This is a genomic window from Cellulosimicrobium sp. Marseille-Q4280, assembly GCF_943181405.1.
GTDB lineage: Bacteria > Actinomycetota > Actinomycetes > Actinomycetales > Cellulomonadaceae > Cellulosimicrobium.
This window is the reverse complement of sequence record NZ_CALPBY010000003.1, coordinates 1-55,962: the sequence shown is the minus strand read 5'-3', so window position 1 is coordinate 55,962 and position 55,962 is coordinate 1. Positions and strand designations below refer to the sequence as shown.

Here is a 55,962-nt window from a genome sequence, read left to right as displayed (position 1 = left end):
AACAACGCCGCCTGCTGGCCCGGGCCCGAGAGCGCGGCGCGGCCCTGGTGACCACGACGGCGTGGGAGCAGGCGGCTGTCCGGCTGGAGGTCGCCGCCCACCGCTGGTCCGGAACCGACCGCGGCGAGCGGTACCTGCGCCGCTGCGAGCTCGACGTCGCCCGCACCACCCGCGGCGCGACCGACCGCTGGACGCTGACGCTGCCGACGCCCGGCGGCGCGCTCGTCGATCCCGTGCAGGGGCAGGCTCGACCGGCTCGGGCCCGCCGCGACACGTTGCGCCTGGTCGGGTAGCCGCCGGCCGGCCAGGTCGCACGCCCTGGCGCGGATGTATGACACGCCGGGCCGCGCAACGGGCCAGCCTCGGCGCTGAGGGGCGGGGTGTGTCATACACTCGACGGGTCAGGCGTCCGGCAGGGCGCAGATCCACCCGATTGGACCCAGATGCCCCCCGCAACGACGATGGTGGACGAGAGCGCGCCGCTGCTGCGTGAGCTGCGCGACGCTGCCGACAAGTCCTTCACGGGCGCCGTGGACGCTTCCGCCGGCGGGCTCACCGTGAGCGTGTACCTCGAGGACGGTCAGGTGCGCGCGATCCAGTCCGACCACTTCGCCCCGCCCGCCGCCCAGCTCGCCGAGTCCATCACCGGCGCCCCGGCCCCCGAGGGAACCCACCCGCTGGCGCACCTCAGCGAGGCCGAGCAGCTCGGGCCCGACGTCGAGGCGCGCCTCGCGGTCATCGAGCGGTTCATCCTCGACTGGTCCTACGGCCTGCTCGCCTCGGCCCTGACGTGGCCGGGCGCGACCATCACCAGGCGCAAGGGCGCCGAGGCCACCGGCGGCTTCTGGCACAAGGACCTCGCCCTGGTGATCCAGGACGTCACCTCCCGCGTCGACGAGCTCGTGATCTCCTGGGAGGTCATCTCCACTGAGCTGTCCCGCAACGGGATGGAGCCGCGGCCCGCATCGCACGCCGCCCCGATCCTGGTCGCGACCATCCCCGGCGAGGACGACTTCGACGGCACCCGCACCGTCGACGAGGTCGCCTACGTCACCGGCACCACCCGGTACACAGTCCTGTCGCGCGTCTCCTCGGCGATCATGTCCGGCAAGGTCCCGGTGACCTTCACCGCGAACCACGCCAGCATCGAGCTGCCGCAGTTCCCGGTGCCCGAGGCCCTGGAGGACCCCGACAACGAGTGGGCCGGCGCCGCGGCGATCGCGGGCGTGCCCTCCCCGACCCTGACCGAGCCCGAGCCGGCCCCCGAGCCGACGCCCGAGCCGGAGCCGGTGGACGAGCTGGCCGCCCTGGCCGCGTACACCGCGCCCCAGCCGGCCGCCGCACCGCACGTGCCGCCGGCCCCCGAGCCCGAGCCGGTCGCACCGCCCACCCCCGTCATCCCCGAGCCGGCGCCCGTCGCGGACGAGGAGACCTTCCCGCGCGACTGGGTGGCCCGTGCCGCCGACGAGCGCGAGCACGAGATCCGGGAGACCGTCGTGTCCGAGACCGTCAAGACCGCCGGGCGCCTGGCCGCCGAGAAGGTCGACTCCCTCGACCAGGCGGTCGCCTCCTACGAGCAGGCCAGCGCCGACCTCGCCGCCGCGCAGGGACAGGTGCACGTCGCCCAGTCCGACCTCGTCGAGGCCCAGACCAAGGCCTCCGACGCCGAGCGCTCGGTCGCCACCGTCCGGGCCCAGGGCCAGGCCGTGCTCGACGCGCTCGCCCAGGCCGAGGCCGCCGAGTCCGAGGCATCCGCCCGTGCCGCCGCGGCCGAGCAGGCCGTCGCTGCCGCCCGCGCCGCGCTGGCCGCCGCCGAGCGAGCCCAGTCCGAGGCGGAGTCCCTCGCCCAGGCCGCCGGCGGCACCGTCGAGGTCGCCAAGGCTGAGGTGGAGCAGACCGTCGGCGTCCCGCTGCGTGCCGCCGAGGCGGAGCTGGCGCGGGTGCGCAGCGAGGTCGTCGAGCCGACGCAGGTGCGCCTGGAGACCCTGCTGGCCGGGGTCGAGGCAGTGCGCGGCACGTTCGGCTCGGCCGAGGAGCGGGTCATGGAGGTGGGCGCCGACGCGGAGAAGTCGATCACCGTGCTGTCCACGCTCGAGGCGCCCGAGCTGGTCGTGGCCCCCGTGCTGCACGACCGCCTGCTGGCGATGCACCAGCGGGTCTCGCAGGTCCGCGGCACGCCGTCGGGCGTGGCCGGCGCGCACAGCGGCCAGCCGGTCGCCCCCGTGGCTGCGCCGGTCGCGCCGGTGTCCGCGCCGACGCCGGTCGCCGTGCCGTTCGGTGCGACCACTGCGGCCGCCCCGGACGCGCCGGCCGCCGCCGTCGCGGTGCCGTTCTCGCCCGAGCAGGCACCCACCGCGCCGGTGTCCGCGCCCACGCCGGTCGCCGTGCCGTTCGGTGCCGCAGCCGCGGTGCCGTTCCAGGCCCCGGTCACGCCGGCCGACGGCGTCGACGAGGTCGCGCTGCCGGTCCCGACCCCGGGCGTGGCGGCCACCTTCGAGGAGGTCATCGCCCCGAGCGAGGACGCCGTGCCGTGGGACGGCGCACCCGCCGTCGCGTGGGAGCCGGTCACCCAGCAGGGCTGACCAGCCCAGCACGAAGGCCCCGAGACCGCTGTGGTCCGGGGCCTTCGTCGTGCTCGCGCGCCGCGCCGCGCGTGCGGCTCAGCCCTGCTCGGGCTCGGCGTCCGCCGTCTCGCTCGCCTGCGGCTCGGTGTCCGCAGCCTCGTCCTCGGCCGGGGCGTCGCGGTTCACGAGCGCCTCGATCTGGGAGGCCAGGCCGTCGACGTCGACCTGCTGCAGGAAGTAGACCGCCTCGATGCGCATCGTGGCCGACCCGTCGTCGGACAGCTGCATGCTCGAGGACGTCACCACGACCAGGCGCGAGGCCTCCTGCAGGCCGGTCAGGAAGTCGCGGACCTGGGCCTGCGAGCCGCGCACCTCCATCGTGACGTTGTACGACGCGAGCACCGCGGCCGCCGGCGGCGGGGCGCTGAGGGGGTCCGTGTCGCCGGCGCCGTCGACGACCTCGGCGGTGTCGGCAGCCGTCTGCCCCTCGGCGGACGCCGTCGCAGCGGGCGCCACCGGCGCGGTCACCATGCTCGGCAGGCCGACGTCGACGTTGCGCACGCCGTCGATGCCCGCGGCCTGGGCGATCGCGCCCAGCTGCTGCAGCAGCACCGGCTGGTCGATCGTCGCGGTGACCCGCTCGCCGAGCGAGCGCAGCTCGTTCACGCGCGGGGCGATCCCGTCCAGCTGGGCGCGCAGCAGCGGCAGCCGCGAACGCATCGACTGCGAGGCCGACTCCGACGCCTGGGTCTGGGCGCTCAGGTCGCCGTGGTGGGCCAGCGCGGGGGAGACGGCGCCGAACCAGCCGCCGGCGAGGATCGCGAGCGTCACGCCGCCGGCGATCAGGGTCTTGCGGTCGCGGGGGATCATCATCAGCCCTGGGCTCCGTCCTGCTCGCCCAGGTTGATCTCGAGCGGCTGCGTGGTCTGGGGGTCGGTCGCGGTGTCCGCGCCTTCGGTGTCGGCGGCCGGGTCGGCCTCGGGCGCGGCGTCGGTGGCCTGCGTGCGCACGAGCTCGGTCAGCCCGACGGTGCCCGAGACGCTGGCGTCCGCGCCGACGCTGGGCACGTACGGGTCGGTGAACCAGTCGTCGCTCGACAGCGCCGCCAGCAGCCCGGGCACGTCGGCCGGCGTGCCGGAGAACGTGATGCACCCGACCCGGTCCGTCTCGGCCGCGAACGGGTCGGTGGACACGCACGCGTCGCCGCTGGAGGTGTCGACCTGCACGGAGGCGACGTCGATGCGCCCGGCGGCCGCGGCCAGGAACCGGTCCAGCACGGAGTCGTGGTCCACGGACTTCGAGGCCTGGTCCTGGATCGTGTCGGTCAGCGACTGGGTCTGCGTGGCGAGGTTCGTCACGGGGGAGTAGACCGCCATGTCCGCGCTCAGCGCCTGCTCGACGATCTTGGCGTCGTCGAGCTGGCTCTGGGCGGAGCCGTTGGTCACCAGCATCGCGCCCCACACGCCCGCGACCAGCACCCCGGCCCCGGCCGCGGTGGCGATCGCGCCCTGGCGCACGGTGCGCTCGGCCGCGCGCTGGCGGTACTTGTCGGGCAGCAGGTCCACGCGGGGCTGGTCGATCTTCACCGCCTGCGCCGCGGTCTTGCCCGCGCCCTGGCCGGCGGGCGGGGCGTCAGGGTCGGACTTCTTGCGCCGGAGCAGCTCGCCCAGGTCGACGTTCAGGTTCATCGGGTTCCCCCCAGCGAGACGCTCGCAGCGAGCGCGACGGTCAGGTCCTGGCCGGTGGCGTCGGATGCCGCGCGCACCTTCTCGGGGTTGCGCACCCAGGCGCGCCCGTCGAGCACGGCGACGCGCCCGCGCGCGCCCAGCTCCACGGCCAGGCGGATGGCCAGGCGCGGCAGGCGCGACTCGCCGCCGGACAGCCACACGCGGCCCAGCGGTGCACCGACGCTGCGGCACAGGCCCTCCACGGTCTCCACCACGCCCTCGGCGAGCGCGGAGGTGAAGCCGGCCATCTGGCCGGAGATGTCCAGGTCCCGCTCGCGGAACGGGTCCTCGGGGTTCGGCGGCCCGGCGAGCTTGAGCGCCTCGGCGCGCTCGGGCGAGATGCCCATCGACAGGGCGATGTCCTGGGTCAGCATCTCGCCGGCGAGCTGGTTCATCGCCAGGTCGTAGGCGAACTGCTTGTCCAGGATCCCGGTCACGGTCACCGTCGTGGCGCCGAGGTGGATCAGGACGTCGACCGCGCCGGGGCCCGAGGAGCTGGCGGCCAGGAACCGGGCCAGGGCGAAGGAGGTGACATCGACCGAGGTGGGCACCAGGCCGGCGGCCCAGACGGCGTCGAGGATCGAGTCCAGCGCGAGCTTGTCGGCGCCGGCGATCGCGACGGTCGCCTCCCGGGTCGCGGCGCCCTTGTCGTCCAGGCGCTCCTCGACCGCGGCGACGTGGTGGCTGAGGTACAGGCGTGCGGGGTCCTCGGGCATGACCTTGTCGGCCTGCTGCGCCACGACCACGGCCATGTCCTTGTGCGAGGGCAGGTAGGGCACCTGCGCGGAGCGGACGGAGACCGCCGGGTGCGAGCCGATCACCAGCGCGGCCTTGCGCGTGCGGAACCCGCCCTTGCGCCACAGGTCGCGCAGCGCGGAGACCAGGGCGGCGGAGTCCTTGACGACCCCCTCGACCACGACCCCGGCCGGCAGCGGGACGGCGTGGGCCCGCTTGACCGTCGCCGTGCGGCCGTTGCTGTCGCTCTCGACGGCGCGTACGCCGGTCGTGCCGATGTCCAGGCCGACAACGCTTCCCATGTGGTGTGCCCTCGGATCGAGTGACTTCGCGACGCGCCCCGGGGCGCCTCGCCTGTTCACGGGGAAGTGTGTCATACACTCGGGACCGATTCCGGTAGGCGCGGCGCTGTTCATGGAGGATTGTGTGACTGACAGTTACGGGGTCCTCGTGGGTGCGGGGATGATGACCGAGGAGCAGGCCTCCTCGGCCCGTTCGATGACGGCCGGCGACGTGCTCGAGCGCGCCAGCCTCGTCTCCGGCCAGCCCGCTGGCGTGCTGTTTGCCGAGCTCGTGCGGCGCACCAGCGGCAGGAACGCGACCACGGACCTCATCGCCGAGCGCACCACGCCCGAGGCGGTCAACCTCATCACCCGCGAGCGTGCCGAGGCGCTGCAGTACATCCCGCTGCGGTTCGAGGGCTCGACCCTGATCGTGGCGGGCACCATCGAGTCCACCGGCGACCCCGTCAAGCGCCAGACCCTGACCCAGCTGCTCGGCGGGCAGTCGATCTCCTACCTGGTCGCCCGCCAGGGTGAGCTGGACGTCAAGATCTCCTCGTCCTACCGCAACGAGGCCAAGATCGGCGAGCTCGCAGCCGCAGCCGACGGCAACACCGCCGCCTCCCTGGAGGCCGGTGTCGAGATGGTCGAGCTGTTCATCAAGCAGGCGATCCAGGACCGCGCATCGGACATCCACTTCGAGCCCGGCCCCTACGAGATGGCGGTGCGCTGCCGCATCGACGGCGTCCTTGTCGAGCGTCCGTCCATCCCGATCGAGATGGCCCCCAACGTCATCTCGCGCATCAAGGTCCGCGCCGACATCGACATCTCCGAGAAGCGAGTGCCTCAGGACGGGCAGATCCCGTTCAAGATCGGTGCCCGCAACGTCGACATCCGCGTCTCGACCCTGCCGACCATCCACGGCGAGAAGGCCGTGCTGCGAATCCTGGACAACTCCGCGCGCCTGGAACTCGCCTCGTTCGGCATGAACGCCCAGGTCCACCAGCGCTGGACCGACGGCTTCACCCGCCCGCACGGCATGCTCCTGGTCACCGGCCCGACAGGTTCCGGCAAGTCCACGACCCTGTACGCGACCCTGGCGGAGCTGGCCACGCCCGAGCGCAACGTCGTGACCGTCGAGGACCCCGTCGAGTACCAGATGCCCGGCGTCAACCAGGTCCAGGTCCACGGGCACGGCCTGACGTTCGCCGACGCGCTGCGCTCCATCCTGCGCCAGGACCCCGACGTGATCCTGGTCGGCGAGATCCGCGACCTCGAGACCGCCCAGGTTGCGATGGAGGCAGCGCTGACCGGCCACCTCGTGCTGTCCTCCCTGCACACCAACTCCGCGGCCGAGGCGTCCGTGCGGCTGATCGAGATGGGCGTCGAGGAGTTCCTGGTCGCCTCCGTCGTGGAGTGCGCACTGGCTCAGCGTCTCGTGCGACGCCTGTGCGACGCGTGCCGCGAGGCCGTCGAGCCGACCCCCGATGAGCTCGCGCTGATCGGCTTCGAGGTCCCGGCGGGTACCCCGACGACGTTCTTTGTCGCCAACGACGCCGGCTGCTCGCGGTGCTCGAAGGGCTACCGCGGACGCATCCCCATCTACGAGGCCGCCCACCGCACCGAGGCGATGGAGCAGTTCATCGTCAGCGGAACCGTCTCCTCGCCCGGAGCCAAGGCCGCCGCGGCCGCCGACGGCATGATCACCCTGCGCCAGGACGGCTGGCTCAAGGTCGCCCAGGGCCTGACCACCGCCGCCGAGATCCTCCGCGTCACCGCCTGAGAGGCACCATGCACCCCACCTCGCCCATGCCCCAGCTGTTCACGGGTGCGCCCCGGCCGGTACCGCCCGCCCCGCGCGCCGTGCCGGCGCCTGCCGCGCCCGTCGCCCTGCCGACCGCGACCCCCACCGCGCCGACCGAGCACGTCGAGCCCACCAGCCCCGGCGCGCCCATGCCGATGCCGACCGGCGTCCAGCCGTTCAACGGCACGCTCGACACGATGCTGGTCTGGCTCGCCGAGAACAACGGCTCGGACCTGCACCTGGCCGGCGGGGAGGTGCCGCGCGCCCGCATCAACGGCGACCTGATCCCGATGGACTACGGCCCGATCCTCACCGAGCACCTCGAGACGATGCTCGGCGCCATCATGTCGGCGCGCCACGCCGCGCAGTTCAAGGCGACCAACGACGTCGACCTGGCCTACCAGCTCGGGGAGAAGCTGCGCTTCCGCGTCAACGTCATGCGCGAGCGCGGGCGCATCGCCGCCGTGATGCGGACCATCCCGACCGCCGTCAAGACGGTCGAGGAGCTCGGGCTGCCGACCGCCCTGTGCAACCTGGCGACCCTCAAGCGCGGCCTGGTGCTCGTGTGCGGACCGACCGGTTCCGGCAAGTCGACCACCCTGGCCGCGATGATCAACCTCGCCAACCGCACCCGGCGCGGGCACATCATCACGATCGAGGACCCGGTCGAGTTCCCGCACGCGTCCCTGCAGTCCAAGGTCACCCAGCGCGAGGTCGGCGCCGATACCGAGTCGTTCGCCTCGGGCCTGCGCGCCGCGATGCGTCAGGACCCCGACATCATCCTGGTCGGCGAGCTGCGCGACCAGGAGACCACCCGCATCGCGCTGGAGGCGGCCGAGACCGGCCACCTGGTGTTCGCGACCATGCACACCAAGTCCGCCCTGGAGACGGTCGACCGGTTCGCCGGCCAGTTCCCCGACGCCCTGCAGAACCAGGTCCGCATGCAGCTGGCCCAGATCCTCGAAGGCGTGATCGTCCAGCAGCTGGTCAAGACGGTCGACGGCAACGGGCGCGCCGCGGCGCGCGAGATCCTCCTGCTCGACACCGCCTCGCGCGCCCTGATCCGCAGCGACAAGCTCGCCCAGATCACCTCGGTGCTGCAGGGCGGCGTCTCTCGCGGCATGACCACGATGGACATGGACCTCGCCCGCCTGGTCAACGCAGGCGTCATCACCCGCGAGGCGGCCGCGGAGGCCGCCCTGTTCCCCGACGAGCTCGCCACCCGTCTCAGCGCTGCAGCCCGGAGGTCCTGATGCCCCAGTTCGACGTTCGCTACCTGGTCGGCTCCACGATCGTCCCGGAGCGCATCACCGCCGACAACGAGGACGAGGTGCGCGCCGGCGCATCCCTGCGCGGAGCGACCCTGCTGTCGGTGAAGAAGGTCGGCACCGGCATGAAGATGGAGATCGGCGGGCCCAAGCGGGTCAAGCCGGACGAGCTGAACCAGTTCGTGCGGATGTTCGCCACCATCGTCGCCGCCGACCTGTCGGTGCTCGAGGCGCTGCGCATGATGAGCAAGGAGATCGAGCACCCCACGCTCGCCTCCGCGGTGGACGCCGTCGCGACCGACGTCGATGCCGGCTCCTCGCTCGCCGCGGCGTTCGAGCGCCACCCGTCGGTGTTCCCCGCGCTGCTGATCAACGCCGTCAGCGCCGCCCAGAGCGGCGGCTTCCTGGACACCGCGCTGCTGGCCACGGCCGACACGCTCGAGGAGCAGGCCGAGCTCGCCGCCGACGTCAAGCAGGCCTCCACCTACCCGCTGACCGTCCTGGTCGTCGGCATCCTCGCCTCGGTGATCATGCTGGTGTTCCTGCTGCCGCGGTTCGCCGGCATGTTCGACGAGCTCGGCGGCGAGCTGCCGCTGCTGACCCGCATGGTGATGGCCGCCTCCGAGGTCGTGAAGTGGGTCGCGATCCCCGTGGCGGTGCTCGCCGCGATCGCCGCGGTGTGGTGGCGGCGCAACAAGCACCGCGAGTCCGTGCGCCGCACGATCGACCCGATCAAGCTGCGCGTGCCGATCTTCGGCCCGCTGGCGCGCAAGCTCGCCGTGACCCGGATGCTGCGCACCCTGGGGCTGCTGCTTGAGTCCGGGGTGTCGATGATCGAGGCGATCCCCAAGGCCGCCCCGACGGCGAACAACACGGTGATCTCCGGCGCGCTGCTCAAGGCCGGGGAGTACGTCCAGCTCGGCGAGGACCTGTCGGTGCACCTGTCCGACGACGGGCACATCCCCACGATGGCCTCGCAGATGCTCAGGGCCGGGGAGAAGGTCGGCGACCCCGGGCCGATGCTCGACCGGGTCGCGAAGTTCTACCACTCCGAGGTCTCGCGGGCCACGAAGAAGATGTCCTCCACGCTCGAGCCCATCCTGATCACGACCGTCGGCGCGATGATGGGCGTCCAGCTGCTCGCGATGTACCTGCCCATGTTCTCCGTCTTCGAGCTGATCGGCTGAGGGGCCCTACGTGAGCATCCCGATGGTCCCCGGCGCCGCCACCGCGAACGCCATCCCGTGGGAGTTCTCCGAGGCGGGGGAGGACTACATCCAGTACGCCTGGCGCTCGGACCCCTACGTCGACCCCAACGGCCGGTTCGTCGCCACGGTCATCTACGACGGGTCCACCTGGTCCTGGCGCGTGGAGTCCCTGGCGCCCGGGCACGGCGGCGTCCTGGGCGCCGGGGACGGCCCGGGGCGCGACTACTGCCAGGAGATGGCCGCCGAGTGCGTGGGCAAGTCGTTCGACTCCGCCGCCCCGCACCGCGGCCTGGCAACTCCCGCCTCCCACCGGTACACCCTGGCGGGCGGCAACCGCGTCGACCTGTCCCAGGTGGCCGGCGAGCACGCCGTGCTGACGCTGCGCGACGGGCAGGTGCGCGAGGGCGCGCTGATGATCGGCGGGCACTACCTGTCGCTGCGCACCGAGGACCGCATCGTGCACGTCCCGCCGTCGGAGGTCACCGGCGTGGCGATCAGCCCTGCCGCACATAGGTAGGGGGATCGCGGCCGCCCGGCCGGGCGACCTGGAGGAGGACGTACGTGGCAGACCCGTGGTGGAACGACCCGAGTGCGCCTCGCGCGCGTGCACGGGCCCACACCCGCCGCGGCGTGCGCAACGCCCTGGTCGTGGCCGCCGCTGTCGTCCTGGTCGGCGCGTCGATGCTGAACCCGGCGCCGGCGCTGCAGGCCCAGGACGTCTACGCCGGCGGCGTGCGGTACGCCCCGGCCAGCGTCGAGGCGCTGGCGGCGCGGTGCGGGCCCGTCCAGCAGGTCATCGCCCTGGACTCGGCGATCGGCACCGTGCCGGTCACCAGCGCGCTGGCCTACCAGACCGACGTGCCGGTGGCCGGGTGGATGGCACCGGACCTGCCCCGGGCTGGGACCGCCACTCCCGAGCAGGGCGTGCGCGCCCTGTGGCAGGGGCAGCGCATCGTGTGGCTCGGCGCCGGCGCGTCCGCCGCTGACGTCGCCGCGGCCCGCGAGGCCGTCGCTGAGCACCCGCAGTGGAACGCCAGCGTGCACCGCTGGCCGGGCGACTACCCGTGGCAGCTGGGACCTGAGCAGGCCGTGGCGACCTCCTGGGGGACCCTGCAGTCCTGCACGACCCTGGCGCCGCAGGTCATCGACGCGCTGTTCGCCGACGCCGCGCCCGCGCCCGGAGCTCCCGGGCAGACCCCACCGTCCCTGACCGAGAACGAGGCCAGCGCGTGACCCCCATGATCGAGGTCCGAGACCTGCACGTCACCTACGACGGCGGGAAGGTCGCCGTGGACGGAGTCAGCCTGCGCGTGCCCGCCGGCGGGGTCCTGGCGCTGCTGGGCTCCAACGGTGCGGGCAAGTCGACCACCATGAAGGCGATCGCCGGGGCGTGGCCGCTGACGTCCGGGACCGTCGCCGTCGACGGGCAGGTCGTGCGCTCCGCGGCCGGAGCGGACAAGACCCGCTCGCGCATCGGCTACTGCCCCGACGTGGGTGGCCTGCCGCCGATGATGACCGTGCGCGAGCTCATCGGCATCACCCTTGCCGCGACCGGCCGGCTGTCGATGTGGCCGTCCGCGCTGGGCCTGGCCGAGCGGCTGTCGGTCGCCGACCGGCTCGACCACCCCGCGCACACGTTCTCCCACGGCGTGGCCCGCCGCGTCTCGGTGCTGCTGGCCTGCCTCGGCCAGGACGGGGTGCTGCTGCTCGACGAACCGTTCGACGGCGTCGACCCCGTCGGTGCCCGCGCCATCGTCGACCTCGTCGCCGAGCACCAGAGCGCCGGCGGCGCCGCGATCGTGTCCACCCACCAGCTGGAGTGGGCCGTCGAGGTGGCCGACCAGGTCGCCGTGATGACCGCCGGCAAGGTCCGCGACGCCGGTCTCGGCCGCGACTTCGCCGGTGCCCGCGGCGCGCGCCGCTACGGCGCCGTGCTGGACGCCGCCGCCCGGAGCGCGGCGTGAGCGCCCTGGCGCAGGTCCGCACCGCCCGGGTGCTGGCCGCGGCGCGCTGGCGGGGCCTGCGGTCTCCGGGTGCCCGGTTCGCCATGTGGGTCGGGTTCGTCGCGTGCCTGCTGATGGTCGCGGTGACCTCCAAGCTCGGTGACGTGCTGCGCGAGGCCGCCCGGCCGATGGACTCCCAGGGTGACGCGGCGCGCACCGTGCTGGGCTTCGCGCTCGAGCATCCCGAGCGGGTGTGGGCGCTGGCGCTGGCCGGCGCGGCGGCGACGTCGCTGATGACCCTGGCGACCCACACCGGCAACAGCCGCCTGCTGGCCGCGCCGCTGGGTGCCCTGGTCCGTACCGGGCACCTGACCCGGTACCTGGAGTCGGTGGGCGCCGCGGCGATCTCTGTCGTGCCCGCACTGCAGCTGGCGACCCTGACCGGGGCCGCCTCGGTGCTGACCGCCGACGGGCAGGGCCGCCCCCGGGTGATCGCCACCGCGATGGCCCTGGTGGTCGTGCTGCACCTGCTGCAGGTGGGTGCCGCGTGGGCCGCGACCCTGCTGCCGCGCACCCGCCGTGCCCGCTGGACCCTGACCGGGGCCGGCGTGGCCGTCGGGGCTGTCGCGGCGCTGTCCTGGCAGCACCTGCTCTCGGCCGCCTGGTGGCTGCTGGACGGTCCCGCAGCCCTCGCCGGGGCGTCGGTGGCTGTCGCGGGCCTCGCGGCGCTGTGCGGCGGCCTGTGGGCGTGCGCGGCCTCGGCGAACGTCGCCCCGGCGCGCGTGGCCGGGCAGGTCCGCTCGGTGCGGATCCCGACCGAGCCGTTCGCCGCCGCCCGGGCGTCCCTGGCGGTGCCCGCGATGCGGTCGGCCGCGGTCCGCTCGGGCATGACGATGGCGCTGCTGGCCACCGTCGCGCTGGTCGCGTTCGCCCGCGACGTCACCGTGGTCTCGGTCGCCGTGATCGTGCCGCTGGCGTGGTCGCTGACCTTCACCTCGAACTTCCTGGCCGCCCACGGGCGCGGCGCGGCATGGATCTCCTCCCTGCCGTCCGTGGCCGCGGCGATGGCTCGCGCCGGCGCCCAGCTGGCCGTCGCCGTCCCCGCTGCCGTGCTGGTCGTCGCGGGCGCAGGCATCGCGGTGCTCGCCCCGGACCAGCTCGTCTCGTTCGCGCTGGCCGCCCCGGCGGCCGTGGCCCTGCTCGCCGGGCTGTCCGTGCACCGTGCGGTGCGACGCCCGGTCGGCGCGGGCATCGAGCGCGGCGGCCCGCTCGTGCCGGACTCGGTCACCCTCGTGGAGCTGGTGCGCCTCGGTGTGGCGTCCGGCGTGGTGTGGGGCGCGACGACCTGGCCGGTGCTGGTCGCAGCCGAGGAGTCGCACATGGTCGCCCGAGTGGCGGCCACCTTGATCCTGACCGGCACCGGCGCCGGTCTGCTCATGATGTCCATCCGGTCCTGGCACTCGCGCAGCGCCCGGGCCCTCGCACAGGCAGGTACCGAATGAGCGGCCTCACCACGTCCGCGCGGCGCAGCTTCGACGCGCACGCCTCGGCCCAGTACGTCGAGCTCTCCCGGGAGCGGGCACGGCTGCGTGACGCGCCCGGCGCGCTGGCCGCCCAGATCGTCTCCGACATGCACAAGGTGATGTCGGGCCTGTGGTCCAAGGCGTCGGGTACCAACGACCCGGCCGGCTCGTTCTTCTCGATGGCGACCCAGGTGATGCGCCCGGCGCTGACCCTGGACGGCTCCGACCTGAGCGCGCACGACACCGTCGAGGTGCTGCGCGAGGGCTGGTCGGTGTCGATGCGGGCGCTGGCGATCCCGCTGTTCTTCCCGCCGATCAACCACCTGGACCAGCTCGGGGTCGTCACCCCGGCGCAGGTGCGTGAGGCCGCCATCGGCGACGAGACGCTCGACGGGTTCCTGGCCACCGCCCGGGCGAAGGTCGCGTCCACCTCCGGCCCCGAGCGCGCCTCGTGGGCGATCCGGGCGCACCTGGTGGTCATGGCCGACCAGGTCGCGGACCTGTCGCTGATGTCGGCGCTGGCGCGCTGGCAGCTCATCGAGCAGCAGGCGCACTCGTTCGGCGGCGACCCGTGCGCCGCGGCGCGCGAGGTGCTGGGCCCGGTGGAGTGGGTGCGCCTGTCGGCGACCCTGGACGGGTTCGGGCTGCACCAGAGCGCCTGAGGGCCGCCCGCACCGCCCCGCACACGACGAAGCCCCGGCCGCCGAGATGGCGCCGGGGCTTCGTCGTGCCGCGATGGCCTACAGGCCGGCCAGCTCCTCGAGCACGGCGCGGGCCTGCAGCGGGTCGACCCGCTCGACCGGGGTGACGTCGCGCGTCCAGGTGGCCTGCGGGCGCGGCTTGAGGTTCTCCACGCGCCGCGACTGGGCGTAGGCGACCGTCGCGAACGACGCCGACACCGCGGCGGCCACGATGCTCGTGGCGAGCGCGCTGACCGGCGGCGCGGGCGGCTGCTCGACGACGGCGACCGGCCCGGTGTCGGTCGTGCGACGCACGCGTGGGCGCGGCGGCAGCGCCCAGGGGTCCTCGCCGGGGGCGGCGGCGCGCCCCTGACCGACGGGCTCGGTGCCGTCGGTCAGGCCCAGGGCCCACGCGGAGTCGCCGCGCTGTGGTGTGCGGTCCATGTCGCTGCCCCTCCTACTCGGTGACGATGATGGTGAACGGGAACGGGTTCTCGTGGGCGTCGATCCACTCCTGCGCCGCGGCCAGCACCTCGTCCTTGGTGCCGGGCTTGGACAGGAACGACGCGACGTCGTCACGGGCCCAGAACGCCCACGCTGCGCTGCCGTCGGTGTTCGTCCACGGGATGATCAGCACCGGGTGCAGACCGGTCTGGGAGTGCACCCAGGTGTCGACGTCCTCGCGGGCCGCGGTGGCCTGCTGCATGTCGCCCATGCCGTTGGCGGGGGCGGCGGCCTCGACGATGTCGGCCACGACAGGCTCGGGCAGGTCGGTGAACGGGTCCACGACGTGCCAGGTGCCGTCGTTGAGGCCGATGGCCCGCAGCCCGTCGGTCAGCAGGCCCGGGTCGGCGTCGAAGGTGTCGCCGGCCTTGGGCATCGCGGTGCCGTCGGCCTGGGTCGCGGCCGGCTCGGGGACGACGGGGTCCGGGTCGGCCGGCTTCTCGGTCGGCGCGACGACGGACTGCGGCCCCATGACGGTGGGCGGGGGCGCAGGCTCCTCGAGCGCGGTCTGCACGAGGGCTAGCGCGCCGGCACCGGCGATCCCGCAGACGAGACCGCCGAGCACGAGCAGCGAGACCAGGCGCCGGCGCGGGCTGGGGCGCGAGGGGCGCTGGCGCCCTCGCTCGCGCGAGCGGGCGGGACGCTCGGGCTGGACGTCGAGCACGTCTGCTCCCGCGTTGCGCTCGGGCTCGGTGGTGTTCACGGTCCTCCTTGAGGGGGCGGGCATCAGAAGTAGCCGACAGCGCCGACACGTGCAGATGTGCGGCCGCCGGGCGCCACGCACCAGGCGGAGACGCTGGCGTTGCCTGCGCCCCAGCCCTGCCCGGTGTTGGCCCAGGAGCCGGCGCCGACGTTCTGCTGGCCGGTGCCGCCGAACGCGGCCTGGACCCACCAGTCGGCGCGGAATGTCATGCCCGCCGGGCAGGCGCCGGTCCAGGTCAGCGTGCGCCAGTCCGACACCCAGATCTGCACGCCGGACGGGGTCGGCACCGGGTGCCACATCTCGATCGGGCCGTGCGGGCCCGTGGCGGCCGACGCGGCGCCGGACGCCGGGTTGAAGCAGCGCACGTTCAGCTGCTGCTGGGCGCCGACGGCGTAGCTGGACACCTGCGACATGGTGTACGCGGTGACGGTGGAGTTCGCGGTGCCGTTGACCCAGGTCTGCACCCACGGGTTCCAGTTGCCGTTCGTCGGGCGGTCGCGCTTCTGGGTCTGCGGGATGGTGCCGGGCGGGCAGATCGCGCCGCCGCTGTACTTGAGGCGGGCGAACATCTGCGGGTAGGAGCTGTAGGTGTCCCAGCCGTTGACCTTGGCCGCGGTGATGGTGAGCTGACCGACGGGGGCGTTGGACCACGCCCCGGCGACACCGGCAGCCGAGACGGCGCGCACGCGCGACTCGATCTTGGTGCCCTGGGTCGAGGGCCCCTGCGTCTGGGAGGTGGCGGTGCCGACGTTCGACACCCCGGACCAGCCGCCGCCGTTGACGCGGTACTGCGTCTCGTACCGGGCCGCGCCCGCCACGGTCGTCCAGGAGTACCGGGCGGTCGTGGAGGTGATGGAGCCGACCGACATGGTCGGGGTGCCGGGGATGAGGTCTGCCACGGCGACCGCGGACCAGTCCGAGGACCCGGCGGCGTTGACGCCCCGGACGCGGAACTCGATCTTGGCGCCCGAGCTCACGGTCACGACCCGCGACAGCGCCGCCGCGTTGCTCGTCGTGGACGACCAGGCCCCGCCGTCGACGCGGTACTGGTAGGCGTAGGTCGCCGCGTCCGTGGTCGCGCCCCAGGAGAAGCGAGCGGAGTCGCCGGCCACCTCCGAGACGGTCACGGTCGGCACGCCGGGCACGTCGAGCGTGACGAGCTCGATCGCGGACGAGCACCAGGTGTCGCCGTTGTAGCGCACGCAGATGCGGTACCGGTTCTCACCGAGCGCCGGTGCGGGCTCGGCGAGCTCGGTGGTGCCCAGCGGCATGGTCGCGAACGTGGAGAAGGACCCGCCGGTCAGGGGTGCGACCTGCGCGATGAGGTCTCCGCTGAACTCGCCCTCGGGCGGCAGGGTGCCGCCGGGTGCGTCCCAGGCCATGCGCACGGTCTGGACCTGCGTGCCGTTGTCGCGCACGTTGGTCGGCGCCGTGACGGGCACGCCCGGGTTGGACGGGGTGAACGAGACGTTCTCGTTCCAGTTCGCCCAGCGGTCGTTGACCTCCTGCTGGGTCAGGGTGCGCCCGTAGACGACGACGTCGTGCAGGACGCCGCGGTTGCCGTTGGCGAGCACGGTGGGGCCGCCCGCGGTGGGCGAGCCGACCTTCGCGGTGCCCTTGGCGATGGAGTCGACGTACAGGGTCACCGCGCCGTCGTTGGTGACCGTGACCTGGTACAGGTGCGGCTTGTCGCGGTTCTGGATGGTGAACGGCACGCGGGACTGGGTGCCGCCGGCCTCGACCACGACGTGGCCGATGGAGTTCATGACCGCGCGCACGCCGGCCGCCTGGACGGTCTGGGCGGTGTTGTACGACTGCGGGTCGCCCGAGCCCCACCACTCCAGGGTGACGCCCTGGGTGGCAGAGCGCAGCGCCTGGTCGGACACCGCGGCGCCGCCGGAGCGCAGCTTCGCGGCCTTGCCGCACAGGCCCTCGCCGCGGTCGGTGGTGGTCCACTCCAGGTCGGAGTCACCGGCGGAGTCGAGCGCGACCAGGCCGGACGGCTCGTTCAGGCGCCAGTAGGAGATCGCGTCGACGGGGGCGGGCAGCACACAGGTGCCGGTCTCCCAGCCGCTCGGGATGTCCCAGCTGTCGCCGGTGTCGATGACGTCGTAGGTGCCGGTGGTCCAGGCCTTGGCGGCGCCGGGCACCGGATCGGCGTAGCGCACCGTGCCGGCGTCGTCGTACAGGTGACGCCAGGAGCCGCCGAGGCTGACGGTGTCGCAGACCAGGGATCCGTACCAGTTCATCTGCCCGGCGTAGGAGCCGCCGGCCTTGGCGTTGGCGGGGTCGGTCGAGCACGCGGCACGCGGGGCGTACAGCATCGCGGCGACCGCGGTGCCGGGGTTGGCGGTCTCGGTCGGGGTGATGGTGACGGCCTGGCCGGCGGAGTAGACGAACAGCTTCGCGGGATTGCCCAGCTGGTTGATCGTCGGGGCGTTCAGGGACGCGGCGAGCTCGATGGAGCCGTGCACGTACAGCGCGACGGTCGGGATGGTGACCCGGGTAGGCACGTCGATGATGAGCGAGCCCTTGACGCACAGGGTCGGGGTGTCGATGCGGGCGCCGCGCTCGGAGGCGACCCAGTTGCCCTCGACGACGGCGGTGCAGGTGGCCGAGTCCATCCACGCCACGGACGCCTCGGTCGCGGGGGAGTAGGAGTGCGTCAGGACGGTCACGTCGGACTCGTCGCAGGTGTCGCCGGTGCAGCGCGTGGTGGACACGCCGCCGGCGCCTGCGGAGCCGTACAGGATCGTGGAGTCGGCGTCGGTGCCGGTGCCGTAGGAGACGAACCCGCCGGAGGCCACGACGCCGTTGCCGGTGCCCAGGTCGCCGCTGGTGGAGTTGTAGGAGCTGACGGTGACCGAGGGGCCGTTGATCTGGGTGGAGGTGAACCCGAACAGGGCGTTGCCGAACGGGCCGGGCGGGGTCGCGTTGTAGCGGATCTTGCCGGCCTCGGACTTCGGGCCGAGCCCGTCACGGGTCTGGTAGGTGACCGCCTCGAGCGGCACGCGCACGGCGCGCACGCGGTTGGCGTCCGACGGCGGCAGCTGGTCGCGGTCGTTGTCGACCCAGGAGTTGGTGATCAGGTCGTAGCGCACGGGCTCGGTGGCGTTGCCGGGCCGGGGCAGGGCCCAGTAGGCCGAGCAGACGGGCCGGTTGCCGACCTCGTCGCACGTGGTGGTGGCGGTGGCCCGGGTGGCGGGCAGCACCTCGCCGGCCGACAGCAGCGCGACGGCGTCGGCCACGGCCACGTCGGTGCGCTGGGTGACGGCGACCAGGTCGTTGGTCGCGTCGGTGCGCGAGATGTGGGCGACGGCGATGGTGACCATCGCGGTCGCGAAGGAGGCGATGAGGAGCGTGACGATGACGATCCACTGCATCGCGCCGCGCTGGCGCATGTTGTTCACGGGGGTCCTCACCAGGCCTGGAAGAAGGTCGAGCCGGCACCGGCGTTGCCGCTGCCGTACGAGCGCGCCCACAGCGCCTTGCCGGTCGAGCTGTAGACGACGAGGTTGCCGTCGTCCTGCATGACCACGCGGGATCCGGCGTTGCCGCTGGTGGCGGTGTGCTTGAGGGCGGTCGAGCCCTGGTAGAGCACGAGGTTGCCGTCGGTCTGCATGCTCAGGCGGGTGGTCCCGAGCGTGGTGTTGTGGGTGTAGGCCACGGCGGCGCCGGTGGTCGTGTCGTAGATGACGAAGTTGCCCGCGGCCTGCAGGTAGGCGACGTACCGGCCGTTGGGGGACACCAGCGCGGTGCCGCGGCGGTTGTCGATGTTCGCGCCGCCGGAGGTGGAGGCGTTGGTCAGCTGCTCGCCGGCGTTGAGCCGGTCGGCGGGCATCTGGACGGTCATGCTGGAGGCGGGGCCGGTCCCTCCGGGGCCGACGGCGCTGACGCTGACCTGGGCGCTGGCCCCGACGGTCATGGTCGCGGTCGCGGTGGTGCCGTTGACGGTCGCGCCTGCGGCGCCGGTCACGACGTAGGAGGTGGCGCCGGCGGCGGGCTTCCAGCTGAACGAGACGACCCGGCCGCGGATGCCGTCGATCTGCAGACCGGACGGTGCTGCAGGGGCCAGCGTGGCCGAGATCGAACCCGACCAGGCCGAGAAGCCAGCCTCGTTGATCGCCCGCACGCGGATGACCGACAGGGTCTCGCCGGGGTCGCCGTTGACGCGCGCGACGGTCCCGTTGACCGTGCCGTTCGGGTGCACCTGGTAGGACGTCGCGCCGGGCACCTCGTCCCACTTGACGGTGACGACGCCGGGCTCCTTGCCCAGCAGGCGCAGGCCGGTGGGCGCGGCGGGGGCGACCGGGCCGGGCGTCGGCTCCGGGGTCGGCTCGGGCGTCGGCTCCGGGGTGGGCGCCGGCTCGGGCTCGGCGGTGGTGTCGGGGTCGGCAGCCAGGCGCAGCGGCATGGTCGTGGTGGACCCGTCGACGGCGCGGGCGAGCACGAGCGAGGCGGCCGAGGACGTGGCGCACGAGGCGGTGCCCGGGGCGGTGAGCTCCCAGGTGGTGTTCGTCGAGACCTGGATGATCGTGCCGGCGAGGTTGAGCGTGACCTTCTCGACCGAGGTGGGGGTGGCGGCCACGATCTGGGAGGTGACGGTGCCGTCGGCCTCGCGCACGGCGATGGTCGCCCAGGCGCGGTCGGCGCCCGCGGTGGTCGCGGTGGTGGCCGACATGCCGACCGAGCCGCCGGTCGTGGTGACGCGGATCGGGGCACCGGTGCCGTCGGGGGTGCACCAGGTCTTGGAGTCGGGGTCGGCCAGGGTGGCGGCGACGGCGTCGATGTCGGTGCCGGTGTCGCGGGCGACGGTCCAGAACGCCGGGGTGGTCGTCTCGACGGTCGCGCCGTCGACGCGCGCGGCGAAGGTGACCTCGACCTTGCCGGGGCGGATGATCCCGGCGGGCTCGGTGCCCTGCTGGACGCTGTCGGCCGCGACCAGGCCGGTCCAGCGGGTACCGCCGTCCAGGCTGTGCAGGTCGATCGACTGGGTGCCGGTGCGCACGGTGTCGCCGTAGGCGTACTGGTAGTCCCACGTCGCGACGACCTCGTCGGCCACGACCGAGGTGCGCGCGTACAGGTCGACGTCCGAGCCGAGGCGAGCGGTGTCGGCGTCGGAGACCATCGTCGAGCCGTCGAGCACGCGCCCGGAGCGGATGTAGGACTCGCAGACCGCGGCGGCGGGGCTGGCGCACGAGGAGGAGTCGGCGGCCGACGCACCGGAGGTCGGGTCGATGTCCGATCCGGAGGCGGTGCGCACGATCATCTGGACCGAGCAGTGCACGTCGGTGCCGGTGCAGGACCCGTCGAGCTGGCCGGCGTTCGCGGTGGCGGCCCACTCGCCCTGGACGACCACGCGCCGGGCCCGGGAGACGCTGTCGCCGGGCGCCGGCGGGACGGCGGTCACGAACGTCTCGACGCGGTAGGTCACGCCGTCGTTCTCGAACGTCTCCACCGGGGCGACGTCGAAGCTGGAGGTCGACGCGGGGCGCACGTCGCCCAGGACGATGGCCTGCTCGGCCAGCGCGGCGTCGGCGCCGTCGACGACCGGCAGGGTGAGCGTGCCGGTGCTGACGTCGTCGTCGTTGCCATAGAAGCCCAGGTCGGAGTAGTCGGCCTGGCGGGCCTTGGCCATGATCGCCTGCGTCGCGGTGGCGTAGGCGGCCATCCGCTCGGACACGGCCTGCACGCGCAGGCTGTTGACGCTCGAGGCGGCGGCGAACGAGATCGTCAGCGACAGCAGGAGAAGGCCGACGATGGCCTCGACCAGGGTGCCGCCGCGCTGGTCGCGGAGCGTGTGGCGCAGGCGCAGCACGGGCAGGACTCCTCTGGGGGACGGTCATCGACCCCCTGAGTGTATGACACACCCTGCCTGTTTCCAGGCCTCGAAACGCCGCTATCCGAACAGAAGCCTGGCCTTGCGCGCCGTGTTGGTGTCAGTCACGCTGGCCGTCGCGGGGGCGTCGGACTGGGCAGGGGTCGACGCCGAGGGTCCGGTCAGGAACTCCTCGTCGACGTCCGCGCTGAACAGCGCCTCGGCCCCCTCGCTCACTTCGAGCCTCGCCGCGAGCGTCGCGGCCCGCCGGCGGCGGGCACGACCATCTTGACCTCGGAGCCGATCTCCGAGCGCCCGTACTGGTCGATGAAGGTCGTGACGACCTTCGCCAGCGACACGCCCTCACGGTCGGCGCGAGCCCGGGCGCGCAGGATCAGCAGCATCGGCATCCGGAACGAGAACATCGGTGTCTTGCCGCCAGGGTTGGGCAGCGGCAGCTCGGTGGGCAGCTCCTCGTCGCGGCCGAGCCGCTCGTTGGACTGGCGGATCCACCGGCGCCACACGCCGAGGACCTCGGCGTCCGACACCGGAGGGGCCCCCACCTCCATCGGCAGCGATGCGGCCTCGCCCGGCAGCAGGTCGTCGGCCTGGTTGGTCATGGGTGCTCCTTCGATCGGGTGGGGCTCGGCCATGAGGCTAGCGCTCGTTGTGTCTGTCACCGCGCACTGCTCACGACGCCACGCCGGTGACCATGAGCAGGACGCCGACGCTGTTGAAGGTGACGTGCGCGGCGCATGCCGCGGCCAGTCCCTTGCGCACGGCGATGACCCCGAGGGCTGCGCCGATGAGCGTGGTCTGGGCCAACACGTAGATTCCGGACGCCGACAGCGGGCTCGTCAGGGCGCCGCTGGCGTCGACCGTGGAGGCGTGCGGCAGGCCGAAGGCGATCGAGCTCAGGACGATCGCCGTGACAGACACCACACGCGGATTCAGGCGTGCTCGGCGTGTCAGGCTCGCCGCGATCGACCGCAGCGCCAGGCCCCGGAAGAACACCTCCTCGGCGATCGGGCCGACCACGGCGCCGCCGAGCAGGACCGCGGCGCTGGCCCACCAGGCGCGCTCGGCGGTCATCCACCCGGAGTTGCCCTCCACGCCCCAGCCCAGGTGTGCGGCCAGCAGGTCCACGCCGATGCTGAGTGCGCGCAGCATGAGCGCCACGGCGACGGCCCAACCCAGGACGCGCAGCTGGGCGGCGCCGTGACGCATCGCCCAGGGGCCGATCAGGTCGCGCATGGCTGTCCCGACGCGGCGTGCGGCCACGGCCGGCCAGCCGAGGAACACCGCCCACATCGACGCCATGCCGGTCAGCAGCACGAACGTCGTGTTGGCGACGTCGGCAGGGTCGGTGCCGCCCGCGAGCTCGATCGCGAGCGCGCCGCCGCCGATGACGACCTGCGCGACGATCAGCGCGAGCACGCCGGCGCCCAGGTCGAGCGCGCCGAACGGGCGCGGCGCGGGGGCCGGGCCCCACAGGTCTGCCCGCGACCAGGTGGCGTGCGGCGCGGTGGCGGCGCTCACGACGCGCTCCCGGCGACGGTCAGGGCCGCGCTGGTGCGCGTGGACGTCCCGGCCTCGGGGGTCTGGGCGATCACCGTCCCGGCGGGCTGGTCGGACGCCGGGTCGTAGGTGACGGTGACGTCGGCCTCGACGGCCTCGAGCACGGCGCGTGCGGCGGGAAGGGTCATGCCCACGACCTTCGGGAAGGTGAAGCCGGAGACCGTCAGCGGCCCCGGGGACGGGAAGGGGGAGGTCGCCTCGCCGGCGGTGACGTCGGCCATGACGCGGTTCCACAGCGGTGCAGCCACGGTGGAGCCGTACACGGTCTGGTGCGTGCGGCCCCAGGCGGTCACGCCGCGGGCGGAGTAGGACGGTCCGCGCGGGTCGCCGACCCAGACCGCGGCGGCGTGCGTGCGGGTGGCGCCGATGAACCAGGTGGCGCCGTGCTCGTTGGTCGTTCCGGTCTTGCCGACCCAGTCCTGCCCGGGCAGGGACACCATGTCGGCGGTGCCGCCGGGCGCGCCGGTGGCGTGCAGCACGGAGGTGACGTTGTCGGCCACGGCCGCCGGGACCGCCTGGTGGCAGTCGGGGTCCGGGGCGCTCAGCGCCTCGCCGGACGCGGAGTCGCGCACCGCGAGGATCGACATGGGGCGGCAGGCGACGCCGGAGGCGGCCAGGGTGGCGTAGACGTTGGTCGCGTCCAGCACGGTGGTCTCGAACGCGCCGAGGGTCAGCGACAGGTCGCCGTCGCCGACGCGGCGGGTGGCCGGGTCCATGCTGGTCATGCCGAGGTCGAAGGCGGTGTCGGCCACGGCCTGCACGCCGGTCTGCTCGGCGAGCTTCACGAACCACGTGTTCACGCTGTACTTGAGCGCGGTGGCCGAGTCGGTCTGCCCGCGGCTGATGCGGTCGAGGTTGGAGAACCCGCCGGCCGGGGAGTTGCCGCGCGAGGCGACGTACGGGTGCGGCGCGGTCAGCGTGGCGGTGGGGGAGAACCCGCGCTGCAGGGCGGCGGCCAGGGTGATCGGCTTGAACGTCGAGCCGATCTGCAGCTGCCCCTGGACCGGGATGTTGAACTGGGTGGCGCCGTGGTCGCGGGTGGCGGCGATCGCGGTGACGCGCCCGGTGCCGGGCTCGATGATCGCGGTCGCGGCGGCGACGTCCTGGCGGCCGAGCGCGGTGTCGAGCTGGCCCTGGGCGATCGCCATCTGGGCGGGGTCGAGCGCCGCGGTGACGGTGAACCCGCCGCGGTAGAGGTTGTCCTGCCGCTCAGCCTCGGTGGCGCCGAACGCCTCGTCGGCCAGCAGCGTGGAGCGGATCCAGTCGCAGTAGTACGGCCACGGGGAGGTGGTGCAGCCGTTGGGCAGGTCGAAAGATCCGGTGCCGAGCTCGGTGGCTGCCGCCTCGGCGCGCTGGTCGGGCGTGATCTTGCCGTTCGCGACCATCGTGGACAGCGCGACATCGCGGCGTGCGGTGGCGGCCTCGGGCGCGGTGTTCGGGTTGTACCCGTTGGGGTTGCGCAGCAGACCGGCCAGCAGCGCGGACTGCGCCAGGTTCAGCTGCGAGGCCGGGATGTTGAAGTAGTGCTGGGCGGCGGCGCCGATGCCGTAGGCGCCGTCGCCGAAGTAGGCGGCGTTGAGGTAGCCGAGCAGGATGTCGTCCTTGCTGGCGCTGGCCTCGAGCGCGGCGGCGTACTTGAGCTCGACGAGCTTGCGGTTCAGGGTGCCCTCGGAGGCCGCGGCCTTCTCGGCGTCGTCCTCGCCGGCGGCGGCGCGCATGAGCTTGACGTACTGCTGGGTGATCGTCGAGCCGCCCTGCTGGGTGTCGCGCACGAGGTTGCGGGCGGCGGCGCGCGCGGTGCCCTGCACGTCGATGGGGCCGTGCTCGTAGAACTCGCGGTCCTCGACGGACAGCACGGCGTCGATCAGGGTCGGGGAGATCTCGTCCAGGGACGCCACGGGCACGCGGTTCTCGGAGTAGAACACCGCGACCTGCTGGGCGTCGGTGGTCTCGACGATGACACGCTCGGGCATCGCGGCGGCGAACACCGCCGGGTCGACCTCGATGTCGTCCCAGTACCCGACCGCGGCGTTGACCTGGGCACCGGCGACGGCGCTCGGCACGGCGGACGCCGCCGACAGCAGCACCCCGCCGGCCAGCACGGCGACGGCGAAGGTGCCCAGCGGGCGCAGGTGGCGGCGAACGATCACGAGGGCGAGCCTACCGCGAGAATCGCCCCGGCGTGTCATACACACGCCGACGGCGTGCCGCGGAAGTTGGCGCGTATCGTGGTCGCTCGTGACATACAGCATGAGCCGTTCGTGGCGGCCTTCCCCGACCTCCTGGGGCGCCGGCCCGGCCCTCGGCCTGTCCGGGCTCGCCCTGGCCGCGCTCGGCGGGTTCGCCGCCCTGGTGCTGCCGCCGATGCTCAGCCCGCAGGCCGCGGCCGCCGACGAGACGCAGGTCGTCGAGCAGGTCGAGCCCACGCTGCCGGACCCCTCGGACCCGCCCGCGCTGCAGGTGGTGCGCGCCGTGCTGGGCGAGCGCGCCGACTTCGGCCAGGTCGTCCCGGCGCCGTTCGGCTGCACCGCCCCGCAGGCGGTGATCTCCGCGACGGCCTCGGCCCCCGAGGGGCAGGTCGGGGTGTTCGTGCTGCCGACCGGGTACGGCGGCACCTGGACGGACTCGATGGCCCGGTGCGGGCGGGCGAGCACGATGGTGCCCGGGGCGTCCGCGATCCGCATGCAGGTCGACGGCGGGCAGGTGCTCGCGTGGAGCCGCGGTGACGTGCTGGTCACCCTGGCGGCCGGGTCCGTCTCGCCCGAGGCTGCTGCAGCTGTGGACGCGCGCGTGAGCACGGCGCTGTCCCCGGTGTGCACGAACCTCGCCCCGGCGCCGGGCGACGCGACCCGCAACCCGCGCCACGAGGCGTACGCGCAGTGGACGGTGGCCGAGCAGGTCGTGATCGAGGCCTCCGGCGAGGCGCCGGTGGACACCTCGGTGGTGCCGGCCCTGGCCCAGGCGCCGACGATGACGATGCCGCGCGGGATCACCGGGCCGCCCGCGCCGGTGGCGGTGACCGCGCCGTCCGCGCTGCCCGACCCGGGCGCGGAGGTGCTGACCGCCGCCGTGCAGGTGCCCGCGGTCGACGACGCCGGGCCGGGCTGCGGCTGGGCGTTCACCGCCGCGGCCGCCCCGCGCGTGGACGGCGAGCAGATCGCCGCCCAGGCCGAGCAGGTGCGCGCGAGCGCGCGGGCCGACCTGCTGCGCGGCCAGGCGGCGTGGCTGACCGCGCGGGCCGAGCTCGAGGCGGCGCTGCCGGCGCACCTGGAGGCCGCTGCGGCGTGGAACGGCTACGTCGCCGCGGCGACGGGCGTGCGCGCGGCGTGGGACGCCCAGGCGCGCGAGCTGGCCGCCTACGACCAGGCGCTTGAGACCTGGAAGCAGCAGGTCGGCGACCGTGACGCCTGGCTGGTGGCGCGCGAGGCGGCGCAGACGACCTACGACGAGCAGCTGCGGGTGTGCGCCGAGCGGCCGCTGGAGATCACGCCGGGCGGCGGGCCGGTCCCGGCGCCGACCGCGACCCCGAGCCCGAGCCCGAGCGCGGGCGAGCCGGAGCCGGTGTGCCCGCCGGCGGCACCGGCGATCCTGGGCGAGGCCGAGCCGGTCGTGGGCTCCGAGCCGACGCCGCCGACGCTCTGGGTGGGGTGACAGTCACTGCGACAGCCCGCCCCGCGCAAGTTGAACTGCACGGGGCGGACTGACGTCCGGGCGAAAGGCGCACTGACCTGCGAGAACGCCGTGCCACGATCCGTCGGCGGGTCGCGGCGCGCGACGGCGTCGAGCCCATCTTGCGGGGGTCTGTATGACACCAGGACGTACGTTCATCGCGCCCCGCCCTGGCGTACCCGCGCCGGTGGAGCTCACCCGTCCCGAGATCCTCATGGAGCCCCACATGATCTCCCGCTTCCGCACCACCCTGGCGAAGAAGGAGGCCGGCTTCACGCTGACCGAGCTCCTCGTCGTCATCGTGATCATCGGCATCCTGGCTGCCGTCGCCATCCCGATGTACCTCAACCAGCAGAACAAGGCGCACGACGCCGCGGTGAAGTCCGACATCACCAACGCCGCGCTGGCCGCCGACGCGTACTACGTCGACGACCTCGAGTACCCGACCACCGCGGCGGGCTTCGCCAACGACAACGGCGCGCCGCTCGCCTCGCCGGGCACCTCGTACGTCGCGTTCGTCGGGCCCCAGAACTACGTGATCTACGGCAAGTCGAAGTCGAACACGGTCTTCCGCTACGACCGCTCCTCGGGCGACGGCGCGCAGCCGACCAGCCTCACCGCGCTGCCCGGCACGGCCTCGGCGCCGACCGGCGACACGGGCGTCACCGGAGCGGGCGTCCCGTGGGACCCGACGACGACAGTCACCCCGTGACGTCGCTCTGACCCAGCACCGCCAGGAGGCCGGGCCGCTCGCATCCGCCAGTGGCCCGGCCTTCGGTCTCCCCGAGAGGCAGGACCCGCCCATGAGCCCGTCCCCGACATCGCGGCGCCCGCTCGTCCCGCCCGCCGGCGCGCAGGCCGCACCCGCGGCGCACGCCACCACACAGCGCCCTGCCCACCCCGACGCCCCGCCGCGCGTGCAGGACAGCTCGCGCCAGCGCGAGCCGCTGTCGTGGGGCAAGGTCATCGGCTTCGGAGTAGGGGGAGGGCTGGTGGTGGCGGGGCTCGCAGCCGCCGGCATGAACCTGCTCGGGTGAGGGGCCGGGCCGCCGTCGCAAACGGGTGACGGCGGCGGCACCGGCCGGTTCCCTCGCATGCCACAACGCCGTGGGGTGCGAGGACGTCTACACCGGGACCCTCAGTCCCAGATCACCCCGTCCCCGAGCGCAGGCAAAGCCGCCGCGCCGTCGGGGACCTCGGCCACCGCGCCCCGCTGCGCGTCGATGCGCAGCTCGCCGGCCACCGGGTCGGACGTGAGCGCGACCGGCGACTCCTGGCGCTCCGCGGTGCGGAACTGCCCTCCGGCGCGCACGCCCGCCGGAACGCGAGGGGCGGAGGCGGAGGCGGGCACACGGCCCTGACCGGTCTCGATGGCGTCCATGCCCGCTAGATGTGCGGGCCCGCGCGGCCCGCGGCCGAGCTCACGTGCCGGCGGCGACCCGGCGCTCCACGGTGCGCCGGGAGACCCCGAGCACCTGGGCGGTCTGCGGCACCGACAGGCCGGCGCGCAGCAGGATCTGCACGGCCGCCGGCCGGGCGCGCACCGAGGACGCCTCCGGCAGCAGCGAGGACAGCACGTGGCGGCACATGGCGACCACCTCCGGGCTCAGCGTGGCCCCCAGCGGGCGCCGGGTACGCGCGACGTACCGGTCCAGGGAGGTGCGCAGGACCGGACCGGCCTGGGCCGCGAGCGCGCGCGAGCTGGTGGCCGAGCGGACGACCGCGGCGCGCACGGCCGGGGTGGCGCCGATCAGCAGCGCCCCGACGCGCGCGTCGTCCCAGCCCTGGTCGGACAGCGACTCCACGGCCCGCTCGACCTTCGCGGCCATCAGCGCGGGGGACTGCTCGGGCTTGACGGCCAGCAGGGCGTTGGCGAGCTCGATGCGCACGCGGTGCACCGGCTGGTTGGACCCGGCGCGGGTCTGGCCGTACATGAGCCGCTCGAGCGCGGACACCCGCACCGTGACCGGTCCGGCGTCGGTGCGGGTTCGGGACGCGGCCCGGGCGACCTGGGGCAGCGTCATGCCGTGGCGGCGCAGGACGTGCACGTGCTCGCGCACGGGGCCGGCGTCGACCATCGGTGTCCAGCGCCCCTGGGCGATCGCCAGGCCGCGCACGGCGGCGTACTGGCGTGCTGCGACCTGGCACGGGTCGCAGTCGCACCGGTGGGCCAGGACGCAGGCGCGCGTGCCGTGACGGTGCACCCGGGCATGGGTGCACCCGGCGTAGCGGGCGTTGGGCTTGCTGGTCACTCAACCTCCGCGGCCGGGCGGGCCGGTCGCAGGATCAGGCGCGGTGCGCGCGAGGGGTGAAGCCTCACGGCCGCCGTGGAGGGTCGGCGGCCGGGAGGTGGCTCGGGTGAGGCGCTGGGCCTCAGAACTCGGTGACGTCCTCCTCGCCGTCGGCGCCGGGCGCCGGGACGTAGAACTGGGCGTGCTGCTCGGTGACGGGCGCGCTCTCGGGGGCGTCGTCCTCGACCGGCGGCTCGTCGGCCGGGGGCACGTCGTCGAAGCTCTCGGAGGTGCCCCGCGGCTCGGCGTCCGGCTCGACCACGTCGGTGGCGACGGCGGGGGTCTGCGGCGCGTCGTCCGGCTCGACCACGTCGGTGGCGACGGCGGGGGTCTGCGGCGCGTCGTCCGGCTCGACCACGTCGGTGGCGACGGCGGGCTTCGGCTCCGTCTCGGCGACCGGCGCCGGGGTGGCCTCGGTCTCGGCCTTCGCGGCGGCACGCGGGCGGCGGGTCGAGGTCGACTTGCCAGCCTTCGGCTTGGCACCCAGCGAGCTCAGGCGCTCGGCCAGGGCAGCAGCGTCGGCCTGGGCCGCGGCCACGACGGCCTGCTGGCGCTCGAACAGCGCCGTGGCGATCGCCACCTCGACGGTGTGCGCGTCGCCGAGCATCGAGTCGATCTGCGAGGCGTACGTCAGGGCGACGTCGGCCTCGACCTGCTCGGACGCGCCGTCGGTGGACAGCGTGAAGATCAGGTCCTCGGACAGGGCCTCGGGCTCGGTGACGTCGAGCTTGATGTCGATCAGGGTGCGCGTGCTCATGGTCGGGTTCCCTCCAGGGAGTGCAGTGCGGGTGCGGGTGGTCAGGCGGCCGCGAGGGCCGGGGTCTTGGTGGCGAGCGCGGCGAGCATCGCCCGGGCGTCGTCGAGGTGGCCGGTCAGGCGGGCCGGGGCGTTGCCCTCGAGCACGGCCAGGGTGCGGGCCGCGGCGCCGACCGCGATCGGGTCGGACGCCAGGTCGGCGTCGGGCGCGCCGTCCCCGGCTTCGCGAGCGGCCCGAAGAACGGCCTCGGACACGAACAGCAGGTCGGCGATGCCGGCCTGGTTCTCGCGCTCGAAGTAGTCGAGGCCGTCGCGGGCGGCGAGCGCCTGGGCTGCGAGGCGGATGGCGGTGCTGTTCGTGTTCGTGGTCATGGCTATCTATGTGCGGCAGTTCGCGGTTTCAGCCGAGCCGGATCGCGATGGGCCCGTCGCCGGGGCTCCAGTTCGCGTCCAGGCGCGGCGGGGTGGCGGCGTCCAGGCCCTGCTCGACGAAGCAGGACTTGCAGTACAGGGGGCCGTCGCTGATCGAGCACGCCGCGGCGCAGCAGCGCGTGAGCCGCTCGATGTAGGGGCCGTCGTTGGGGTCGAACGGGAAGTCGTCCAGGTCGCGGGGCAGGTCGCGCACCCACGTGATGCTCGCCTCGGCGTGCGAGCCGGTGGTGACCGGGAGTGTGGCCTGGTCGGTGGCCGCGTCGAAGCGGGTCGCGTCGTCGAAGTCGACCCAGGCGCCGTCGGAGGCGCGCAGGTAGCGGTAGGTCGGGATGTCGGCGGGGTGGAAGGGGCGCAGCGCGGAGCGCACCAGCAGGGGGCGCTCGGTGGCTGCGGCCTCAGGGGTCAGGTCGGTGGTCATGGTGGCGGGGTTCAGACGTCGAGGGCGACGAAGGTGGCCGCGTCGTTGGACCAGATGAAGGGCTGCTTGTCGGCGTAGCGCAGGCGCAGGTACTCGGCGGTGTCCGCCTTCTTGAGCCCGTTCACCTGACGGTAGGAGCCGCCGTCGGCGTCGTCCTCGTCCCAGAACCGGTCGGCCTCGGCCTGGCCGAACACGAACGCGCCGGTGCGGGCGCGGCCGATCGCGGCGGCCGTCTCCAGGCGCCACAGCAGCGACTCGGTCGGCTCGAACGCGTCGGCGCCGAAGATCGCCTCGGCAGCGGCGGCGAACGCCTTCTCGGTGGCGGAGCCGCGTCCGTCGAGGAAGTGGACGAACGACTGGCCGCCGCAGCCCTCCTGCACGACGGAGGCGACGGGAGCGCCGTCCAGGGTCAGCGTGCCGGAGAACCCGATCCCGTTGCGGGACTCCATGCGCTTGACCTTGGTCAGGCGGTAGCCGTGGTGGATGTCGGTGGTGGCCCGCTGGGGCGTGTTCGTCGTCATGAGTTACTGATGTGCGGCACGGCGCATGTTCGTCTCAGCCGCGCTTCTTCTTCGCCTCGACCTTCTTCGCGAGCTCGGCCTTGACGGTCTCGACGTCCACGCCGCGCTTGACCGCGATGGCCTGGGCGACCGCCTCGAGCGCGGGGGCCTTGTCCTCGGCGCGGCCGTAGCCCCACGCCAGCGTCTCGACGTACCACTGGGTCGCGGCGCGCTCGGTCTTGAACTCCTCGTGCGCCGGCCGGTCGCGGTAGGTGTGCGTGCGCTCGCCGGGCCTCCCGCCGGGCACCGGGTCCCAGCCGGGGGCGTTGGTCTCGGTCCACTCCACGCGCAGCGGCGAGCCGTCGGCGGTCAGGCCCTTGGCGATCCGGTCCTCGGCGGCCTTGGCCTTCTTGGCCTCGCGCTCGGTGCGGGCGGCGGCCTTGGCGACCTCGTCGGTGGACAGCATCTTGGTCGGCAGGGACGTCGCGTCGCCGACCGGCGCGGACGGGAAGCACACGGTGCAGGCGCGGTACCCGGCGTCGGCGACGATCGTGTCCTCGCCCGTGCCGGAGTAGTCCGTCATCAGCTGGAACTCGGTCGGGGACTCGCCGCGGTTGCAGGTGGAGCAGCCCATCGAGGCGTGCACGTGCCCGCCGGTGCTGGTCGCCAGGAACGCCCGGGTCCAGCCGCCGCGGCGAGCGAACTCGGCCTCGTGCAGGGCGTTCTGCTCGTCCAGGAGCGCCAGGGCGAGCGTCGCGGCGTCGTAGCGGGGCACCGCCTTGCGGGCCGCGGCGGCGCGGTAGTAGTTCTCGTCGTCCGGGTCGAGGTCGGAGTCGGCGAGCTCGCGCGCCTTGGCCTCGGCGTCGGCGTGGCTCAGGCCCCAGACGGGCCCCTTGCGCTCCCAGGTCTGGCGGTCGCCGACGGCGCGGTGCACCTCGCCCAGCGCGTAGTCGACCTCGCGGCGTGCGCTCACGGCGCTGTTCAGGATCTGCACGAGCTCGGTGTCCGCCTCGGGCGGGGTGAGCGTGGTCAGCCGGGTGCGCTCGGCGTCGACCTGCTCCAGGCAGCCGTCGCAGCGGTCGTCGCTGGACAGGTAGCCGGCCTCCTCGCCGCAGCGCACGCAGACGCGGTCGTCGTCGGCCGCCTCGAGGTGCACGTCGGCCTCGCCGCGCGCCGAGGTGGAGAACTGGCCGCCGGTGGTGACGCCCGCGGGGACTCGCGACTGGGTGCTCATGCCCGGTAGATGTGCGGGAGATCACCGGCCGCGGCCGGGTACGGCGACGCCCCCGGTGCCTGACGTGCAGGCGGTCCGGGGGCGTCGACGGGGCGCTCAGACGGACTCGGCGAACTCCCTGGCGCCCGGCAGTGCGCCGATACCGGCGAGCTCGCGCGTCGCGCGCACGGGCGCCGGCTCGTCCTGGGTGCGGTGCACCGGGACGGACCGCAGCGCCGGGGCGGCGGGTGCGGGCTCGGCGACCGGCTCGGAGGCGGCCTCGGCGCGCGCTGCGCGCGTCGTGCGCGGCTCGGCGTCGGCCGCGCGCCGCTTGCCGGGCTTCTTGGCCGGCTCGGCCGAGCGCTGGATCAGCACGACCGACAGGTGCGTGACCGCCAGCAGCGCGACCGGCGGGACGGCGGCGACCAGGGCCGACACGGCCGCCGGGACGGCCCCGTCGGCGGCGAGGATCGCGTGCGCGGCGTTCGCCCACACCGACACCGCCGCGCCGCCGCCCAGCAGCGTCCACGGGTAGATCAGCGCGCGGGTCCCGTGCCCGGCCAGGGCGACGATCGCCATCGTGGCAACTACGACCATGCCGTCGACGACCAGCGGCCAGATCCACGCGAGAGTCGAGGGCACGCCGGCCATCTCGGCCAGGTCGGTCAGGGCGGCGAACGACAGCGCGAACGCGCCGGCGGCCAGAACGAGCGTGCCGGCCAGGGCCGAGTTGACCACGGCGCGGGAGATCGGGGCCTGCTGCTTGCGGGTGGTGGCGGATGCCATGAGCGGGTCCTGTCTGCGGGAACGGTGAGGTGACGGGGAACGGATGTGCGGCAGGGTCAGGAGCCGTGCAGGTGCAGGGCGACGTCGTTCAGCTCCCCGGCGGGCAGCAGGTCGATGCCGGGCATGGTGACCTCGGTGACCTCCACCCCGGCCGGGACCGGGCCGAGGTCGCGACGGGTGACGTAGAGCAGGTCGCGCGCGGCGTCCACCGCGGTCAGGGCGATGCCCTTCTCGGTGAACGGGCCCAGCAGCAGCTGCGTGCGCCCGTGCTGGTGCGTCGCGGCGTAGAAGCCGGTGACCTGCGCGGGTGCGTTCTGCCCGCTCACAGGTGCGGGTAGGCCACGAGCGCGGTGCGCACGGCGGCCGACCGGCCGGCGTCGCCGGAGTCCGCGGCCTGCTCCAGCACGTCCTCCCAGCCCTCGTCGTACACCCACGTCAGGTGCGTCATGTGGCGCGAGGTCATCACGCACAGCCGCCCCGAGGACAGCGCGTGCTCGGACTCGGCGCCCGACAGTGTCGGGTCCACGGCCACGACGGCGTGCCACTGCCCGCCCTGCAGCCGGTCGGCGGTGCCCACCGTGATCGCCCCGGGCGCGTGCCCGCGCTCGATCAGCAGCGCCTCCAGCGCCGAGGCCTGGGCGTTGCGGGACACGACGATCGCGACGTCCTCCTCGACCAGCGCCCGGGTGGACTGCGTGCCGTCGGGGGCCGTCTCGCGCAGGGTTCGGCCGAGGTAGGCGGTCGCGGCGTCCGCGACGGTGCGCATCGTGGCCAGGTCGTACGGGTCGATCCGGTCGGGCACGACCACGCGGGCGATCTCCCCGTCCAGGCCGTCGATGCTGCGCGCGGGCCGGGCGGAGTCGAACGTGAACGGGTACAGCGGCGCGATGGCGCGGGCGGTGTCGGGCCCGAGCCGGTAGGTGTGCGCCAGGGAGAACCGGGCGACCTCCTCGCGCTCGGCCAGCACCTCGGGGGCGCGCATCTGCGGGGCCTGCGGCATGTGGGACCAGGCGCCGACGTTGAACGGCACGACGGGGCCGATCTGGCCCGGGTCGCCCACGAGCAGCACCTGCTCGGCCTGGTCGGCGGCCTTGGAGAAGTCCGCGAACGTGATCTGGTACGCCTCGTCGAGCACGAGCACGTCGACCTCGGGCGGGTTGATCTTGCACGAGGCGACGGTGCGCACAGTCACCGGGTTCTCGGAGGTGGCCGCTCCCGGCCCGGCGACGCCGTCGGGCACCGTCATGTTGCGCGAGACGATCTGCACCTGCGGGCGCCCGTAGGCGTCCGGGCCGAGCTCGGCGGCGATGCGCGCCGCGATGGACGAACCCTGCTCGTTGGTGAAGGTCGCCACCGCGACGGTCGCGGGCGTGGCCTCGTGCAGGAAGCGCACGGCCTGGGCGACCATCGTGGACTTGCCTGCCCCGGGAGGGGAGTCGACCAGGACCCCGGGGTGCCCGCGCAGCAGCGCCAGGACGGCACCCTCCTGCGGGGAGCCGGCGGGAAAGGGCAGGGTCGAGCTCGAGGTCATGGTCTACCTATGTGCGGCATCGTCACAGGCCAGCGGCCCACGCGGGCCGCTTGATGGGCGGGGAGTCCCGGGCGGTCCACCGGTCGCGCGGGGTGGCGCTGGACGTGGGGGAGAAGCCCGTGAACGGCTTGGCGGTCACGAACAGCGGGCGCCCGTCGCGCTTGGCGGCGGCCGCGGCGACCAGCGCGGGGTTCTGCTCGGCGCGCCGGCGCCGGGAGTAGGTGAACACCCCGTGCAGCGCGTCGCCGGTCGCCTCGACGGACTCCAGGGTCAGGTTGGTCGCCGGGGCGGCCGGGTCGGTGGTGACGATGACGTGCGCCTTGCCGGTGCGCAGCCGGAACGGCTGGGACATCACGACGTGGATGCGTGAGCCGACCTCGTCGATCCGTGTCACCGCGACCTGGCACACGTCGCCGGTGATCGAGTTGCGGCGCACCAGCCCGAAGTCGGTGTGGTCCCAGCCTTCGGCGCACGCCTCGGCGCGCTCGACGTCGTGGAACGCCGACACGGCGGTCTTGAGGCCGCGGAACCGGGCGGCGGACAGCGCGAACTTCTCGGCGAAGAACATGCCGTTGGTCAGCCGCATCGACGGCGCACCGTCGGAGGCCAGCTCGACGAGCATCGACATGCACCGGTGCGGGTTCGTCGCGAACGGCTCCGCGCCGCCCATCGCCGCCCACGGGCCGATCTCCTCGGCGTCCATGCCCTCGGGCAGCCAGTACCGGCGCGCGAGCGCGCGGGTCAGCACGATCGCGAACGCCGAGTACCGCAGCCGCGCGGCGATCGCCAGCTGCAGCTCCACACGCACGGCCGCCTCGGACGCGTCGTCGCGGCGGCGGGCCGCCCCGGCGCAGGCGCGGGTGATGCGCGCCAGGGTGGGGGCGTCGGGCACCACGAGCCGGAAGTCCTGCGACAGCAGGTGGTCCAGCACCCCGGCGTTGACGCGCTTGGGCGCCAGGGAGTCGAAGTCGTCGGTGCGGTAGACGATGTGGTTCGTGGTCGGGTCGACCCACAGGTAGGCGAAGGGGAACTCGCCGTCGTCGTGACCCTCCCCGCGCGGCTCGGGCGCAGGGACCAGGCCCGGGGTGACGGTGCGGTCCAGCAGCATGGCGCGCGACAGCGCCTGGGAGCGCTGGTAGGCGTCGTAGTCGGCGACCACGCCCAGGACGGCCTCGGGGATCAGGTCCTCGTCGGCGAGCGGGCTGGGGCCGACGTAGTCGATGCTCGGTGCGGGCGCCGGCGCAGGCTCGGGCGCGACCACGGGGGCGGGCGCCTGCGGGGCGCGCGGCGCGGCCGCGTCGGCGAACGGGTCGTCGCCGTCGAGGTAGGTCAGGTCGGGCATGCTCTACAGATGTGCGGACGGGGGCGTTCTGGCGCGCGTGTGGGCTGCCGCACATAGGTCACCTGTGAGCACCATGACCACGTCGCCGAGCGACGTCACCACCCAGGCCGACCAGACCGGCCCGCTGGACCCGACCGACCCCCTGCGTGGCTGCGACTACTGCGGCCCGAGCACGAAGCCGCTGGTGCTGACCGTGCACGGCCCGAACCAGGAGTTCACGCTGGCCTGGTGCGGGCACTGCTTCACCGCCCGCGAGCGCATGGGCCTTCTGGCCGGCGCCGCGATCAGTGACCGGAGGGAGTACCCCTGATGGCCTACGCCGCGGACACCACGGTGACGATCTCGCGCTCCAAGGACGAGATCGAGCGGATCGTCACCCGGTACGGCGCGACCGCGTTCATGATCGGGTGGGCCGCCGGTGGCGCGGCCGTGCGCTTCGACATGCGCGAGCGCCGGATCCAGTTCCTGCTGCACCTGCCCGACGTCGAGTCGTTCCGCTCCACGCCGACCGGCCAGTCGCGCTCGGCGAGCGCGGCGAAGGCGGCCGCGGACAAGGAGCACCGGCGGCTGTGGCGCGCGCTCGGGCTGGTCATCAAGGCCAAGCTCGAGGCGGTCGAGTCCGGGATCGTGACGTTCGACCAGGAGCTCGGGATGCACTTCGTGCTGCCGAACGACCAGACGGTCTACGACGCGGTGCGCCCCGGGATCGAGGCGGCGTACGAGCACGGCGACATGGCCCCGCTGCTGCAGATCGGTCGCGGCTAGCCGCGCGGCAGACCGCTGGGCCGGTCCAGGGACGTCTCCCACGGGGCGACCATGTGCTCGTAGGCCTGCCGGGTCCAGCCGGTGCGCACCCGCTCGCCGGCGAGCCCGACACCCTCGGTGCACAGGCGCGGGTCGTCGACCAGATCGGCGTGGGCGTAGGCGAACGCGGCGTCGTGCGCGGCGTGGGCCGCCCCGGAGCGCTCGGCGACGCCCTCGGCGCGCATCACCCCGGCCGCCTCGGTGACGTCGTGGACGCCCTGCAGGGCGTCGCGGCGCTGCGTCAGGTCCGCGGCCAGCTCACGGTCGGCGTGCGCGCGGGCGTTGCCGACGGCGTCGACCGCGCGCCGTCGCAGCGGGTGGGCCGCGGCCTCGAACCAGGCCAGCTGCATCCGGAACGTCTCGGGGCTGGTGAGCACCGCGCCGCGGTCGATCACGCGCGTGACCTGCGCCGGGCGCGCCGGGCCGCCCAGCCGGTCCTCCAGCGCGGCGGCGTTCAGGGTGCTCATCGCGCGCTGCACGTGCTCGTTGCGCCGCTCGAGGCGCTCGACGGCGGCCGCGTCGTGCTCCAGGCGTGCGCGGGCGAGGTCGGCGGCCACGGCGGTCGCCGTCGTCCGGAACTCCGGCAGCGCGGACGCCAGCGACCAGGCGGGCGCGTCGGCGATCCCGGCGGTCATCTTCTCGGCCCAGGCCTGCGCCTGCTCGGCGATGTGGCGCTCGGCCGCAGGCGACAGCGGGGCGTCGCGTCGTGGCCCGAGGCGCTGGTCGAGGTTCAGCGCCGCCTCGGCGCGCGAGCGCCCGGAGAACTGCCCTCCGGTGCGCACGCCGGCCGGGACGCGGGGCTGGGACGGGTCGGTCATGTCGGTCACAGGTCCTCCGGTCCGGTCACGTCCCAGCCGTGCCCACTGGAGCGGTCACGGCCCCACATGGACGCCTGGCGGGCCTCCTCGGCCAGCGCGGCCGCGCGGTTCTCGGCGCCCGCGGCCCACAGCTCCTGCGGCGTGGAGGACACGTGCTCGTGCGCGGCCACCAGCGGGATGCCGGCGCGCTGTGCGCGGCGCAGCTGCTCGACCGTGCCGCCGGCCTTGGCGAACGTCGAGATCGCCGTCATCGCGGCCTGGGTGCGCCGCTCCATGCGCATGGTCGCCTGGGTGCGCTTGTGCAGGGTCCCGGACCACGCCGCGATGTCGGTGACGCCCGCGCCGTGCATCTCGGCAACCGACTCCAGCGGCACACCGTGCCCGCGCATCTCCTGGGCGACCTCGTGCGGCACCCCGGCCTTGGCGATGGGCAGCACGGTGTCCCAGTCGGTGCGCGTCGTGGTCGGACGGCCCAGGCCGCCCTCGCGGACGGTGGCCAGGCGCTCCCACTCCTTGTAGGTGGCGCCGGAGACGATCCCGGCGTCGTGCAGGCGCGCGGCCAGTTCGGGGGACAGCTGCCGGTTGCGGGCGCGCAGGGACCGGGCGACCTTCGCCGGCACACCGGCGTCGGCGAACGCGGGGATCTCCGCCGGCTCGATCTTCGGGCCGTACGCCTTGACGTCCTTGGCGGAGATGCCCAGGCGGATGCCCTCGTAGGCCTCGTCGGTCGAGCGGCCCGCCGCCTTGGCGTAGTCGACGAGCTCGCGGATCGCGTCCGGGCCCTTCTCCACGGTGCCGTCGGGGCGGGTCAGGCCCCGGCGCGCCAGGCCCGGCTCGACGGCGTTGTTCGGGTCCTCGGACAGGTCGTAGCACAGGCGCACGTCCTGCAGCGGCACGCCCTCGCCGACGTACTGGCCGACGCCGGCGTGCGAGAGGTAGCGCCCCAGGTACTGCCCGAAGCCCTTGTCGTCCGACGCCGCCCGGATCCAGTCCCGGACCTTGAGCAGGTCGCGCCCGGCGTAGGCGGCGGCGATGCCCGGCTCGCCGTCCATGCCGAAGAACTGCAGTCGCGCCAGCTCCTCGGCGGTGACGCCGGCGTTCCAGCGCGGCACGCAGCCCTCACGCCACTTCTCGCCGCGGTCGGCCATCTGGTCGGGCCAGTGCGCGGGCATGCCGGAGGCGTAGGCGTCGCGGATCTCCTCGCCGCCCTGCGCGCAGTTCCAGCCCGAGGGCCCGAACGCGCCGCCACGGTCGTAGGTGCGCGGCAGGCGGGTGCGACCGTCGGCGACCAGCAGCGCGGCGAGGTACTCGTCCGGCACGCCGCCCAGGGTCAGGAACCGGGCCTGCTCGAGGTCACGCTGGGCCTGGGTGGCGGCGGCCTCGGGGGCGAACGCGCGCAGCTCCCACTGCTCGGTCAGCTCGGCGAGCGAGACGTCCACGGGCGGCAGGTCCTGGTGCGGGGCGAGCGCCAGGGAGATGTCGGACTCCGCGCGCGCCTCGGTGGCGAACTGCCCGCCCGTGCGGACACCGGCAGGGACACGGGAACGGTCAGCGAGGCTCGTCATGCCCGGTAGATGTGCGGGGCCGGGCGCGGCTCCTCACCACTCGGCGAGGACTGCCGCGACCATCTCGGGGTCCGGCTTGCCCTTGGGCGTGCGGGTGACGGTGTGGGAGGTCGGACCCTCCAGCGTGCGCCCGTGCCAGTCGGTGTCGAGCCGGTCGAGCTCGCCGTCGCGCAGCCGCCAGAACGACGCCTGCGACCACGGGTCGTCGCGGGACGGGTCGAGCTCGGCCAGGAACACCTCGGGGTCGAACGGGTCGGCGTACGGCTGCAGCAGCACGTGCCCGTCGACCGACACCGCAGCGGCCGGGTCGCCGGCGGCGTCCGGGTCGGGCACCGTGGCGCACGCGCGCCACGCGCCGACACCGTCCAGGCGCGTCACGACGTCGGCGGCGAGCTGGGCGTTGGCGCTGGGCCGCCCGGGGCGGAACCGTCCCAGGCCGTGCAGGGGCGTCTGGACGGACGCGAGCAGCGCGATGCCGGACTCGCCGCGCGCGGCGATGGAGAACTGGCCGCCGGCGCGGACCCCGGCCGGGACGCGGGCGAGCGTCGGGGCGCTCATCGCTCGGTCTCCGACCAGACCGGGTCGGACGCGCGGCGGGTGTCCAGCTCGGCGCAGGCCAGCGCCATGTAGCGGCGCAGGTACTTCTCGCTGTACGCGCGGTCAGGGCCGATGGCGTCCAGCGCCTTGTTCAGGCGGTTGGTGATCTGCCGGTCGGTCAGGTCGGCCAGCTGGTCGTCCTTGACCGCCGAGCGGGCGAACAGGCGCTTGTCGACGACGGTGTCCAGGCCGCTACCGGCCGGCGCGGTGTCGAACGCCACGACCTTCATGTGGTCTCCCGGGAGCGGGATGCCGACCTCGATCGAGTCGAAGGTGTGGCCGCGGCGCACCGCCGCGACGTGCCGCTTGATCAGCTCGGAGGAGAACTCCGTGCGCACCATCCGCTCGACGTTCTTGAGGGTGTCGCGCTCGTGGGCCGCGACGTGGGCGGCGGCGACCATGCGCGGCATCTGGTAGTCCAGCGCCTCGATCCGCCCGAACTGGTCGCCCAGGTACGCGCCGTCCGCGCGGCTCAGGCGCACGTGGTCGCCGTCACCGGAGTCGATGCGGTACTCGTAGCCCAGGGCGTACGCGGTGGCGGAGAACCGGCCGCCGGGCTCGTCGACGTGCACCTTGAGCAGGACGTTGCCCAGTGGTGCGACCTTCGACAGCGCGGCGGCGTAGGTCGCGCTGTTCGGACCCTGCACGCCATCGACCAGGACGTCGGCGTGCGGCGGCCGGCTGGACAGCGTCACTGGGGCCTCGCCGCGGGCCTCGGTCGCGAACTGGCCGCCCGTGGTGACGCCGGCGGGGACCCGGGAACGGTGCTGGTGGCTGGTCATGGCCGGTAGATGTGCGGGGCGCCGCACATGTGCCTGGCATGAGGATTCATCCCACCACGGCCCGGCGAGCTGCCCTGAGCGCCGTCGCGGCCGTCGCGCTGCTGCTGCCCGCTGCGGGCCAGGCGGCCGCGTCCGAGCTGCCCGACGCCTTCACCAAGGCGTCCACGCCCTCGCTGTTCGACCTGTCTGCGACCGCCTCGCTGCTGCCGTCGCCCGTGGCGGCAGCAGACCTGCGCCCGGAGCACGACGCGCCGTCGCGCAGCGCCCGCTCCACGCCCGTCGCCCCGTACGGGCCCTTGGTGCCCGCGGCGCCGCCCGCACCGCAGCTGTCGCACGAGACCACCGGCCGGACCGTCACCATCACCGGCCGTCACTGGGCCCCGGGAGCCGTCGTGACGGCCACGAACATCTCCCAGGCCGCCTCCGGGCCCGGTGACGCCTCCGCGGACCCGTGGCCCGGGCAGGCCAACGGCCTGGCCGACGGGTCGATCCTGTGCGCCAGCGAGGCCGCCGGCGGCCGGTCGCTGCGCTGCGACGCCGCGGGCGCGTTCGACGCGATGATGACGGCGATGACCGCCGCGACCGGCGCGAGCATCACCCTCAACGACGCCTACCGCTCCCTGGGCGAGCAGGTCCACCTGCGCGCCACCCTCGGCCCGCGCCTGGCCGCGGTGCCCGGCACGTCCAACCACGGGTTCGGCACGGCGATCGACATCGCGAACCAGGCCGCGGTGCCCGGCACCATCACCGGCGACTGGCTGGCGGCGAACGCGGGCGCCTACGGCTGGGTGCACCCGGCGTGGGCGCGCCCAGGCGGGACCAAGCCGGAGCACTGGCACTGGGAGTTCGCCGGGTTCCCCGGCGGAACGACGACGTCGACCACGGTCGCGGCGGACGGCACCTTCACGCTGGTCGTGTCGGACCTGCTCGGCGCGCCGAACGAGATCGTCGTCGACGGCTGGGCCGAGCACCTGGTGGTGACCGGTGCCTGAGCGCCGCCCGCCCGGCTAGAACTCGACGGCGCCCGCAGCAGCCTCGGTCGTGAGCTGCGGCGCGGTGCCCGGCTCGCCCGGCCAGCGCAGCGCGCTGCCGTCGACGGACGCGCGACGCTTGAGGTCCAAGCGCTCGCGCCGCCGCTGGGCCGCGCCCACGAGCTTCTCGCGCTCCTGGCGCAGCCGCCCGACGCGGGTGACGAGGTCGTTGCGCGCGTCGTCCAGGTGCTTCTCGGCGTTCTTGAACCCGAGCGATGAGTCCAGGGCGCGCTGCAGCACCGCGGCCACGTCCTCGTCGACCGTCCCCGCCTCGATCGCCTGGCGGGCCGCGACGGCCTGCCGAGCGGGCGCGGTGGCCTTGGTGATCTGCTCGACGGCCTGCTGGGCCTGCCAGATCGCGGTGACGCCGCCAGCCCACTTCGCCGCCAGCTGCGGGGCGGGCTGGGACGGGTCGTCGGACCACGCGATCACCGCGTCGACGTCCTCGAGGTGCTGCGGCGTGAACTGCACGTCGGTGCGCGACCCCGAGCCGTAGTACGTGCTCATGTGGGACACGGGCACGCCAAGGGCCTTCGCGGACCGCTCGTCCAGGTCGTTGCTGCCCATCTCCTCCAGCGCGGCCCGGGCGCTGACCACGGCGGCCTGCGTGTCGGGGTTGACCGGCATGACGGTCCACGGGGCGGCCGTGCCGTCGCTGATCGCTGCGAGGCGGTTCGCCGCGGCGTCCCACACCGCCCGAGCCTGCCGGGCCTCGATCGCCTCGCGCATCGGGGCGTCGAGGTCGAGCTTGAAGTACCAGTCGGCGTACCCGTCCTCGGAGTCCGCGTCGTGCATGTGGCGCGGGTGCTCGCCCATCTTCCAGCCGATCGCCGCCGTGCACTCACGGTCGTGCGTGGGGGAGGCCGCATCCTCGGTCGAGCACCAGCAGTCCCGATTCCCGCCGCCGGCGCGGGTGCTGAACGCCGCGACCAGCTGCAGGTTCCGGGCGGCTGCCTCGTCCAGCGGCACCTCCTGCACGGGCCGCCACTGGCGGTCCTCGTCCCAGAACGACGCCACCTGCGGGTCGAACCAGACCAGGTCCGGTCCGCCCTTGTGTCGTGCCACGACGAAGTCGGGGCCGAGCTGGGCCCAGATCAGCGGGTCGGGCAGGGGCGGCTTGGCACCGTCCAGGACCTCGAACGTCTCGCGCCAGCGCTGCTCCAGGCTCACGCCCTCGTGGTCGGCCGGCACGTCGGTGATGGCGTACCGGGCCAGGGCGGCGGTCAGCGTGTCGGCGGCGGGCAGCGGCTTCTCGCCGGCGTCCAGGTGCACGTCAGCCTCCCCGCGCGCGCCGGCGGCGAACTGCCCGCCGGTGCGGACGCCGGCCGGGACGCGGGAGCGGTCTGCTGCGCTGGTCATGGCCGGTAGATGTGCGGGCCGGGCGCTCAGCCCCAGGAGGGCTCGGTGCCGCCGCGGGCGCCATCGGGGGCGTCCGGGCACTCATCGGACGGGCCGGGCCAGCGCAGCGCCCACGCCAGGTCCTTGGCCCGATCCGCGTGGGCGGCACGCTCGTCGCGCTCGTCGACCATCCGGGACAGGTCGTCGGCCGCGGCGGAGACCTCGGCGATGCAGGTGTCGATCCGCTTCTGGGACTGGGCAGCCCACCGCACCCGGGTGTTCCAGTCGCGCACGGCGCCGACCTCCTCCAGCGCGGCGAGCACCTGCGGGTCGGTCGACGGGTCGGCGGCCAGGTCCAGGCCCGCCTGGGAGACCGCGGCCTTGGCGACCTTCTCGCGGTGCTCGCGTCCGGCGCGCACGTGGTTGGCGATGCCCCAGATCGGGTCGTTGTAGTGCGTCTGCGGCTCCTCGTCGGACTCCCCGCGCAGGTACGACAGCGTCGCGGTGACCCGCTGCAGGTCTGCCCGGTTCAGCCGCCGGGAGTCGCGGGTGCCCAGGTCGCTCTCGTGCTCGCGGGACATCGGCTCCACCCGGGCGCGCGAGGCGGCGTGCTCGGCGTCGATGAGCGCCTTGGTGTCGGCGTTCACCGGGCAGATCGACCACGGCGCCACCTTCCCGGTGGCGATGTCGTCGGCGAGCGCGCGGGACTGCTCCCAGGAGCGCCGCTCGTCGCGGCGGGCCAGGGCGTCGGTCAGCGCATCGTCGTCCAGGTCGAGCTCGATCAGGACCGTGACGTCGGTCGGGTCCGGCTCGTCCGACCACCGCGCGTCGGCCTCGAGGTCCACGCCGAGGTACCGGGGGTGGGCGACCAGCTCGGCCGGCAGGTTCCGGCCGGTCAGGTGCACGTACCCGGCGACCTTCGCGCCGTGCATCAGGGAGGTCGGGTCCGGGAAGTGCTGCAGCGTCGACCACTCCACGCGAGGCTTGCCGCCCAGCGGCGGGCGGGGGTGGGCGAGCACGGCGTTCGGTTCGCCCTTGATCCGCTCGGGGTCGACGACGCCCGAGACCTGGCGGGCGACCTCGTCGACGGCTCGGGGCGGCTCGGGCTCGCCCAGGGCGGCGAACCGGGTCGCCCAGTGCTCAGTGAACGGCACGCCGTCGACGCCGGTGGGCACCTCGTCGATGCCCAGTCGCGCGAGCGCGGCGTCGAGCTGGTCGGCGGCCGGCAGCCCCGCGGGACCGGTCAGGTCGACGGCCGCCTCGCCGCGCGCCTGGGTCGCGAACTGGCCGCCGGTGGTGATGCCGGCGGGCACGCGGGAGCGGTCTGCTGCGCTGGTCATGGCCGGTAGATGTGCGGGCGGGGTCAGGTCAACCGCTTGAGGTGCCCGCACGAGCGCGTGGATCCCGACCGCAGGGCTCCGCCGTAGACGGTCGTCTGCCTTCCGCAGCTGCACTGGCACAGCCAGAAGGCCGAAGTGTTCCCATCGCGCTGGGTGCGCCGCAGCACGGTGAGCTCGCCGTAGGTCTTGCCCGCCTCGTCGATCGCGGTCTTGCGCAGGTGACCGCAGGACCGGGTGGCGCCTCGACGCAGACTGCTTCCGATGACGACGACCTCCTCGCCACAGGTGCACCGGCAGCGCCAGAGCGCCTCCGTGCGGTCGCCTCGCTGGGCAGCTCGCCCCAGCACGGTCAGCTCGCCGTGGATGTTGCCCGTCTCGTCGACGAGGGAGTCCAGGGTGCCGGTGCGCCAGCCCGGGACCGCGTTGTCCAGCGCCTCGAGGCGGTGGGGACGCGTCAGGCTCGGTCGGCGACCGTTGACGGCGGCCTGGCGCACGTCGGACAGCCACCGCCCCAGACGCGCCTCGTCGGCGTCCGGCGAGGTCCGAAGCGGCCAACGGGCCTCGTCCTCGACGAAGGACTGCAGCGCGTCGACGCGTTCGGACCACACGGCCTCGTTGGGCGGGCGGCCGCGGGAGGTGGAGGCCAGGTCGACGTCGGCCTCCGCGCGCGCCTGGGCAGCGAACTGGCCCCCGGTGGTGACGCCTGCGGGCACGCGGCGCGGCGCGGCCCCGGTCACAGGGTGCCGCCGGCGGCTCGGAACAGGTCGGCGTAGGCGTAGCACGCGGGCTGTTGACCGGCGTCGGCCGCTGCGGCGACCCGGCTCAGGTCGGCGACGCCGCCGAGCACGGAGTCGTAGTACAGGAACCGGTCGTACGTGATGTTGCCGCTGCCGCGCAGGCGGTCGTGACTGCTGCCCTTGTTCGCCCCGGTGATGCAGAACTCGAAGTCGCCGTGCCGGCGCGGCCAGTCGCTGGAGGAGACGACGTGCTGCACCTCCAGCAGGACGTCACCCGAGACGGGGATCTCCTGCAGGCCGAGGTCGTTCCACATCAGCGACGACGTCGGCAGGGTCTGCCAGGCGCCCTCGTGCACGTACAGGGTGTTGTTGTGCCAGTTGACCTGGTCGCGCAGACCGGCGGCGCCGCCGGTGTCCAGCAGGGTGGAGGTGACGATCATCCCGGCGTTGCGCAGGTCGGAGCGCAGCGTGCCGTCGGCCGCCTTGCGCTGCTGGTTCAGGTACATGGGCACGCCGACCGCGGACAGGATGCCGATGATCACGATGACCACGAGCAGCTCGGTCAGCGTGAAGCCGGCGGACCAGCCCGCCGGTCGCCGGGCCGCCGCCCGCGCACAAGGCGGGCGCGTCACGGCCGGACCGCCTTGTCGCTCGACGGCGTGCGGACCGTGAGGCGGTCGGTCTCCTCACGCAGCACGTCCAGGGACCCCTCGCCCTCGTCTCGGCGCTGGTAGCCGTGGACGTCCTGCGAGCTGACGAGCACCGCGACGCCGGACCCCTCGACGCTGACCGAGACCTTGCGCCCCGGGGAGGCGAAGATCACGGCGGTCGCGCCGTCGGTGACGGTGACGGCGTTGCCAGAGGCGGACTCGGCGTGGATGAGAGCGGCGCCGGAGGTGACGCGCAGGTGGCTGAACCCGGAGCGGTTGATCACCACGAGCGGGTCGGTGTCGTTGCCGCGGACCTCGAACGGGTCCTTGCCGATGGTGTCCAGGCCGCGCAGCGAGACGACCCGCCCCGGGTCACGGGTGGCGCGCAGCGCGGAGCGGGCGGCCCCGACCTTCGCGGGGTGGCGGGTCTGGCTGGAGATCCGGGGCAGCGGGCGGGCGACGGCGAGCTCGACGGCGCGGTGGCGACGCACGGCCACGTCGGAGCCGTCGTGGTTCTCGGTCGAGCGCACCAGGTCGACCGGGTCGGTGAAGATCGCGTCGCGCGCCGGCAGGTCGGGGCCGGTGAGCCGGTCGATGACCTGCGCCAGGCGCGCGGCGTACGCGGGGTCGCGCTCGGCCCACTCCTCGGCGACCTGCGCCAGGTGGTCGACGCTCGTGCGCGTGGCGGGCTCGCCGTAGGGGCTGTCCGGGTCGGGGCGCATGACCTCGTAGTCCGCGCCGTCGACAAGCCGGCGCGCGGTCGGGTCGTCCACGGACTGCAGCTCGACCTTGCCGTCGCGGGCGCCCTCGACGCGCCACGGGTCCGACCCGCCGCCGGCCGCGACTTCGGTGACCCAGTCGTCGCGGACCAGGAACACCCCGGCGGCGTCGGCCCCGACGAAGTCCAGGTGCGCGGGCACGGTCAGGTCCGCTGCGGACTCGCCGCGAGCCGAGGCGGCGAACTGCCCGCCGGTGGTCACGCCGGCGGGAACACGAGGCCGGGTCTGTGCGCTCATGGCCCGTAGATGTGCGGGGCGGCTACCGCTCGGCGGCGATCTGCTCGACGAGCTCGCGGGTCGCGTCGTCGTTGCGGATCCGCCAGGCCAGGTGGTGGGCGCGGAACTGCTCGTCGTCCATCGCGCGCAGCTGCTCAGCGGTCGGCGGGCGGAAGGGCAGCGCGTTGTGGGCGTTGGCGGCAGTCAGAGCGTCGTCGTGGCTCCAGCCGTTGTGGCCGTTGCGCAGCGAGAAGTACAGCGAGTACGGCCCCTCGGCGACCTCGCGGCGGTGCTCGGGTGCGACCTGGTCGACCATCGCCTGGCGGTAGGTCGAGCCGACCTTGCGCATCGGCAGGTCGTCGATCACGTCCTGCAGCGCGGCCGCGTACCCGGGGTCGCGGTCGGCCCAGACGTCGCGCAGTGCCTCGATCTGGTCCTGGTTGTAGAGCGCCGCCGCGTACCCCTCCGGGGTCGGGTAGTTCGGGTCCGGTCGCACGATGGTGTAGTCGGCCAGGTTCACGTGGCGACGGGTGGCCGGGTTGTTCTGCGAGGCGACGGTGACCTTCTCGCCCTTGGCGCCGACCACCGTCCACGCGGTGGCGCTGTAGCCGCCGCCGACCTTGACGACCGTGTCGCCGGCCAGGATGTCGACGCCGCGGGCGTCCTGACCGACGAAGTCGTACTCCGGCGCGGCGGCGCCCAGCGTCACCTCGGCCTCGCCCCGGGCCGAGGCGGCGAACTGCCCGCCCGTGGTCACGCCGGCGGGGACACGGGACCGGGTCTGTGCGCTCATGGCCGGTAGATGTGCGGGGCAGGCGCCGGGGCGCTCAGCCGAAGTAGGCGCGGTACAGCTCGCCCTGGCGGGCCTGCTCGGCGAGGTCGCGCAGCTGCGCTTCCAGGGCACCCATCGGGTCCTCGCCCGGGTCGATGCCGAGGCGGGTGCACAGGTCTGCCCCGACCAGGTCGCGCACGAGGTCCGGGGTGTCGCCCACCTGCAGGTCGCCCAGCTCGACCTCCAGGTGGTCGTCGTGGGCGGCGATCGTCAGGCCCTCGCCGTCGACCTTGCACGTCAGGAGCGGGCTGGTCTCGTACTCCTCGTCGTCGGCGTACCGCACCGACGGCAGCTCGACCTGCGTGCCGAAGGTGACGCCCGTGATGCCGTGCTCGGGACGCTCGAAGCGGCCGGCGGCCGCCTGCGCCATCCCCGCGGTCAGCACGACGGAGCGGACCGTCGCCCGCGAGCTGGCCGCCCACGTGCCGGACCCGCCGCCGTACACCTCGGACCGGAAGGCCTGCGCGACGGCCGCCAACGGCAGCGGCGTGTCCTCGCTGCGCTCGAGGTCCACGCACAGGGCGGTGGTCTCGACCTCGCCGGAGTGCGGGCGCGTGCGCGACGAGGCCGACATCAGCAGCCGGTCGCCGTCCGGGGAGACGAAGGTCGCGCTCGCCCAGCCCGCGGCGGGCGCGTCGTCGTCGGCGTAGGTGGCCTGCCCGCGCAGCCCGAGCTGCTCAGCGAGGTTCGCCAGGTAGACGGTCGACGGCGACCCGACACCGGCCGGCGCGGTGGCGGCGAGCTGGACGTCGGCCTCGCCGCGAGCCTCGGTCGCGAACTGCCCGCCCGTGGTCACGCCAGCGGGGACGCGGGAGCGCATGGTGTCGGTCATGCCGGGTAGATGTGCGGGGTCAGGCGGACGGCTGCCCGCCCGGGTAGGTGGCCGCCAGCCATGCGCGGGCACCGTCGGCGTCGGCGAACGCGCCGTCGTCCTGCGCGGCGATCGCGGCCTTGATGACCGGCCCGAACGAGGGGCCGGGCGCCCACCCGGCCGCGCGCAGGATGTCGCCGCCGAGGATCGGGCGTACCGGCCGCTGCTCGGTCCCGGCCCGCTGGGCCAGCTCCAACCACCGGCCGGTGTTGCCCGGCTCGGACGCGGGGCCCCTCCCGCCCCGGTCGGCGCCCACGACCAGCGCCCACTGCTGCATCGTGGCCGGAGCCAGGCGGCGCGCGAGACGACGCACCGTCGACATGGACGGCTGCGCGACGGTGGTGGAGACCATGTGGTTGCGCACCAGCGGGCCCACGAGGTCGGCCACGTGCCGCGGCGCGCCGATCCGGGACAGGAACGTCTTGGCGATCGGCTCCCCGAACTCGTCGTGGCCGTGGGAGGTGATCCGGTCGCCGTCGCACTGGGTGTGGGTGGCCTTGCCGACGTCGTGCAGCATCGCGGCCAGCACGATCGCCGCCCGGTCGGGCCCGTCCAGCCCGGCCTCGTCCGCCAGGCGCGCGCCCGCGTCGGCGGCCAGCCGGGAGTGCTCGAACACGTCGCCCTCGGGGTGCCAGCGCCGGTCCTGGGAGATGCCGCGCAGGACGTCGAGCTCGGGGAAGTGCCGCAGCCACCCGGTCTGGGCGAGCACGTCCAGCCACCGCGACGGGTGCTTGGCGGTCGCGGCCATCGTGGACCACTCGCCCCAGACACGTTCGGTGGACAGCGAGGCGAACTCGGGCGCGAGGTCGCGGGCGAGCGCGACGGTGTCCGGGTGCATGGTCAGGTCGAACCGTGCCGCGAACCGGGCCCCGCGCAGCACCCGCAGCGGGTCCTCGGCGAAGGCGGGGGTGGTGTGCCGCAGGACGCCGGCTCGCAGGTCGTCCAGTCCGCCCCAGCAGTCCACGAGCTCGCCAGAGGCGGGGTCGAACATCAGGGCGTTGATCGTGAAGTCCCGGCGACCCGACGCGGTCGCCAGGTCGACGTAGGGGTCGACCTCGATCGCGAAGTCCCGGTGGCCCGGGCCGGTGCGCACCTCCCGGCGCGGCAGGGCGACATCCAGGCTCTGCCCGCCGGTGCGCACCGTCAGGACCGAGAACGCCTTGCCGACCTCGTCGACCCGTCCGACGCCGTCCAGGGCGCGGGCCAGGTCACCCGGCTCCAGGCCGTAGGCCTCGATGTCGACGTCCTTGGGCGCCGCGCCGGGGCGCAGCAGCGAGTCCCGCACGCACCCGCCGACCAGGTAGCCGCGCCCGCCGGCGGCGGCGATCGCGTCCAGTGCACGTGCGGCGGCCGGGCTGACCGGGACCTGGGCGGGCACACGCACTGGGGCGCTGAGGGTGAGCGCAGCTTCCGCGCGGGCGCCGGTCGCGAACTGGCCGCCCTCGGTCACGCCGGCCGGCACCCGCGCGCGGGTCATGCCGTGCGACCGCTGTGGGCCGCGACGGCGTCCCAGGCTCGCTCGATGTCGTTCTCCCAGTTCGCGGCGTTGCCGAGCGCCATCGCGTCGGAGAACGTCATCTTGTCAGGCTCGAAGCCGCTGACGCGCCCGGACATGGCGTCCAGGTCCGAGACGTACATCGACCCGTGCTCGGAGACCAGCCCGGCGTCCGAGGGGTAGACGCCGTACCCGTTGACGATGGACGCCTTGCCCGCGTTGTCGGTCTGGACGTCGGTCGCGAAGAACAGCGACCCCGGCCCCTCGACGCCCTCGAACCCGGGGTGGGTGAAGGTGAACACCGCGGAGATGGCGTTCGGCGGCTCACCGGCCCCGTCCCAGACCGGGATGTCGTCGTAGTGCGGCTTCTCGGTGGCGGGCATCGTGGCGGCGGTCTCGCGCCACGTGTCGGTCATCGTCTCCAGGTGGCCGTAGCCGCGCTTGAGCGCGAGCGGGCGCGCGTGCCAGCGCTCGTCGGGGTGCTGGTCGGCGCGGTAGAGCAGCATGCCCTTGCCCGAGCGCGAGCCCTTGTTGATCAGGGCGAGGTTGCCGCCGGGGCTGCGGTACATCGTGCCCTCGTGGGCACGGATCACCCCGGCCTTGTTCGTCAGCAGCATGGTGACCTTCGCGCCGGAGGCGGCGAGCTCGAACACCTCGTCCTCGAGGTCGGTGCCGCCGGCGCGCTGCAGGCGGGAGGCGACCGCACGGTTGGCGGCGATGGCCTGGGGGTGACCGCCGCGGGAGTTCACCATGATGGCGCCGTCGACGCGGGCGACCTGGGAGATCAGGACCTGGCCGTCGGAGATCCATGTCCCGTCCACGACGGCGGGGTCGTGCGCGCCCTCGAGCTTCGGTGGCGCCAGGGTGACGCCGGCGGCCTCGGAGCGGGCGGTGGTGGCGAACTGGCCGCCGGTGGTGACGCCTGCGGGCACGCGCGCGATGTCGATCATGCCGGGTAGATGTGCGGGGCGCCAGCAGCGTGTGCTGGCGCCCCGCGGGGTCGTGCTGGTCCGGTCAGGACGTCACGGTGTCGGGCCGGTGCTGGACGCCTCGTACCCGCCGATGACCATGTAGGCCTGGGCGAGGGAGCCGTCCTCGTTCAGCATGACGAACGCCGTGGTGACCTGCTCGGGGGTGGTGACGCCGAGGTCGGTCAGCGCCACCGTGGTCGAGACCGACCCGTCCGCGGCGTACAGGCCCAGGCCGCCGGCCTCCGGGTCGTACATCGCGCCGGGGGAGCCGTCGGTGCCCGCGACCAGCGCGACGGCCTGGTCGGCGAACGCGGTGAACTGGTCCTGCAGCTCGGCCGGCATGCCGTCGGCGATCACGACGTCCTGCTGACCGCCCGCGCCGGGCTCGGCTGCGGAGCCGTCCTGCGTGGACGATGTCGAGGTGCCGGACCCCTGCTCCTCGGTGGCGTCCAGGATCGCGCCGCCGAGGAGCAGGGGCAGCACGACGCTGGCGATCAGGCCCAGGATGCTCAGAGCGCCGAACACCGACGACAGGATCACGCCGGCCTTGGCCATGCCGCGCCCGGGCGCGCCGGTGCGCTTGACCTCGCGCAGGCCCAGGATCGACAGGACCAGGCCGACCGGCCACACCACGAACGCGAAGATCAGGCCCAGCAGGACGATGATGGGCCGCTCACCACCCGGTGCGGGCGGCGGGGCGCCCTGGGGCCCCGGTGCGTGCGGGGCCGGGAACCCCGGCGCGGGCGGCCCGGACGGGTGCACGGCGACGGGGTCGAACGTCTCGGTCGGCTGCTGCACCGGCGCGGGCGCGGGGCGGCGCGGCTCGGGAGGGGTGGACCACAGGTCGGGCTGGGGCATCAGGTCTCCAGTGCTCGTGCTCGAGCTCGCGTCCGGTACGCGAGCCGGTCGGTTCCCGGGCGGGGCCCGGCGTGCTGGTGAGCGGCGGCCCCCTCCGGCCGCCGCTCACCCACCACTTCGGTCGCGAACGCGCCGACTTGAGGGTCCTCACCAGGTCAGGCGCCAGGCCTTCTCGCCCGGACGCCACGGCACCTCGACGCGCTGCACCCGCTGCGGCTCGACCACGGCGTCCAGCCCGTACTCGGCGGCCGCGGCGATCGCGGCCTGCTCGTCGGGGGCGTCGTCGAACAGCAGCACGCCGCCGACCGCGAGACGCTCGTCCTCGCGCGACGGGGCGACCATGTAGCCGAACGCCTCGACCTTGCCCGGGTGACGGGCCGAGGCGAGCAGCGCGGCACCCGTGGTCGGGGCGCCGGCGTGGCGCATGGCGCGCTGGCGCGCGGTCAGCGCGCGGCCGACCTCCATCGCCTTCTTGCCGTGCAGGCCCTCGAACCGCATGACGTCGGAGTCGCCGTTGTGCAGCTGGGTGACCTGGTCGCCGACCTTGAACGAGCGGTACAGGTTCGGCACGTACGTCGAGGTGGTGAACTGCGACAGCGCCGGGGTGAGCGCCTTGGTGTACCCGGCCGGGCCGTACACGCCCAGCTGCTTGTCGCGGCGGCGCAGGTGCCGGTCCTGCCACTCGTCGACGTCGCGGGCGATGACGGTGCCCGCCGGGGTGTGCGCGCCGGGCGCCGGGGCGGGGCCCTTGGGGACGGCCGGCGCGGTCACGGCGGCCGCGGCGGCGCGCGCGGCGGCGTTCTGGGCGATGCGCTGCGTCGACGGGGCGGACGGCGTGACGGGGCACGTGTGGGCCTTGGTCGCCGAGTAGAACCGGCCGCATCCGGACTCGCAGCGGGCGACCGCAGCCCGGGTGTTGCCCTTGATGATGCGGTTGAACTGCGCGCCGGGGGAGGCGTCGGAGACGACCTGCTCGAACCGGGTCCGCGAGACCTGGTGGCCGTACAGGTCACCGCGCTGGGTCTGCATCGCCATGATGCCGGTCGCCTCGTCGTACCCGACCGCCTCGACCCACGAGGAGTCGACGGGACGCAGCGCGGCGCCCTGCCCGGCCTCACGCTCGCGGCGGCGGGCCAGCAGGTCACCGATCTGGCGCAGCGCCAGCGACGGCCGGCGCGCCTCGAGCACCGCGGACACGGACTCGGCCAGGCGCACGCCGGTGTCCCCGCCCAGGCCGACCGGCGCGACGGAGTACCCGCCGGCCGGGCGCGGCACGACGCGCACCCACCCGGCGACCTGCCGGGTGGAGGTGCCCTCGGCGATCTCGGCGGTGACCGGCAGGTCGAACGTCTTGCCGTCGTTCTCGGTGGCGAAGCGGCGCACGACCGCGGCGGCGGGCATCCGCAGCTCGACCCCGTTGCCGGAGTACCGCATGCGGCGGGTGCGCCGCGCCCCGGACAGGGCGTTGCCGTCCCCGGTGGTGCCGTAGTCGTCCGGCATCTGGGGGTACCCGCCCTCGCCCGCGCGGTACTCCGCGGAGGCGAAGTGGTCACCCCACCAGGCGTCGATCCCGGAGGTGGTGCGCGGGTCCTGGCGGGCGGCCAGCGCGACGGCGGGCACGAAGCCTGCCGCGGCCAGCTGCTCGTGCCGCTCACGCAGCGCGCGAGCCGGGTCGACGGTCAGCTGGACGGCGGACTCGTCACGCTCCGTCGTGGTCCACTGGCCGCCCTCTCGGACCCCGGCAGGCACGCGCGGGGCCGTCGCAGGGATGCGTGGCGTCGTCGTGGTCGTCATGCCCCCTAGATGTGCGGGGACTCACACGGCGACGCGACGCGCCCGCAGCAGGTCCAGACGCTCGGCCAGCAGCGCCTCGAGCTCGGCGGTGGTGCGCCGTTCACGGACCATGTCCATGTGGGTGCGCGCGGGCTTCGGGGGCGCGACCTCCTCGTCGTCCACGGGGCCGCCACCGGCGTCCGTCAGGGCGCCGTCACGGCTGCAGCGCGGGCACGTCCAGGTCGCCGGCGCCTTGGCGTCCAGGGCGAACGTCAGCACGGTGACGTGGTCCGCGGCGCACTCGTAGGTGACCGGCCGGGTCGCGGCGGGCAGGACGTCCTCCTGCTCGCCGAACGCCTCCAGCAGGTTGCCGCCGCGCGACCACGGCATCGTGCCGACGTGGGTCTGGTACTTCACGCGGCCGTCTCCTCGCGCACGAACAGCGTCAGCGCGCCGACGTCGGACAGCGTCCCGAGGAAGGTGCGCTCGTTGGCCGGGTCGACGAACTTGACGTTGCCGACCGGCTTGACCCGGTCGGTGTACGGCTCGTAGTCGGTCGCCATGAGCAGCAGCGGGATCGTCTCGGACTCCCACTTGCCGTCCGGCACGTCGACGATCTCGTCGCGCGAGGCGAACAGGGCGGTCAGCTGCTCCTCGGTGAACGCGTCGATCGCCTCACCGGCCTCCGCGGCCTCGACGGCCAGGTCGGCCTGGCGGGCGTTGACCAGCCCGACGGCGGCGCTGTGGCGCTGCAGCAGCGCAGCGGTCTCGTCGTCGCTGTAGCCGGCGATCAGCGCGGCGACCAGCTCGGTCAGGGAGTCGGCCTCGACGGTGCGGTCGAAGAAGCTCAGGGCGAAGCGGGACTCGTCACCCATGCGGGCGACCTCCTCGGGTGGTGGTGTGCAGGCGTGCGGGTATCACGCCACGACCAGTGGATGTGCGGCACGTGCCAGCTCACGCTCGACCCGGCGCCCCAGGGCCTGCGCCGAGACGTCTGCGGGCAGGTTCGCCTCGGAGTCCGGGTCGCGCTGGGGCCCGACGTTCCACACCGTGCCGCCGTGCTCGCGCACCCAGGCCCGCTCGGCCGGCAGGTCGACGCCGAGCAGCGCGACGGGCGCCCCGCCGAGCAGGTCGGCGGCCGCGGAGATCTCCGCGGTGACGCGCGTGAGCCACGCCGCCCCGCCGAGCACGATGGCGGGCACCTCCGTGCGCATGGCGTGCACCAGGCGTGCGACCTCCGGGCCGTCGGTCCGGTCGCGGGTCGCGCCGTCCCAGCCGCAGGTGCCGACCAGCGCGGTCAGGGATCGGCCCGAGGGCAGCAGCGGGTCGATGACCGCGAGCGCCCGGCGGGCCGGCTCGGCGGCGTCGTGGACGCGGTAGCCGTGCCCGTCCAGCACGGCCGCGACCTGGTCGGCGCAGGGCCCGGTGAGCCCGATCAGGGCCGGGGCGCTCACGAGGCCGCCTGTGCTCGGGCGTGCTCGGCCTCGGCGACGCGCAGCTGGTGGGCTGCCGCTGCGGCCCCGCGCAGGCGCGGCTCGGGCGCGTCACGCCCGTCCGGGGCGCCGAAGCCGCCGCCGTCCAGGGCCGAGGGCGGCGGGCCGTCGTCCTCGCTCTCGTCCAGACGCGGGACGTGCTTGGCGATCTGCGCCGCCGTCGGCTCCGGGTTGGCAGCACGCGGCACGCCGAGAGCCTGCAGGTGACGCAGGTACTCGTCGGTCGAGGCGTAGAACGCCTTGAACACCGTCGAGGTCTGGCCTTCGAACTCGGCGACGCCGGCGCCGCGCCCCGCCTTGGCGTCGGCGGCGATGTGCTCGGGCACCCACGGCACGGAGTCGGGGTTGGCGAACGCGTGACCGCGGGCCTGCTTGGTGGCGTTGACGCCCAGCAGCACCCGGTTGGGCAGGTTGATCTTCACCGACGGCGGGATCCCGGTGTTCGACTGGGCCTGCTGGGTCGCGAGGACCAGGCGGATGCCGGCGGCGCGCATCTCGGCGGGGATCTTGGTGATGACGGCCTTGAGCAGTTCGGTCTCGGCGGCGGCCTGCGCGGCTTCGATCCGCACCGGGTGGTCCTTGGGCAGCGCCTTGGGGATGGGGTCGAACGCGAGCAGGCCGGTGAGCTCGTCGGCGATGATCGTGATGAGGGGCATCTCGGCTCGCACGTGCTCGGGCAGGTCCTGCCACTTCTGCACGCCCATCTCGCGCAGGACCTTGCCGCGGCGCACACCCTCGTCGTACACGAGTCGTGCTGCGGTGACGGCGGCCGCCTTGGACTCGCAGCCCCACCCGTTCTCACGTACGTACGGCTTGCACCACTCGAAGTCGACGGCCTTGTGCGGGACGTCGAGGATGACGAGCTGGTGCCCGCGCTCGAGCACCCCGTAGACGATCGTGTTCACGCTGACGGACTTTCCTGCTCCGGCCAGGCCCTGGAAAAGGCCGCCGGCGCTGTCCGCCAGTCGCAGGTCGAGCGGTGTGTTGGGCACGCCGTCCCCGCCCAGGGCCATGCCGATCGGGATGTCGAACACGCTCTTGGTGGGCTGCCCGAACGGGTAGGGGTAGGCAGCCGGGAACGTCGGCAGGTCGCCGGGGATGATCGACAGCACCATGTTCTGCATGTCGACCCGGTGGTACCAGCCGGGGCGCCCGAGGGTCTCGGAGGCGACCTCGCGGATGCGGGCGTCGTGCTTGGACGGCACGTAGGAGCGCAGCTGGAAGTCGAAGCCGTTGTCGGCGCGGGAGGTGACCTGCACGTCCCACGGCTTGACCTGCAGCGCCTCGGCGACCAGCCCGCGAGCGCGGACCTCCTCGTCGGTCAGACGCGTCAGGGTGGCGTGGCGCCCGTAGGGGTCGAACGCCGTCATCGTGTAGCCGGGGTACTCCGACTCGAAGTCGGACTGCTTCTTGGCGGCGTCGGACGGCTTGACCGAGGCGGCGAGCTTGACGTCGATGCTCGGCACGTCGGAGATCTCGACCTCGCGCTTGAGGGTCAGGGTGCCGTCGGCGTTGGCGTGCTCGATCTCCCAGCCCTCGCCGAAGTGCGTCGAGATGCGCTGCTGCAGGACCTTCTGCACGCGCGGGTCGGCGAGCTTGCGGGTGTCGAACCCGTTCGGCATGCGCATCGGGGCGCGCTCGATGCGTACGGCCCGGGTGCGCCCGCTCATCGGCTCACCGCGCGGTCGCGGTTGCGCGAGCGGGTGGTGCGTCGGGGCATCGGCGGGCTCCTCGGGGG

57 protein-coding genes (1 of these 57 only partly in view) are annotated in these 55,962 nt (G+C 74.2%); 16 read left to right on the top strand and 41 right to left on the bottom strand.

From position 1 onward, the window contains the following. Positions 1–293, top strand: the 3' end of a protein-coding gene (imuA', locus tag NFS20_RS08360; RefSeq protein WP_251151319.1) for a DnaE2-dependent mutagenesis accessory factor ImuA'. 415 nt of this gene lie to the left of the window's left edge; only the last 293 of its 708 coding nucleotides appear in the window; the start codon falls outside the window, past its left edge; it ends in the stop codon at positions 291–293. A 150-nt stretch (positions 294–443) separates the two neighbouring features. Then, positions 444–2,582 (top strand): hypothetical protein, encoded by a 2,139-nt coding sequence (locus NFS20_RS08355; protein WP_251151318.1) that lies wholly within the window; start codon positions 444–446, stop codon positions 2,580–2,582. A gap of 78 nt (positions 2,583–2,660) precedes the next feature. Here the strand turns inward: NFS20_RS08355 and NFS20_RS08350 are convergent, their stop codons facing one another. The 3 genes from NFS20_RS08350 to pilM are packed head-to-tail and all read right to left on the bottom strand — an operon-like array spanning position 2,661 to position 5,328. Next, entirely contained in the window at positions 2,661–3,437 is a 777-nt protein-coding gene (locus tag NFS20_RS08350; RefSeq protein ID WP_251151317.1) for a hypothetical protein, read from the bottom strand. Further along, positions 3,437–4,252 (bottom strand): hypothetical protein, encoded by an 816-nt coding sequence (locus NFS20_RS08345; RefSeq protein ID WP_251151316.1) that lies wholly within the window; start codon positions 4,250–4,252, stop codon positions 3,437–3,439. The genes NFS20_RS08350 and NFS20_RS08345 overlap by 1 nt, the downstream gene beginning before the upstream one ends. Then, entirely contained in the window at positions 4,249–5,328 is a 1,080-nt protein-coding gene (gene pilM, locus NFS20_RS08340) for a pilus assembly protein PilM (RefSeq protein WP_251151315.1), read from the bottom strand. The genes NFS20_RS08345 and pilM overlap by 4 nt, the downstream gene beginning before the upstream one ends. 124 nt (positions 5,329–5,452) lie before the next feature. On the opposite strand from pilM, the gene NFS20_RS08335 reads away from it, so the two are divergent. The 8 genes from NFS20_RS08335 to NFS20_RS08300 all read left to right on the top strand — a co-directional run bounded on the left by NFS20_RS08335 (position 5,453) and on the right by NFS20_RS08300 (position 13,715). After that, positions 5,453–7,090, top strand: a complete 1,638-nt coding sequence (locus NFS20_RS08335; protein WP_251151314.1) for a GspE/PulE family protein — start codon at positions 5,453–5,455, stop codon at positions 7,088–7,090. Positions 7,091–7,098: 8 nt separating this feature from the next. Next, complete coding sequence (locus tag NFS20_RS08330) at positions 7,099–8,364, top strand: type IV pilus twitching motility protein PilT (RefSeq protein ID WP_251151313.1); 1,266 nt, start codon at positions 7,099–7,101, stop codon at positions 8,362–8,364. Then, complete coding sequence (locus tag NFS20_RS08325; RefSeq protein ID WP_251151312.1) at positions 8,364–9,566, top strand: type II secretion system F family protein; 1,203 nt, start codon at positions 8,364–8,366, stop codon at positions 9,564–9,566. Before NFS20_RS08330 ends, NFS20_RS08325 begins: the two co-directional genes overlap by 1 nt. A gap of 10 nt (positions 9,567–9,576) precedes the next feature. After that, a complete protein-coding gene (locus NFS20_RS08320; RefSeq protein ID WP_251151311.1) occupies positions 9,577–10,104 on the top strand; it encodes a hypothetical protein in 528 nt (175 codons plus the stop codon). 113 nt (positions 10,105–10,217) lie between these two features. After that, positions 10,218–10,820, top strand: coding sequence for a DUF3105 domain-containing protein (locus tag NFS20_RS08315; protein WP_251151310.1), 603 nt, complete (start codon positions 10,218–10,220; stop codon positions 10,818–10,820). 5 nt (positions 10,821–10,825) lie between these two features. Continuing rightward, entirely contained in the window at positions 10,826–11,551 is a 726-nt protein-coding gene (locus tag NFS20_RS08310; RefSeq protein WP_251151861.1) for an ABC transporter ATP-binding protein, read from the top strand. Next, the gene (locus tag NFS20_RS08305; RefSeq protein ID WP_251151309.1) at positions 11,548–13,032 is read left to right on the top strand and encodes a hypothetical protein; all 1,485 of its coding nucleotides are present in this window, start codon (positions 11,548–11,550) and stop codon (positions 13,030–13,032) included. Before NFS20_RS08310 ends, NFS20_RS08305 begins: the two co-directional genes overlap by 4 nt. Next, a complete protein-coding gene (locus tag NFS20_RS08300; RefSeq protein ID WP_251151308.1) occupies positions 13,029–13,715 on the top strand; it encodes a hypothetical protein in 687 nt (228 codons plus the stop codon). Before NFS20_RS08305 ends, NFS20_RS08300 begins: the two co-directional genes overlap by 4 nt. 78 nt (positions 13,716–13,793) lie before the next feature. Here the strand turns inward: NFS20_RS08300 and NFS20_RS08295 are convergent, their stop codons facing one another. The 8 genes from NFS20_RS08295 to NFS20_RS08260 all read right to left on the bottom strand — a co-directional run bounded on the left by NFS20_RS08295 (position 13,794) and on the right by NFS20_RS08260 (position 24,486). Next, positions 13,794–14,177: a hypothetical protein gene (locus tag NFS20_RS08295; protein ID WP_251151307.1), complete on the bottom strand. Its 384-nt coding sequence runs from the start codon at positions 14,175–14,177 to the stop codon at positions 13,794–13,796. A gap of 13 nt (positions 14,178–14,190) precedes the next feature. Further along, the gene (locus NFS20_RS08290) at positions 14,191–14,940 is read right to left on the bottom strand and encodes a hypothetical protein (RefSeq protein WP_251151306.1); all 750 of its coding nucleotides are present in this window, start codon (positions 14,938–14,940) and stop codon (positions 14,191–14,193) included. 23 nt (positions 14,941–14,963) lie between these two features. Continuing rightward, on the bottom strand, positions 14,964–18,341 hold the full coding sequence (locus NFS20_RS08285; protein ID WP_502800807.1) for a DUF7305 domain-containing protein: 3,378 nt from the start codon (positions 18,339–18,341) through the stop codon (positions 14,964–14,966). A 17-nt stretch (positions 18,342–18,358) separates the two neighbouring features. Continuing rightward, a complete protein-coding gene (locus tag NFS20_RS08280) occupies positions 18,359–20,758 on the bottom strand; it encodes a hypothetical protein (RefSeq protein ID WP_251151304.1) in 2,400 nt (799 codons plus the stop codon). An 81-nt stretch (positions 20,759–20,839) separates the two neighbouring features. Then, positions 20,840–20,995 carry a hypothetical protein gene (locus NFS20_RS08275; protein ID WP_251151303.1) on the bottom strand — a complete coding sequence of 52 codons (156 nt, stop codon included), beginning with the start codon at positions 20,993–20,995 and terminating at the stop codon, positions 20,840–20,842. Further along, complete coding sequence (locus NFS20_RS08270) at positions 20,992–21,378, bottom strand: hypothetical protein (protein WP_251151302.1); 387 nt, start codon at positions 21,376–21,378, stop codon at positions 20,992–20,994. Before NFS20_RS08270 ends, NFS20_RS08275 begins: the two co-directional genes overlap by 4 nt. A 70-nt stretch (positions 21,379–21,448) precedes the next feature. Continuing rightward, positions 21,449–22,297, bottom strand: a complete 849-nt coding sequence (locus NFS20_RS08265; protein WP_251151301.1) for a CPBP family intramembrane glutamic endopeptidase — start codon at positions 22,295–22,297, stop codon at positions 21,449–21,451. Beyond that, positions 22,294–24,486 carry a transglycosylase domain-containing protein gene (locus NFS20_RS08260; RefSeq protein ID WP_251151300.1) on the bottom strand — a complete coding sequence of 731 codons (2,193 nt, stop codon included), beginning with the start codon at positions 24,484–24,486 and terminating at the stop codon, positions 22,294–22,296. Before NFS20_RS08260 ends, NFS20_RS08265 begins: the two co-directional genes overlap by 4 nt. Before the next feature lie 88 nt (positions 24,487–24,574). On the opposite strand from NFS20_RS08260, the gene NFS20_RS08255 reads away from it, so the two are divergent. The 3 genes from NFS20_RS08255 (at position 24,575) to NFS20_RS08245 (ending at position 27,042) form a co-directional block, all read left to right on the top strand. Beyond that, positions 24,575–25,987, top strand: a complete 1,413-nt coding sequence (locus NFS20_RS08255) for a hypothetical protein (RefSeq protein ID WP_251151299.1) — start codon at positions 24,575–24,577, stop codon at positions 25,985–25,987. A gap of 205 nt (positions 25,988–26,192) precedes the next feature. Further along, positions 26,193–26,717 carry a type IV pilin protein gene (locus NFS20_RS22150; protein WP_285821113.1) on the top strand — a complete coding sequence of 175 codons (525 nt, stop codon included), beginning with the start codon at positions 26,193–26,195 and terminating at the stop codon, positions 26,715–26,717. A 91-nt stretch (positions 26,718–26,808) separates the two neighbouring features. Further along, positions 26,809–27,042: a hypothetical protein gene (locus NFS20_RS08245; protein ID WP_251151298.1), complete on the top strand. Its 234-nt coding sequence runs from the start codon at positions 26,809–26,811 to the stop codon at positions 27,040–27,042. A 101-nt stretch (positions 27,043–27,143) separates the two neighbouring features. On the opposite strand, the gene NFS20_RS08240 is transcribed toward NFS20_RS08245, so the two are convergent. The 11 genes from NFS20_RS08240 to NFS20_RS08190 form a co-directional block, all read right to left on the bottom strand. After that, positions 27,144–27,386: a hypothetical protein gene (locus tag NFS20_RS08240; RefSeq protein ID WP_251151297.1), complete on the bottom strand. Its 243-nt coding sequence runs from the start codon at positions 27,384–27,386 to the stop codon at positions 27,144–27,146. Positions 27,387–27,426: 40 nt separating this feature from the next. Further along, positions 27,427–28,257 (bottom strand): helix-turn-helix domain-containing protein, encoded by an 831-nt coding sequence (locus tag NFS20_RS08235; protein ID WP_251151296.1) that lies wholly within the window; start codon positions 28,255–28,257, stop codon positions 27,427–27,429. 121 nt (positions 28,258–28,378) lie between these two features. After that, positions 28,379–29,053 (bottom strand): hypothetical protein, encoded by a 675-nt coding sequence (locus NFS20_RS08230; RefSeq protein WP_251151295.1) that lies wholly within the window; start codon positions 29,051–29,053, stop codon positions 28,379–28,381. Positions 29,054–29,094: 41 nt separating this feature from the next. Then, positions 29,095–29,424 carry a hypothetical protein gene (locus NFS20_RS08225; protein WP_251151294.1) on the bottom strand — a complete coding sequence of 110 codons (330 nt, stop codon included), beginning with the start codon at positions 29,422–29,424 and terminating at the stop codon, positions 29,095–29,097. Positions 29,425–29,452: 28 nt separating this feature from the next. After that, complete coding sequence (locus tag NFS20_RS08220; RefSeq protein ID WP_251151293.1) at positions 29,453–29,902, bottom strand: hypothetical protein; 450 nt, start codon at positions 29,900–29,902, stop codon at positions 29,453–29,455. 11 nt (positions 29,903–29,913) lie between these two features. Then, complete coding sequence (locus tag NFS20_RS08215; RefSeq protein WP_251151292.1) at positions 29,914–30,423, bottom strand: hypothetical protein; 510 nt, start codon at positions 30,421–30,423, stop codon at positions 29,914–29,916. Positions 30,424–30,457: 34 nt separating this feature from the next. Beyond that, complete coding sequence (locus tag NFS20_RS08210; protein ID WP_251151291.1) at positions 30,458–31,636, bottom strand: hypothetical protein; 1,179 nt, start codon at positions 31,634–31,636, stop codon at positions 30,458–30,460. 96 nt (positions 31,637–31,732) lie between these two features. Next, complete coding sequence (locus NFS20_RS08205) at positions 31,733–32,401, bottom strand: DUF2637 domain-containing protein (protein ID WP_251151290.1); 669 nt, start codon at positions 32,399–32,401, stop codon at positions 31,733–31,735. Between the two features lie 56 nt (positions 32,402–32,457). Then, positions 32,458–32,727 carry a hypothetical protein gene (locus tag NFS20_RS08200; RefSeq protein WP_251151289.1) on the bottom strand — a complete coding sequence of 90 codons (270 nt, stop codon included), beginning with the start codon at positions 32,725–32,727 and terminating at the stop codon, positions 32,458–32,460. Continuing rightward, entirely contained in the window at positions 32,724–33,932 is a 1,209-nt protein-coding gene (locus NFS20_RS08195) for an AAA family ATPase (RefSeq protein WP_251151288.1), read from the bottom strand. The genes NFS20_RS08200 and NFS20_RS08195 overlap by 4 nt, the downstream gene beginning before the upstream one ends. A gap of 22 nt (positions 33,933–33,954) precedes the next feature. Next, positions 33,955–35,274 (bottom strand): hypothetical protein, encoded by a 1,320-nt coding sequence (locus NFS20_RS08190; protein ID WP_251151287.1) that lies wholly within the window; start codon positions 35,272–35,274, stop codon positions 33,955–33,957. A gap of 64 nt (positions 35,275–35,338) precedes the next feature. Here NFS20_RS08190 and NFS20_RS08185 point away from each other — a divergent pair, with 64 nt between their 5' ends. Together NFS20_RS08185 and NFS20_RS08180 are read left to right on the top strand one after the other, a co-directional pair. Then, positions 35,339–35,584, top strand: coding sequence for a hypothetical protein (locus NFS20_RS08185; RefSeq protein WP_251151286.1), 246 nt, complete (start codon positions 35,339–35,341; stop codon positions 35,582–35,584). Further along, positions 35,584–36,039 carry a hypothetical protein gene (locus NFS20_RS08180; RefSeq protein WP_251151285.1) on the top strand — a complete coding sequence of 152 codons (456 nt, stop codon included), beginning with the start codon at positions 35,584–35,586 and terminating at the stop codon, positions 36,037–36,039. The genes NFS20_RS08185 and NFS20_RS08180 overlap by 1 nt, the downstream gene beginning before the upstream one ends. Here the strand turns inward: NFS20_RS08180 and NFS20_RS08175 are convergent. The 4 genes from NFS20_RS08175 to NFS20_RS08160 are packed head-to-tail and all read right to left on the bottom strand — an operon-like array spanning position 36,036 to position 39,840. Further along, positions 36,036–36,896, bottom strand: a complete 861-nt coding sequence (locus NFS20_RS08175; protein WP_251151284.1) for a hypothetical protein — start codon at positions 36,894–36,896, stop codon at positions 36,036–36,038. The two genes, NFS20_RS08180 and NFS20_RS08175, sit on opposite strands and share 4 nt — an antisense overlap. A 5-nt stretch (positions 36,897–36,901) precedes the next feature. Continuing rightward, positions 36,902–38,461, bottom strand: coding sequence for a hypothetical protein (locus NFS20_RS08170; protein WP_251151283.1), 1,560 nt, complete (start codon positions 38,459–38,461; stop codon positions 36,902–36,904). A 33-nt stretch (positions 38,462–38,494) separates the two neighbouring features. Further along, positions 38,495–39,019 (bottom strand): hypothetical protein, encoded by a 525-nt coding sequence (locus NFS20_RS08165; RefSeq protein ID WP_251151282.1) that lies wholly within the window; start codon positions 39,017–39,019, stop codon positions 38,495–38,497. Continuing rightward, positions 39,016–39,840, bottom strand: coding sequence for a hypothetical protein (locus NFS20_RS08160; RefSeq protein ID WP_251151281.1), 825 nt, complete (start codon positions 39,838–39,840; stop codon positions 39,016–39,018). The genes NFS20_RS08165 and NFS20_RS08160 overlap by 4 nt, the downstream gene beginning before the upstream one ends. A 38-nt stretch (positions 39,841–39,878) precedes the next feature. Here NFS20_RS08160 and NFS20_RS08155 point away from each other — a divergent pair, with 38 nt between their 5' ends. After that, positions 39,879–40,832, top strand: coding sequence for a M15 family metallopeptidase (locus tag NFS20_RS08155; RefSeq protein ID WP_251151280.1), 954 nt, complete (start codon positions 39,879–39,881; stop codon positions 40,830–40,832). 15 nt (positions 40,833–40,847) lie between these two features. On the opposite strand, the gene NFS20_RS08150 is transcribed toward NFS20_RS08155, so the two are convergent. The 15 genes from NFS20_RS08150 to NFS20_RS08080 all read right to left on the bottom strand — a co-directional run. Further along, positions 40,848–42,230 carry a hypothetical protein gene (locus NFS20_RS08150; protein WP_251151279.1) on the bottom strand — a complete coding sequence of 461 codons (1,383 nt, stop codon included), beginning with the start codon at positions 42,228–42,230 and terminating at the stop codon, positions 40,848–40,850. Between the two features lie 26 nt (positions 42,231–42,256). Further along, on the bottom strand, positions 42,257–43,549 hold the full coding sequence (locus NFS20_RS08145; RefSeq protein WP_251151278.1) for a hypothetical protein: 1,293 nt from the start codon (positions 43,547–43,549) through the stop codon (positions 42,257–42,259). 23 nt (positions 43,550–43,572) lie between these two features. Continuing rightward, the gene (locus tag NFS20_RS08140; RefSeq protein WP_251151277.1) at positions 43,573–44,262 is read right to left on the bottom strand and encodes a helicase associated domain-containing protein; all 690 of its coding nucleotides are present in this window, start codon (positions 44,260–44,262) and stop codon (positions 43,573–43,575) included. Between the two features lie 20 nt (positions 44,263–44,282). Continuing rightward, the gene (locus NFS20_RS22275; protein WP_353050436.1) at positions 44,283–44,918 is read right to left on the bottom strand and encodes a type II secretion system protein; all 636 of its coding nucleotides are present in this window, start codon (positions 44,916–44,918) and stop codon (positions 44,283–44,285) included. Further along, positions 44,915–45,952: a hypothetical protein gene (locus NFS20_RS08130; protein WP_251151276.1), complete on the bottom strand. Its 1,038-nt coding sequence runs from the start codon at positions 45,950–45,952 to the stop codon at positions 44,915–44,917. Before NFS20_RS08130 ends, NFS20_RS22275 begins: the two co-directional genes overlap by 4 nt. 22 nt (positions 45,953–45,974) lie before the next feature. Then, a complete protein-coding gene (locus NFS20_RS08125; RefSeq protein WP_251151275.1) occupies positions 45,975–46,724 on the bottom strand; it encodes a hypothetical protein in 750 nt (249 codons plus the stop codon). A 34-nt stretch (positions 46,725–46,758) separates the two neighbouring features. Further along, positions 46,759–47,595 carry a hypothetical protein gene (locus NFS20_RS08120; RefSeq protein ID WP_251151274.1) on the bottom strand — a complete coding sequence of 279 codons (837 nt, stop codon included), beginning with the start codon at positions 47,593–47,595 and terminating at the stop codon, positions 46,759–46,761. A gap of 19 nt (positions 47,596–47,614) precedes the next feature. Further along, positions 47,615–49,111 carry a CCA tRNA nucleotidyltransferase gene (locus NFS20_RS08115; protein ID WP_251151273.1) on the bottom strand — a complete coding sequence of 499 codons (1,497 nt, stop codon included), beginning with the start codon at positions 49,109–49,111 and terminating at the stop codon, positions 47,615–47,617. Beyond that, on the bottom strand, positions 49,108–50,079 hold the full coding sequence (locus NFS20_RS08110; protein WP_251151272.1) for a hypothetical protein: 972 nt from the start codon (positions 50,077–50,079) through the stop codon (positions 49,108–49,110). The genes NFS20_RS08115 and NFS20_RS08110 overlap by 4 nt, the downstream gene beginning before the upstream one ends. 72 nt (positions 50,080–50,151) lie before the next feature. After that, positions 50,152–50,958: a DUF4190 domain-containing protein gene (locus NFS20_RS08105; protein ID WP_251151271.1), complete on the bottom strand. Its 807-nt coding sequence runs from the start codon at positions 50,956–50,958 to the stop codon at positions 50,152–50,154. 147 nt (positions 50,959–51,105) lie between these two features. Next, positions 51,106–52,752, bottom strand: a complete 1,647-nt coding sequence (locus NFS20_RS08100; protein ID WP_251151270.1) for a KTSC domain-containing protein — start codon at positions 52,750–52,752, stop codon at positions 51,106–51,108. 21 nt (positions 52,753–52,773) lie between these two features. Then, positions 52,774–53,148, bottom strand: coding sequence for an RNA polymerase-binding protein RbpA (locus NFS20_RS08095; RefSeq protein ID WP_251151269.1), 375 nt, complete (start codon positions 53,146–53,148; stop codon positions 52,774–52,776). Next, complete coding sequence (locus NFS20_RS08090; protein WP_251151268.1) at positions 53,145–53,606, bottom strand: hypothetical protein; 462 nt, start codon at positions 53,604–53,606, stop codon at positions 53,145–53,147. Before NFS20_RS08090 ends, NFS20_RS08095 begins: the two co-directional genes overlap by 4 nt. 42 nt (positions 53,607–53,648) lie before the next feature. Further along, positions 53,649–54,185 (bottom strand): hypothetical protein, encoded by a 537-nt coding sequence (locus tag NFS20_RS08085; protein ID WP_251151267.1) that lies wholly within the window; start codon positions 54,183–54,185, stop codon positions 53,649–53,651. After that, a partial coding sequence (locus tag NFS20_RS08080; protein ID WP_251151266.1) for an FtsK/SpoIIIE domain-containing protein occupies positions 54,182–55,962 on the bottom strand: 1,781 nt, incomplete at its 5' end. The genes NFS20_RS08080 and NFS20_RS08085, both read right to left, overlap by 4 nt.

Bases quoted from the DNA above. Each gene is read 5' to 3' on its own strand.
- NFS20_RS08355 (WP_251151318.1), top strand. From the start codon at position 444: ATGCCCCCCGCAACGACGATGGTGGACGAGAGCGCGCCGCTGCTGCGT.
- NFS20_RS08350 (WP_251151317.1), bottom strand. From the start codon at position 3,437: ATGATGATCCCCCGCGACCGCAAGACCCTGATCGCCGGCGGCGTGACG.
- NFS20_RS08345 (WP_251151316.1), bottom strand. From the start codon at position 4,252: ATGAACCTGAACGTCGACCTGGGCGAGCTGCTCCGGCGCAAGAAGTCC.
- pilM (WP_251151315.1), bottom strand. From the start codon at position 5,328: ATGGGAAGCGTTGTCGGCCTGGACATCGGCACGACCGGCGTACGCGCC.
- NFS20_RS08330 (WP_251151313.1), top strand. From the start codon at position 7,099: ATGCACCCCACCTCGCCCATGCCCCAGCTGTTCACGGGTGCGCCCCGG.
- NFS20_RS08325 (WP_251151312.1), top strand. From the start codon at position 8,364: ATGCCCCAGTTCGACGTTCGCTACCTGGTCGGCTCCACGATCGTCCCG.
- NFS20_RS08310 (WP_251151861.1), top strand. From the start codon at position 10,826: ATGATCGAGGTCCGAGACCTGCACGTCACCTACGACGGCGGGAAGGTC.
- NFS20_RS08300 (WP_251151308.1), top strand. From the start codon at position 13,029: ATGAGCGGCCTCACCACGTCCGCGCGGCGCAGCTTCGACGCGCACGCC.
- NFS20_RS08295 (WP_251151307.1), bottom strand. From the start codon at position 14,177: ATGGACCGCACACCACAGCGCGGCGACTCCGCGTGGGCCCTGGGCCTG.
- NFS20_RS08285 (WP_502800807.1), bottom strand. From the start codon at position 18,341: ATGCGCCAGCGCGGCGCGATGCAGTGGATCGTCATCGTCACGCTCCTC.
- NFS20_RS08270 (WP_251151302.1), bottom strand. From the start codon at position 21,378: ATGACCAACCAGGCCGACGACCTGCTGCCGGGCGAGGCCGCATCGCTG.
- NFS20_RS08245 (WP_251151298.1), top strand. From the start codon at position 26,809: ATGAGCCCGTCCCCGACATCGCGGCGCCCGCTCGTCCCGCCCGCCGGC.
- NFS20_RS08240 (WP_251151297.1), bottom strand. From the start codon at position 27,386: ATGGACGCCATCGAGACCGGTCAGGGCCGTGTGCCCGCCTCCGCCTCC.
- NFS20_RS08230 (WP_251151295.1), bottom strand. From the start codon at position 29,053: ATGAGCACGCGCACCCTGATCGACATCAAGCTCGACGTCACCGAGCCC.
- NFS20_RS08225 (WP_251151294.1), bottom strand. From the start codon at position 29,424: ATGACCACGAACACGAACAGCACCGCCATCCGCCTCGCAGCCCAGGCG.
- NFS20_RS08220 (WP_251151293.1), bottom strand. From the start codon at position 29,902: ATGACCACCGACCTGACCCCTGAGGCCGCAGCCACCGAGCGCCCCCTG.
- NFS20_RS08215 (WP_251151292.1), bottom strand. From the start codon at position 30,423: ATGACGACGAACACGCCCCAGCGGGCCACCACCGACATCCACCACGGC.
- NFS20_RS08210 (WP_251151291.1), bottom strand. From the start codon at position 31,636: ATGAGCACCCAGTCGCGAGTCCCCGCGGGCGTCACCACCGGCGGCCAG.
- NFS20_RS08205 (WP_251151290.1), bottom strand. From the start codon at position 32,401: ATGGCATCCGCCACCACCCGCAAGCAGCAGGCCCCGATCTCCCGCGCC.
- NFS20_RS08195 (WP_251151288.1), bottom strand. From the start codon at position 33,932: ATGACCTCGAGCTCGACCCTGCCCTTTCCCGCCGGCTCCCCGCAGGAG.
- NFS20_RS08190 (WP_251151287.1), bottom strand. From the start codon at position 35,274: ATGCCCGACCTGACCTACCTCGACGGCGACGACCCGTTCGCCGACGCG.
- NFS20_RS08180 (WP_251151285.1), top strand. From the start codon at position 35,584: ATGGCCTACGCCGCGGACACCACGGTGACGATCTCGCGCTCCAAGGAC.
- NFS20_RS08175 (WP_251151284.1), bottom strand. From the start codon at position 36,896: ATGACCGACCCGTCCCAGCCCCGCGTCCCGGCCGGCGTGCGCACCGGA.
- NFS20_RS08170 (WP_251151283.1), bottom strand. From the start codon at position 38,461: ATGACGAGCCTCGCTGACCGTTCCCGTGTCCCTGCCGGTGTCCGCACG.
- NFS20_RS08165 (WP_251151282.1), bottom strand. From the start codon at position 39,019: ATGAGCGCCCCGACGCTCGCCCGCGTCCCGGCCGGGGTCCGCGCCGGC.
- NFS20_RS08160 (WP_251151281.1), bottom strand. From the start codon at position 39,840: ATGACCAGCCACCAGCACCGTTCCCGGGTCCCCGCCGGCGTCACCACG.
- NFS20_RS08155 (WP_251151280.1), top strand. From the start codon at position 39,879: ATGAGGATTCATCCCACCACGGCCCGGCGAGCTGCCCTGAGCGCCGTC.
- NFS20_RS08150 (WP_251151279.1), bottom strand. From the start codon at position 42,230: ATGACCAGCGCAGCAGACCGCTCCCGCGTCCCGGCCGGCGTCCGCACC.
- NFS20_RS08145 (WP_251151278.1), bottom strand. From the start codon at position 43,549: ATGACCAGCGCAGCAGACCGCTCCCGCGTGCCCGCCGGCATCACCACC.
- NFS20_RS08130 (WP_251151276.1), bottom strand. From the start codon at position 45,952: ATGAGCGCACAGACCCGGCCTCGTGTTCCCGCCGGCGTGACCACCGGC.
- NFS20_RS08125 (WP_251151275.1), bottom strand. From the start codon at position 46,724: ATGAGCGCACAGACCCGGTCCCGTGTCCCCGCCGGCGTGACCACGGGC.
- NFS20_RS08120 (WP_251151274.1), bottom strand. From the start codon at position 47,595: ATGACCGACACCATGCGCTCCCGCGTCCCCGCTGGCGTGACCACGGGC.
- NFS20_RS08115 (WP_251151273.1), bottom strand. From the start codon at position 49,111: ATGACCCGCGCGCGGGTGCCGGCCGGCGTGACCGAGGGCGGCCAGTTC.
- NFS20_RS08110 (WP_251151272.1), bottom strand. From the start codon at position 50,079: ATGATCGACATCGCGCGCGTGCCCGCAGGCGTCACCACCGGCGGCCAG.
- NFS20_RS08105 (WP_251151271.1), bottom strand. From the start codon at position 50,958: ATGCCCCAGCCCGACCTGTGGTCCACCCCTCCCGAGCCGCGCCGCCCC.
- NFS20_RS08100 (WP_251151270.1), bottom strand. From the start codon at position 52,752: ATGACGACCACGACGACGCCACGCATCCCTGCGACGGCCCCGCGCGTG.
- NFS20_RS08090 (WP_251151268.1), bottom strand. From the start codon at position 53,606: ATGGGTGACGAGTCCCGCTTCGCCCTGAGCTTCTTCGACCGCACCGTC.